Consider the following 44,430-nt stretch of genomic DNA (forward strand, 5'->3'; position numbering starts at 1 on the left):
CTCGCTACTCGCTACTCGCTACTCGCTACTCGCTACTCGCTACTCGCTACTCGCTACTCGCTTAGTGCGGATCTTCCGACCAACCATCGCTATCTGACATATCTGGTGCGCCAGCGATGCTGTTCTCTTCGTCTGCCCATTCACCGAAATCAATCATCTGACATTGCTTGCTGCAAAACGGGCGGTGCGGGCTTTGTTCGCCCCATTCAACGTCAGCATTACATTGAGGGCATTTAACGATGGTGATTTTCTTCGACATAGTGATTCTTAATTTGAAGGTGTAATAATAGTGAGTTTAGGCTCGAGTGAGGACTCAAGCCAAACTATAAAAGGAAATTAATTAGGTGCAGATTGCCAATTCAAATTCGATGTCTTGAGTACAGGCTTGCCCAGTTTCAAAGCTCATGAACTTAACAGCAAAGCGGTTCTTGTGACCGGAGATCATCGGGTAGGCACCGTATTGCATCGGAATAGAAAGACGAAGGATATTCGCTTCATCGGCATCGCTCTGGAAGAAGCCAGCACGAGCGATTTGCTCTTTGAAGTGACCCGTCTCTCTGGTGAGCTTCAACCACAGTGTTAGCGCTTCATACAGAGGCTGTAAGCTGTCCATCCAAGCTTTAGCATCTCGCATTCTCTTATCAAGAGGAAGGTGCAGCCAATAATGCAGTGCCGGTAAATCAAAGCAGCATGAGCCACCTGGAAGATTAAAGCGCTGGCGAATCGCACTCAGGAAGCGGTCTTCTTTAAGTGATTGGCCAAAACGTTCTGCCTGCATCAGATCACGATAGATGTTACCAATGTCATTAAGTAGTGATGTCAGCATCTCTTGATCGACACCTTCAACATCCAACCAGCTTTTGTAGGTTACACGTTGCTTCTCAATATCTTTTGCGAGTTCGCTCTTGAGTTGGATCTGTTCGAAGATTTCAATCAGATCAAAGATGGAACGGAAAAAGAGTTGATACTGTTGAGCATCGGAAAATGTAGAAGACAAGTGTAGCTGCCTCAAGAGCGATTCAACTCTTAAGTAGATTCTTGTTTTCTCATTTAGAGGATGTTCAAATTTATGGGTGATCATCAAGCAAACCTTCATTCAACATAGTTCTATTCTGACCCATCTACTGTACTGATTGCCAGATACTTTTGATGTAAATCTGTGATTTGAGGCAAAAGTTCTTGGTTTTTAGTATGGTTTTTAATCACGTCATCTGCAACCGCTAAGCGCTGTTCTCTTGAAGCTTGTGATTTTAAAATTGCGGCAACCTGTTCCTTCGAAACATTGTCACGACTCATTGTGCGTTCTATTTGCACTTCTGTAGGCACATCAACGATTAAAACGCGATCGGCCATGCCTTGCATTTGGTTTTCAACCAATAGCGGTGCGACTAATAAAGCATAAGGGGATGTGACTTTAGACAGGTCACTGTCAATTTTGTCACGGATCATGGGATGAAGAAGATCATTGAGCCACTGCTTCTCTTTAGGATCAGAGAAGATCAGCTCACGCAGTCGACTTCGGTTGAGAGTTCCATCTTCAAGCAAGATAGACTCACCAAAGTGTTCTGTAATCTGTTTTAAACCGTCACTGCCCAGCGCAACCACTTCACGTGCCACGATATCAGCATCAACAATATCAATATTAAAATGCTCATTGAACAGGTTAGCGACCGTGGTTTTGCCACTGGCGATACCGCCGCTTAATCCGATAATGATTGCCATGGTTAAATTCCTAGTACAGAAGTGAAATACCAACCCATGATGTCGTTACCCCACATCAAGCTTACCCAACCCGCAATTGCAAGGTAAGGGCCAAATGGAAAGGCTTTATCGATGCCTTGCTGTTTCAGGCGAAGTTGAATTAAACCAAACACAAGGCCTACCAGCGAAGATAAAAGGATGATCATCGGTAGGTGTTGCCAGCCAAGCCATGCACCAAGCGCAGCCAGAAGTTTGAAATCGCCGTAACCCATCCCTTCTTTGCCTGTTAGTAGCTTAAACAACCAATAAACGGACCACAAGGCTAGGTAGCCAGCCATTGCACCAATCACTGAATCTTGAAGCGATACTGGACTGACGTTAAACAGAGCTAAAGCGATACCAGACCAAACTAAAGGTAAGGTGATTTGATCAGGGAGCAGCATGGTATCGAGATCGATAAAGGTTGCGGTAATCAATGCAAACGTGAAAAAGATCAGAGCGATGGCGTAATAACTGAAACCAAAATGACTAGCGACTGCGGTACAAAGGATTGCGGTAAGCAGTTCGACTAAAGGGTAGCGAGCACTGATTGGGTTAGCACAGCTATGGCACTTCCCCTTTAAGAACAGCCAGCTTAACACTGGGATATTGTCGACGATTCTTAATTGGGTTTTGCATTTCGGGCAGGTTGAACGAGGAATACTGAGATTAAACTTCCCCTCTGGCGCTGGAATTTTATATTGAGAGAAATACTCCGAGCACTCTTGTTGCCATTCGCGTTCCATCATAATCGGTAAACGGTGTATGACTACGTTGAGGAAGCTGCCGATAAGAAGGCTAAAAATGAAAGCTAATACGGGGAATAGCCAAGGATAGTAGTGAAATACTTCCATAGTGTCCTTTACCACTTAATCAAGGTGAGCAGAGATTGCTGCTCATGGGTGTTTAGTTGCTTTTAACTATCCTAACACACTCATAAGATTAAAGATCGGTAAGTACATCGCAACCACAAGTCCACCAACAACGGTGCCTAAAAACACGATGATCAGTGGCTCTAGAATCTTGCCTAAATTGTCGACGGTGTTGTCTACTTCAAACTCGTAAATCGAGGCTACTTTATTGAGCATATCATCAAGGTTGCCAGACTCTTCGCCAATCATCACCATCTGTAACACCATTTCGGGGAAGGCATTGGTATTGCGCATTGCGATATACATCGGCATGCCTGCTGCGGTTTCTCGGTGAACCTCAATGATTGCTGATTCATAATGTAGGTTGCCTGCGGTTTTGGCTGTGGTTTTTAGGCTCATTAAAATAGGAATACCGGAACTAAAGCTTGTTGATAAGGTTCGGCTGAATTTGGCTATTGAGGCTTTCGCTAATACGCCACCGAGAACAGGGAAACGCAATCCTAGCCGACTGACAGACAGTCTGAACGAGTGGGAGCGCTGGCATAGTTGGTAAATAATCAGAACAACAAGCCCGATGCCTACAGCCGTATAAAAACTGTAAGCCTGCATCCAATGGGAAAGGTGGAGTACCTGCTGAGTAAACCAAGGTAAGTCTGCACCAAAGCCTGAAAACATAGATTCAAATTCGGGGATTACCATGGTTAGCATTAGGTAGGAGACAGTTAGTGCAACAATGACCACCATCGCTGGGTAGATCAGTGCTTTTATAACCTTAGACTTTAACTGTTCACTCTTTTCTCGATAAGTTGCCAAGCGTTCGAATACTTGCGCTAGATTACCGGAAAGTTCGCCTGTCGCGACCAAGTCAGTATAGAGGTCATCAAAGTGACGGCTTGCGGTTCGCATCGCTTTTGATATTGGCGTTCCGGCTTCTACACCTTTGCAGATATGCGATAGAATCGATTTCATTTCAGCTTTGCGGTGATTGTCCGACACCAACTTGATGGCTTGTACGATAGGCACACCAGTAGCCAGCATCGTCGCAAGTTGCCGAGTTAAAATTGTGATGTCTTTGGCTTTGACGCGATGTGTTAAACGAGTGACGGCTGAAATACTTTTCTTTTTGATTTTCTTAATTTGAATATGTTGTTCTTTGAGCTTTTCTCGCACTTCTAATTCGGTAAGCGCTAAGGTTTGTCCTGACACTTTCTTGCCTGAGCTGTTAATACCTTTCCAGTGATAGCTTTTTAATTGTGATTGTTTGGACTTGCTACTCATTGGTGCTCCATTGGGTTATATGTACAGAACACGTTGCAGCTCTTGATAGCTGGTGGTGCCTTCAAGCAATTTATCTAGCCCCGACTCTTGCAGAGTTCTCATGCCTTCTCGGCGTGCCAAGTTTTCAATGGCTAACGCGTTCGGTTTGTCGATCAGGCTGCTTTTCAGCTGGTCGCTAAATGGCATCACTTCGTAGATACCAACGCGACCAGAGTACCCTTGATTGCACTCATTACACCCTTGAAGATTGGCTTTGTAGATGGTTTTGCTGTTAGGAATCGAGTGACGCAGAAATATGTTTGGTGAATCGTCAGTTTCTTTGCAGTGGTTGCACAATCGTCTTGCCAGTCGTTGGGCGATAATCAAACTCAATGATGAGGCGAGGTTAAAGGGTTCTATCCCCATATGAGCGAGTCGAGTGACGGTTTCTACGGCGGAATTAGTGTGCAGTGTCGAAAGCACTAAGTGACCGGTTTGCGATGCTTTGATCGCGATCTCTGCGGTTTCCAAGTCGCGGATCTCTCCAACCATCACAACATCAGGGTCTTGTCGTAAAAATGATCGCAGTGCTTCAGCAAAACCAAAGCCGATCTTAGGTGTTACTTGTACTTGATTGATACCACATAGGTTAATCTCCACTGGGTCTTCAGCTGTCGAGATATTGCGTTCCGTAGTGTTAAGCACTCGAAGGCCTGTATAAAGGGAGACGGTTTTTCCGCTGCCGGTAGGTCCTGTCATTAAGATCATACCTTGTGGGCGTTTCAGGGCATCGAGGTAGAGTGCTTTTTGATCTTCGCTGTAACCTAACTTATCGATATCTAGATTGGCCGCACTACTATCAAGCAGTCGAAGAACGATCTTTTCACCCCATAAGGTCGGAAGTGTTGATACACGCATATCAATCGCGAGTTCATCATTCAAACGGAGCTTAATGCGTCCATCTTGGGGTAAGCGACGCTCCGCAATATCAAGCTTGGCGAGAATCTTCAAGCGAGCAGATAACCGGCGACTTAAATGAGAGGCGGGTTGCTGAATCTCGACAAGGATGCCATCGCAACGCAGGCGCACGCGATAGTGCTCTTCGTAAGGTTCAAAATGAATATCTGATGCACCTTTGCGTACCGCATCGACCAATATCTGATTGATAAATCTGCTGACAGGGGAATCGTCTTGACTGAGATCTTCTATCGACGCTATCTCGTCGTCAGACACCTCAACGAGATTGGCGAGTTCATCTTGAGTGATTTCTTTGCGGTTAGAATCTTGTCCGGAAATGGAGCGGCCATACAGCTTTCTTATTGCGCCTTCTAATTCAGAGTAGTTAGCGACAACGAGTTCGATCTGCAATCCTGTCGCAAATCGAAAATCATCTTCAGCTTGCAAGTCGGTCGGATCGGCAGAGGCGAGAGTTAGGGTGGAGCTAGACACTGAAATCGGGATAGCGTGATACTTTGTGATCAGCTCGCGAAGCCCTAATTGGTCGCACAAGACTTCATAGTTAATGTTGGCAAGCTGAACTAACGGCAAACCGAAAATGGCTTGAATATTATGTGCGAGACTCTCGCTGGTGAATAAATCAAGAACGAGCAAAGCTTCAGGTGTAGAAACACCTGAAGCATGTATATGTTCCGCAACGGCTTGTTCTTGAGTCAGGCTAAGTAAATCAGCCTGACGGAGAACGGTTGGGAGGTTGGTTAGCATTCTCTAGCTACAGCCCTTTGGTTTCTCATTACTGCCATGGTTTTCTAACTTACATGTCCAACCGTGAGCGCTATCTCTGCTATATGTAAAAATAGCTCCAGAGACAGCTCCATTATCATGTGTAAACTTCACTACATTTCCTGTTGTTGTCGATAAGACACCTAAACTATTAGCACCTGCACTTACGCCAAGAACAGTAGGATCAGCTGTAAGCGTACCGTTTTCTTGTATATAAAGTTCAGCAGGGGTAATAATCGATTTTAATGTCGCAAACCCAGAAGCTAGCTCACTTTTTGATACGTAATCTTTATAAGCTGGAACTGCAATTGCTGACAACACGCCAATAATCGCTACCACAATCATCAATTCAATCAGCGTAAAGCCTTTCTGATTTGTTCTTTTACTTTTGTTATTCATTGTCTAATTCCATTCTTTAGTTTGTTTCAGTGCAGGCACTGGTTGATGGAAAGAATAGAAGTTGAGATGGGGGAGTGGAATGGTATTCAGGTGTGGCCGCGAGTGGTTTTGTATTTATTAGTGTGGTGTTTCATATAGTGCGCAAATTTATGCGATCAACTTAAATAACTGCTTGAAATACTGACAATTAAGGCAATAAAAAGGCACCGTTATAAACAGTGCCTTTACAGAAATTATTTATTATTCAGTCAATTACGCTTTGAATCTCATTGATAGATCCATTGCTTTTAGGTGCTTAGTTAGTGCGCCTACCGAGATATAATCAACGCCCGTTTCAGCAAACTCTGCAATGGTATCTAGCGTCACGTTGCCAGAGTTTTCTAGCGCAGCACGTCCAGCGTTGATTTTCACAGCTTCACGCATCATGTCTGTGGTGAAGTTGTCTAGCATGATGATGTCTGCACCAGCGCTGATCGCTTGCTCTAGCTCTTCTAGGCTCTCTGTTTCTACTTCTACTGGTTTACCTGGGTTCAGCTCTTTTGCAGTAGAGATAGCCTTCTCAATGCCACCACAAGCGATGATGTGGTTTTCTTTGATTAGGTAAGCATCGAAAACCCCAATACGGTGGTTGAAACCGCCGCCACAAGCGACTGCGTATTTTAGTGCGCTGCGCAGGCCAGGTATCGTTTTACGAGTATCTAACAGGCGGCACTCTGTGTGTTTGATTTTGTCCGCGTAGGTAGCCGTCGTAGTCGCACAACCAGATAGCGTTTGAATGAAGTTCATTGCGTTGCGCTCACCCGTTAATAGCGCGCGTGCTGGACCTGTTAAGGTACAAAGTGTTTGGTTTGGTTCAACCTTGTCGCCATCTTCTACATTCCACTCGATAGTCACTTCACCGCCCAGTTGCTTAAACACTTCATCAGCCCAAGCTTTACCACAGAACACACCGTGCTCACGAGTAATGATGGTTGCGCTGTTGATTGCGTCTGCTGGGATTAGACTTGCTGTGATGTCAGCCGCTGGATCTAACGTGCCACCTAGGTCTTCTTTGATAGTCTCGGCTACTGCACGAGTGATCTCTAGAGGCAGTTGCTCTTTTAAGTAGTCAAGGCGTTGGTGGCTGTTATGTGTGTTTTTCATCGCAAATCTAATCTTGAAAGGGAGTGGGAATGGAATGATACTCTTGCTTAACTTCAAATTAAAGAGGCTAGCGCGACTGCTCTATGGGCAAGGTCACATCTTATTGTGCTAGCAGAAAAGAAAGTGAGACCAAGATGACGATCAGCTCCAACGGATGGTACGACAACGCTCGGCATGTTCCTTCTCCGTATTTTGATGCTCGACCGAGTGCCGACGATATTTCTCTGCTGGTGGTTCACAACATTAGCTTGCCTCCGGGTCAATTTGGTGGGCCTTACATAGAACTGTTTTTTACGGGCAAACTCGACCCGAAGGAACACCCGTTTTTTAAGGTGATTCACCAAATGGGCGTGTCGGCGCACTGTTTGATTCGTCGCGATGGGGAAGTGGTGCAGTTTGTTTCTTTCTTAGACCGAGCTTGGCATGCTGGCCAGTCGAGTTTTGCAGGGCGTGAAAGGTGCAATGATTACTCTATTGGTATTGAACTGGAAGGTAGTGACTTTGTAGCTTATAGCGAGCAGCAGTATCAAGCGCTTAGCCAATTAACAGAAACGCTCGTATCGACGTTTCCTCAAATCACCAGTGAGCGTATCACTGGCCATCAATATATAGCGCCTTTGCGTAAAACTGACCCTGGCTTGGTGTTTGATTGGCAGAAGTTTAAAAAAATCTCAAAGCTTAAGCCTCAGTTTTTGACGATGGGCTTACCGCTGGTGGGCGTTGAATAGTCAACGCCTGGCATAATGACTTGTGAATTTTTGTTGTTGCGATGTAAAGAAAGTGGTGGAGAGAAGCGCATCAATAAATTGAGAGTGTGACGAACTTATCAAACACTCATTTATTAAAACTTATGAACAGAATTTCCACCCTAAATGTGCGCTTGGTTCGATTTTTAAACGAGTGACACTAATCTTTCTGAAACAATTCATTTTTATCCTGAAACTTTCTAGCAAGAACACTCCCCAAAAGTATTACCCCTGTAAATGGTAAGACCAATTTGGTTGCTGTTTTAAATTTCATTTGTTAAATCATGGTTAATTCACGCTGTATTCTATGATGCAGGTCAATTTTAGGCTGGACAGTGGCGTTTTAATTATGTTAATTTCTGCCCAACTTAAAATTGGTATTACCAATTGTCAGCGAAGAAAAAGAAGAACAACAAACTATGGCTTATCAAAGGATTCGTCAGCCAAAACTCTCCGATGTTATCGAACAAGAGTTAGAAAGGTTGATAGTGGAAGGAACACTGGCTCCAGGGCAGCAGCTGCCGCCTGAGCGCGAACTGGCGAAACAGTTCGATGTGTCTCGTCCTTCGATCCGAGAAGCGATACAACGTTTAGAAGCAAAACGCTTGCTTACTCGCCGTCAAGGTGGAGGTACGTTTGTTAGCGAAAATATCTGGAAAAGCTTTTCAGATCCTTTGCTTAATTTGTTGTCGTCCCATTCTGAAACCCAACTAGACTTGTTGGAATCGCGTCATGCGATGGAAGGGATTTCGGCTTACTTCGCGGCATTGCGTGGAACCGATGAAGACTTTGCTCGTATTCAAGCCTGCCAAGAAAAAATTCACGGCGCGCAAGAAAAGGGTGATATTGAAGCCGAATCTGCAGCGGTGATGGCTTTTCTTATTGCTTTAACAGAGGCAGCGCACAATGTGGTGTTATTGCACATTGTTCGTAGCTTGGCTCCGTTACTCGAACAAAACGTCTTAGAGAATTTAAAGCTGTTGCATCGTCGTAAAGACGTTGTGGAGAAAGTGAGTATACATCGAGCTAACATTGTAGATGCGATTGTTTCCGGGCAGCCAGAACAGGCACGTGAAATGTCACACTCTCATTTAGCTTACATCGAAGAAACATTGCTGGATTTGACGAAGGAAGAGTCGCGCCGCGAACGTTCTCTACGTCGAATTCAACAGGGTAAATAGCCGTAATACTTCGGCTTTTTACGTGTTTAGTAGAATCCAACTAACAAAAAGGATAGATCGCCATGTCTGACATGAAGCATGACGTTGATGCTCTGGAAACTCAAGATTGGTTAGAAGCTCTTGAGTCAGTAGTACGTGAAGAAGGTGTAGAACGTGCACAGTTTTTACTAGAACAAGTTCTAGATAAAGCACGTTTAGATGGTGTTGATATGGCTACAGGCATCAACACAAACTACATCAACACAATTCCAGCAGCACAAGAGCCAGCTTACCCTGGTGACGTAACTCTTGAGCGTCGTATTCGTTCGATTATTCGCTGGAACGCAATCATGATCGTATTGCGTGCTTCTAAGAAAGACCTAGACCTTGGTGGTCACATGGCTTCTTACCAGTCAGCAGCAGCGTTCTACGAAGTATGTTTCAACCACTTCTTCCGTGCTCCAAACGAGACAGACGGTGGCGATCTAGTTTACTACCAAGGTCACATCTCTCCAGGTATCTACTCTCGTGCATTCGTTGAAGGTCGTCTAACTGAAGAACAGCTAGATAACTTCCGTCAAGAAGTTGATGGTAAAGGTATCCCTTCTTACCCGCACCCGAAACTGATGCCTGAGTTCTGGCAGTTCCCAACAGTATCTATGGGTCTTGGCCCTATCTCTGCTATCTACCAAGCGCGCTTCCTTAAGTACCTTGACGGCCGTGGCCTGAAAGAAACTTCAGCGCAACGCGTATACGCGTTCCTAGGTGACGGTGAGATGGATGAGCCAGAATCACGTGGTGCTATCTCTTTCGCTGCGCGTGAGAAGCTAGACAACCTATGTTTCTTAATCAACTGTAACCTACAGCGTCTAGACGGCCCTGTAATGGGTAACGGTAGCATCATTCAAGAACTTGAAGGCCTATTCAAAGGCGCAGGTTGGAACGTTGTTAAAGTTATCTGGGGTAGCAACTGGGATTCTCTACTAGCTAAAGACACTACTGGTAAGCTTCTTCAACTAATGAACGAAACTATCGATGGTGACTACCAAACATTCAAATCTAAAGATGGCGCATACGTACGTGAGCACTTCTTTGGTAAGTACCCAGAAACAGCTGCACTAGTTGCAGACATGACTGATGACGAAATCTTCGCTCTTAAGCGTGGTGGTCACGATTCTTCTAAACTGTTTGCTGCATTCAACAATGCTAAAGAGACAAACGGTAAGCCAACTGTAATCCTAGCTAAGACTGTTAAAGGTTACGGCATGGGTGATGCAGCTGAAGGTAAGAACATTGCACACGGTGTTAAGAAAATGGACATGACTCATGTTCAACACCTACGTGATCGCCTAGGCCTAGAAGACATCCTTTCAGATGAGAAGATCGCTGAACTTCCTTACCTGAAATTGGAAGAAGGTACGCCTGAGTACGAATACATGCACGCTCGTCGTAACGCTCTACACGGTTACACACCTGCACGTCTTCCTAAGTTTACTCAAGAGTTCAAGGTTCCTGAGCTAGACGCATTCGCACCTCTACTAGGTGAACAGAAGCGTGATATCTCTACAACTATGGCTTATGTACGTACGCTAAACATCCTTCTTAAAGATAAGAACATTGGTAAGAACATCGTTCCTATCATCTGTGATGAAGCTCGTACATTCGGTATGGAAGGTCTATTCCGTCAGGTTGGTATCTACAACCCACACGGTCAAGAATACACACCTGAAGATAAAGGCATCGTTTCTTACTACAAAGAAGCAACATCTGGTCAAGTTCTTCAAGAAGGTATCAACGAGCTAGGTTCTATGGCTTCATGGGTTGCAGCGGCAACTTCATACAGCACGAACGACCTACCAATGATCCCGTTCTACATCTACTACTCTATGTTCGGTTTCCAACGTATTGGTGACATGGCATGGCTAGCAGGTGACCAACAAGCTCGCGGCTTCCTACTAGGTGCTACAGCTGGTCGTACAACACTGAACGGTGAAGGTCTACAGCACGAAGATGGTCACTCGCACATCCAAGCGAACACTATCCCGAACTGTATCTCTTACGATCCAACATTCGCTTACGAGCTAGCAGTAATCATGCAAGACGGTATCCGTCGCATGTACGGCCCTGAGCAAGAGAACGTTTACTACTACCTAACAGTAATGAACGAGAACTACGCAATGCCAGCAATGCCAGAAGGCGCTGAAGAAGGCATCCGTAAGGGTATCTACAAGCTTGAATCTCACGCTGGTGCTAAGGGCAAAGTTCAACTAATGAGCTCTGGTACTATCATGAACGAAGCGCGTAAAGCTGCTGAAATTCTAAGCGAAGAGTACGGCGTAGCATCTGACGTATTCTCTGTAACGTCGTTCAACGAACTAACTCGTGACGGCCAAGCGGTAGAGCGTGACAACATGCTTCACCCAGAAGCTGAAGAGAAAGTACCGTACATCACAACTGTACTTGGTAAAGAACCTGCAATCGCAGTGACTGACTACATGAAGAACTACGCTGAGCAAGTACGTGCTTACATGCCAAGCGAGTCTTACAAAGTACTTGGTACTGATGGTTTCGGCCGTTCTGACAGCCGTGCAAACCTACGTCGTCACTTCGAAGTTAACGCTGGCTACATCGTAGTTGCAGCTCTAACTGAACTGGCTAAACGTGGTGATATCGAGAAATCTGTAGTTGTTGAAGCAATTGCTAAATTCGATATCGACACTGAAAAAACAAACCCACAATACGCTTAATACAGCGCTTAACTAGAAGGTAAATAAGCAATGGCAATCGAAATTAATGTACCTGACATCGGTGCAGATGAGGTTGAAGTTACTGAGATTCTTGTAAGCGTTGGCGACAAGGTTGAAGAAGAACAGTCTCTGATCACTGTTGAAGGCGACAAAGCTTCTATGGAAGTTCCAGCGTCTCAAGCAGGTATCGTTAAAGAAATCAAAGTAGCTGAAGGCGATTCAGTTTCTACTGGTTCTCTAATCATGATTTTCGAAGCCGAGGGTGCAGCTGAAGCTGCACCTGCTCCAGCAGCAGAGGCAGCTCCAGTAGCCGCTCCTGCAGCGGCAGCAGCGGCAGAGCTTAAAGAAGTTCACGTTCCTGACATCGGCGGTGATGAAGTTGAAGTAACTGAAATCATGGTTGCTATCGGTGACGCAGTAGAAGAAGAGCAATCTCTTCTTACTGTTGAAGGTGACAAGGCTTCAATGGAAGTTCCTGCACCATTCGCTGGTATCGTTAAAGAAATCAAGATCGCTTCTGGTGACTCAGTATCGACTGGTTCTCTAGTAATGATTTTCTCTGTAGAAACAGGTGAAGTAGCGGGCTCTGGCGCTCCAGCGGCGGCAGCACCAGTTGCAGCAGCTCCAACAGCATCAGCTGAAAAAGAAGTAAACGTTCCAGACATCGGCGGTGACGAAGTTGAAGTTACTGAAGTAATGGTAGCGGTTGGCGATACAGTAGAAGAAGAGCAATCTCTAATTACTGTTGAAGGCGACAAAGCTTCAATGGAAGTTCCTGCACCATTCGCTGGTACAGTAAAAGAGATTAAGATTGCAGCTGGCGACAAAGTGTCAACTGGCTCTCTAATCATGACTTTCGTCGTGGCCGGCACTCCGGTTGAAGGCGCAGCGCCTGCTCCTGTTGCAGCACCTGCACAAGCAGCAGCTCCAGCGGCGGCACCGGCTCCTAAAGCAGAAGCACCTGCAGCGGCTCCAGCAGCTGGCGACTTCCAAGAGAACGGTGACTACGCGCACGCTTCTCCAGTAGTTCGTCGTCTAGCTCGTGAATTCGGCGTTAACCTTTCTAAGGTTAAAGGTACTGGTCGTAAGAGCCGTATCCTTAAAGAAGACGTTCAGTCTTACGTTAAAGATGCACTTAAGCGTCTTGAGTCTGGTGCAGCTGCATCTGGCAAAGGCGGCGACGGTTCTGCACTTGGTCTACTACCATGGCCAAAAGTTGACTTCAGCAAGTTCGGCGAAACTGAAGTTCAGAAGCTTTCTAAGATTAAGAAGATCTCTGGCGCTAACCTGCACCGTAACTGGGTAATGATCCCTCACGTTACACAATGGGACAACGCAGACATCACTGAGCTAGAAGCATTCCGTAAAGAACAGAACGCAATCGAAGCGAAGAAAGACACTGGCATGAAGATCACTCCACTTGTGTTCATCATGAAAGCTGTTGCTAAAGCGCTAGAAGCGTTCCCAGCGTTTAACTCTTCTCTTTCTGAAGATGGCGAAAGCATCATTCTTAAGAAGTACGTAAATGTGGGTATCGCTGTTGATACACCAAACGGTCTAGTTGTTCCTGTCTTCAAAGACGTGAACAAGAAAGGCATTTACGAGCTATCAGAAGAGCTAATGGCTGTTTCTAAGAAAGCACGTTCTGGTAAGCTAACAGCGGCAGACATGCAAGGCGGTTGTTTCACAATCTCTAGCCTTGGTGGTATTGGCGGTACTGCATTTACTCCAATCGTAAATGCTCCAGAAGTAGGTATCCTAGGTGTATCTAAGTCTGAAATTAAGCCAGTTTGGAATGGTAAAGAGTTCCAACCACGTCTACAGCTTCCACTGTCTCTATCATACGACCACCGTGTGATCGATGGTGCTGAAGGTGCACGCTTCATTACTTTCCTAAACAGCGCACTATCTGACATTCGTCGTCTAGTACTGTAATTGAGAAAGTAATTATTAAGGTGACTTTCGGGTCACCTTAATTCTTTATATAAAGACTATTTTTAGACAACAGTTTCCTGCATTTCTCATAATCTGATGGGGAATTGTTGTCTAGCTCACAGGCTAACTTAAAGCTACTTTCACACTGTTAACATCTCTGTAAAATGTTTCCTGTTTGAAAGCCCAATAATTTTAAGAACATCTACTCAGCCTGTTAGGGATAATGACTACAAGAGGTCACAATGAGCAAAGAAATTAAAGCCCAAGTTGTTGTACTTGGTTCAGGTCCTGCTGGTTACTCAGCGGCATTCCGTTGTGCGGATTTAGGTCTAGAAACAGTACTAGTTGAACGTTACAGCACTCTTGGTGGTGTATGTCTAAACGTTGGTTGTATTCCATCAAAAGCACTTCTTCACGTTTCTAAAGTAATCGAAGAAGCTAAAGCGATGGCAGAGCACGGCGTTGTATTCGGCGAGCCACAAACGGACATCAACAAGATCCGTATCTGGAAAGAAAAAGTAGTTGATCAACTAACTGGCGGCCTTGGCGGTATGGCTAAGATGCGTAACGTTACTGTTGTTAACGGTTTCGGTAAGTTCACTGGTCCTAACAGCATTCTTGTTGAAGGCGAAGGCGAAGCAACAACTGTTAACTTCGACAACGCAATCATTGCTGCGGGTTCTCGCCCAATCAAACTTCCTTTCATCCCACATGAAGACCCACGTATTTGGGATTCTACGGATGCACTAGAACTAAACGAAGTACCTGAAAAACTGCTTATCATGGGCGGCGGTATCATCGGTCTTGAGATGGGTACGGTTTACCACTCTCTAGGTTCTAAAGTTGAAGTTGTAGAGATGTTCGATCAAGTTATCCCTGCTGCGGATAAAGACATCGTTAAAGTTTTCACTAAGCGCATTAAGAACAAGTTCAAGCTAATGCTTGAAACTAAAGTGACTGCTGTTGAAGCAAAAGAAGACGGTATCTACGTTTCAATGGAAGGCAAAAAAGCACCAGCTGAAGCTGAACGCTACGATGCTGTTCTTGTTGCTATCGGTCGTGTTCCAAACGGTGCACTTATCGACGCTGAAAAAGCGGGTATCGAAGTTGATGAGCGTGGTTTCATCAATGTTGATAAGCAAATGCGTACTAACGTTCCTCACATCCACGCGATCGGTGATGTTGTTGGTCAACCAATGCTTGCTCACAAAGGTGTGCATGAAGGTCACGTAGCTGCTGAAGTTATCTCTGGTAAGAAGCACTACTTCGACCCTAAAGTAATCCCATCAATTGCGTACACTGAGCCAGAAGTTGCTTGGGTAGGTAAGACTGAGAAAGAAGCGAAAGCTGAAGGCATCAATTACGAAGTTGCTACTTTCCCTTGGGCTGCTTCTGGTCGTGCAATCGCTTCTGACTGTGCAGACGGCGTGACTAAGATGATCTTCGATAAAGATACTCATCGCGTAATCGGTGGTGCTGTTGTTGGTACTAACGGTGGTGAACTTCTTGGCGAAATCGGCCTAGCGATCGAAATGGGTTGTGATGCAGAAGATATCGCACTTACTATCCACGCTCACCCAACTCTACACGAGTCTGTTGGTCTAGCTGCGGAAGTATTCGAAGGTTCAATCACTGACCTTCCAAATAAGAAAGCAGTGAAAAAGAAGAAGTAATTCTCCTTTAGCCACTCGCTAATGTTTGAAAAACCGCTGATTGGTCAGCGGTTTTTTATGTCTGAAGAAAAGAGCAGTAACGTTCCACTCCGAGATGCGAGTACGCTGCGCTTCGGGATGCGAAGAGACATTCCATTCTATAAAAAAGGGTTGGCCCATTAGGCCAACCCTTAAATTATTTACTCGAATCTCGAATCTCGAATCTCGAATCTCGAATCTCGAATCTACTTATAAATGCACAGCATGTTCAAGTAGCTATCCGTTAAGCTTGAAAGCTCTTCTGGCGTTTCTACACGTTTCGCTTGGATGAATAGCGAGTAGCAAATGCCGTGGAATAGATTCGCTAGATGTTTAGGGTCGTGATCGTCACAGACTTCGCCGCGTTCAATCGCTTTGCTAAACATGTTTTGTACTAACATTTGGTTAGTGCGGTTCGTTGTTACGAATAGCGGCCATACTTCATCACGAGTCGAAGCGCTCCATTCGAACCATACATTTAACCAATGGCTATCTTGAGCCACTAACGTCACCATTTCAGTCGCAATATTATGTAGGTTTTGTTTTGCGTGAATATCCAGATCGATATTGTCTGAAAGGAAGTTAGAGAATTGGCGTACAACGTGATTTAGTACTTCATCAACCAGATCTTCACGGGTTGGGAAGTAGTTAAATACCGTTGCGACAGACACCTGAGCGATGTCTGCAATATCAGCGTGTCCACCACGACCGATGCCGCGGCGAGAGAATACCTCAAGAGCGATTTCCATCAATTGAAGTTTTCTTTTTAAAGGTGAAAGCCTAGTTCTAGGTCTCTTAGATATTGAGTCCATTTTATTTTCCTTGCCAACGAAATTTTTATATTAATGATTTTATTATTATTTAAGCCAAGATGAGTGTAATGGTGCATATGCGAATGGTCAATCCTTTGAGCTTATTTAATAGACAGTTACATCAAACTTGATACATAAAGCGTGATCCACATTGATGTGAAAGGAGGCGACTATCAGACAAGGCACAAGTGCACATTTCATTGATAATCTCACAGTAAATTGGAACCATAAGGTGGTGTGGGTATTTGAGCAGTGCTAGACTTACGCACAAATTGAGCGGCACCCATGGCATAACTGTCTACACTTGTCGCAATCACCAAACAAAATGAGAGCAGTATGAAGCATACAGTTGAAGTCATGATCTCTGAGCAAGAAGTTCAGGATCGAGTGAACGAACTAGGCAAACAGATCACGGAACACTACCAAGGCAGTGAAGATCTGGTTTTAGTTGGCTTATTACGTGGATCGTTTGTCTTTATGGCGGATCTTGCTCGTGCTATCGATTTAACTCACCAAGTTGATTTCATGACTGCGTCTAGCTACGGCAACAGCATGGAAAGCTCACGTGATGTTCGTATTTTGAAAGACCTAGATGACGACATCCAAGGTAAAGACGTTCTACTTGTAGAGGATATTATCGATACAGGTAACACGCTGACTAAAGTAAAAGAGATTCTGAGCCTTCGTGGTCCTAAGTCTATCGAGATTTGTACGCTACTAGATAAGCCTTCACGTCGTGAAGTTGAAGTTGATACGAAGTGGATTGGTTTCGAAATCCCAGACGAGTTCGTTGTTGGTGTAGGTATCGACTACGCTCAAAAATATCGTCACCTACCGTACATCGGTAAGGTAGTACCTCAAGAGTAATCATTACGCTTGTGGTTTAGAAGTCATTAAAAAGCCCGCTTGATGCGGGCTTTTTGTATATATGACGGAATGGGTTAGCTTTGTTGACTAAGAAGAGGCGTCGTTAAGATCTTGTTTAATGCATCTAAGTGACTGTTCTCTAAAGTATCGTTACTTGAGCAACGTACGCCAAGGTCCTGTAGCTTGCCATCGCCAATACCATAAACCACACCATGGATTTCAACGTCTTGGCCACGCTCCCACGCATTTTGCATAATGGTTGAGTTACCTAGGTTATAAACCTGTTCTGCGACGTTAATTTCGCATAACTTGTCACCCCATTGCTCACGAGGAAGCCCCTCGATTTGCTTGCGGTATTTTAGGTAATTGTCACGGATGTGCAGTAACCAGTTGTTGATAAGACCAAGTTTAGGGTTATCAATCGCCGCGTTAACACCGCCACAGCCATAGTGACCGCAGACAATAATGTGTTTAACTTTGAGTACATCGACGGCGTACTGTACCACTGAGAGGCAGTTTAGGTCGGTATGAACCACTTGGTTTGCCACATTTCGGTGAACAAACAGTTCGCCAGAGTACAAACCAGTGAGACGCTCGGCCGGAACACGGCTATCTGAGCAGCCAATCCATAGAAAACCAGGGCTTTGACCCTCTTCAAGCGTTGTAAAATACTCAGGTCGTTGAGATCGAATTTCTTCTGACCATTTAGAGTTGTTTTCAAAAAGCTGTTTAATCTCTGGCATTTTGCGTCTTACATCCCTTAATTAAGAATCTCAACTATACACAATGTTACAAATTCAATCTCGTAAAAACTGTGTCAAATAGTACTCATCTGACGTGTACTCATCGTTAAAATCATTAACTTAGCGTAGAAGCTATGATCCGGTTATAAGACATGAATAATGTGATTGAATTAACACTTTCTGAACACTTGATACATTTGTTAAAGTGATAAGGTTTGTCATTTCATCATCAGGAAGGTGTGTTTTGTTTGGAAGTCGTTTTACGGATATCAATCTCAAAGGGGATATGTTTGGTGGTGTTACTACAGCCATCATCTCATTGCCTTTAGCATTGGCATTTGGTGTTGCTTCTGGTGCGGGAGCTGAAGCTGGCTTGTGGGGCGCCATTATGGTTGGCCTATTTGCAGCATTGTTTGGCGGTTCGAGTAGTTTGATTTCTGAACCTACCGGCCCGATGACGGTGATCATGACTGCCGTAATGACGAGTATGGTTGCTAAATATCCTGAAACGGGTATGGCAATGACCTTTACTGTCGTGATGATGGCCGGTGCATTCCAGATATTACTTGGTACGTTAAAGCTAGGAAAATACGTCACTTTGATGCCATATAGCGTGATCTCCGGATTCATGTCGGGCATTGGCGTTATTCTGATTATCTTGCAGCTGTCTCCATTGTTAGGGCATGCCGCTCCATCCGGTGGTGTAATGGGCACGCTCTCTGCACTTCCAGATACATTGGCTAATCTTAAAATCAGCGAGCTGTTTTTAGGAGCATTGACGCTCGGTATTCTTTTCGGTTTTCCAGCCAAATATCGTAAGTATGTGCCTGCTCAACTGGTCGCGTTAGTGGCTGTAACGCTCTTGTCCGTCATTATTTTTGATACCGACTCTATTCGCCGTATTGGTGAAATCCCAGCTGGTTTACCTTCCCTCGTTATCCCTACGATTAGCGCTGAACAGTTTACTACTATGGTTATCGATGCCTTGGTGCTTGGTACATTAGGTTGTATTGATACGCTTTTGACCGCGGTTATCGGAGATTCATTGACTCGTAAAGAGCATGACTCAGACAAAGAGCTTCGTGGCCAAGGCATTGCCAATATGATCTCTGGCCTGTTTGGTGCACTACCTGGCGCGGGTGCCACTATGGGGACTGTAACCAATATTCAGGTGGGAGCGCGTTCTCCGCTTTCAGGTGTTATTCGAGCTTTAGTACTTGCGCTCGTGGTATTGGTTGCAGGTGGTTTAACAGAACCGATTCCTATGGCAGTGCTGGCTGGTATCGCTATGTATGTTGGTTTCAATATCCTAGATTGGAGCTTTATCCAGCGCGCGCACAAGGTTAGCTATGCCGGCATGGGCGTGATGTACGGCGTGATGCTATTGACTGTGTTTGTTGACTTGATTATTGCCGTTGGACTGGGTGTGTTTATCTCGAATATTCTGATTATTGAAAGATTAAGCCGAGAGCAAGCCAGACAAGTTAAGGCGATCAGTGATGGTGATGATGAAGACGATATCCCATTGACTGATAGCGAACGTCAGTTACTCGATAGTGCCAATGGTAAGGTGCTATTCTTCTACCTATCAGGGCCGATGATATTCAGCGTTTCAAAGGCGATTTCACGTCAGCACTCAAGTATCTCTGACTATGAAGCGATGATTCTAGACCTGACAGATGTACCTATGATTGATGTCACTGTTGGCCTAGCGCTAGAGAATGCGATTAAAGATGCATTGGATGCGCAGTGTGAGGTGTATCTGCTGTGTCCTAATGAGAATACTCGTCAACAACTAGAGAAGTTCCACGTGATTGACCTAGTACCTGAATCCAACACTTATCGATTCAGATATGAAGCCCTGACGGCAGCAACAAGCTATGTCGACAGAGATGAGCATCAATTTGAGTCAGTTTAATTTTTCAGTAATAAGCTGATATTAATGACCTGATATGAATAATCTAATATGAATAATCTAATATGAATAAGCTATAGACGCTCACTTCAAGACTGATCATTAATGCCGTTAAGTGAATCACTTAGCGGCATTTTTATATTTATTGAACGTTGATTTAGTCTTCACGTAGCCAAGACGCTTATTTGTTTTCGAAAGAAACTCTCACACGATATTTGTATTAATCGTCAATCAACGATAAACTTGTTTGCAAAATGGCCGAGTTAACAAGTTTGGGTTAGTTTTCTGCTAGCTCGTTTTAAGCATTACTCTCTTCCTCAAGCTCGGTCGTCTACATCTTATCTATAGCAAATGGCAGTCTATCTCTATGTATGCATTAGAAATTGAGCAATTAAGAAAAACTTATGCTGGGGGCTTCGAGGCTCTTAAGGGCGTTAGTTTACAAGTAGAAAAAGGCGACTTTTACGCACTACTTGGTCCCAATGGTGCGGGTAAATCAACCACCATTGGTGTTATCTCTTCACTGGTAAATAAAACGTCAGGCAAGGTTAAAGTGTTCGGCTACGACATTGATACCGATCTGGAATTGGCGAAGCAGAACTTAGGCCTTGTGCCTCAAGAGTTTAACTTTAACCCGTTTGAAACCGTTGAACAGATCGTGCTGCAACAAGCGGGTTATTACGGCGTGCCAAAAGCATTAGCGAAAGAGCGAGCGAAAAAGTACCTATCTCAACTCGATCTGTGGGAAAAGCGTGGCGAACGCGCGCGTAACTTGTCTGGTGGTATGAAGCGTCGTTTGATGATCGCGCGTGCATTGATGCATGAACCTCATTTGTTGATCCTTGATGAACCGACAGCAGGCGTTGATATTGAACTACGTCGTTCAATGTGGGAATTCCTAAAAGAGATCAATGAGAAGCAGGGCATTACCATTATCTTGACCACGCACTACCTAGAAGAAGCAGAAATGCTGTGTCGCAACATTGGTATCATCAATCGCGGTGAGCTGATTGAGAACACAACAATGAAAGCGCTGTTGGGCAAATTGAGTGCTGAGACCTTTATTCTGGATCTGGAAGAGGGCACGACTGAACCTAAGCTTGAAGGCGTGAATAGCCAAGTGATGGTCAATGGCTCGCTAGAAATCGAAATCGACAAGAACCTAGGTTTGAATACCATCTTTGCTCAATTGAGCGAGCAACAGGTTAAAGTCCTCTCTATGCGTAACAAAGCAAACCGTCTAGAAGAGCTATTTGTGAGTATCGTCCGTGAGGGGAGTAAATAATATGTACAGCCTATATTGGACCGCTTTCTGCAGTTTGTTGACCAAAGAGATCAATCGCTTTACTCGTATCTGGGTGCAGACTCTGGTGCCGCCAGCGATTACCATGACGCTTTACTTCATCATCTTCGGTAACCTGATTGGTGCGCGTATTGGTGAAATGAACGGCTTTAGCTACATGGAATACATTGTTCCCGGTCTGATCATGATGTCGGTGATCACCAACTCATATTCCAACGTTGCTTCATCGTTCTTTAGTGCCAAGTTCCAGAAGAACATTGAAGAGCTGCTTGTAGCGCCTGTTCCTAACTACGTGATTATCGCCGGCTTCGTAATGGGTGGTGTGGTTCGTGGATTGTTAGTGGGTACCATAGTAACCTTCGTGTCGTTGTTCTTTGTCGACTTACAAGTTGACCATTGGGGCGTGATCATTGCGACGGTATTTTTAACGTCGGTAGTATTCGCTTTGGGTGGTTTGATTAACGCGGTATTCGCACGCACGTTTGATGATATCTCTATTATCCCAACCTTTATCTTAACGCCGCTGACGTACCTTGGTGGTGTGTTCTACTCGATCAGTCTATTGCCTGAATTCTGGCAAGGTGTATCGAAGTTGAACCCTATCGTGTACATGGTTAACGCGTTCAGATATGGCTTCTTGGGTGTGTCTGATGTGGGGATCGTGACGTCGTTTGGCGTACTAGGTGTGTTTATCGTGCTGTTGTATGGCATTGCACACTACCTAGTGACAAAGGGTATTGGCTTACGTAGCTAACCTTTGGTTCATCTAAGTAACAGGTAAAGAAAAAGGTCGATATAACATCGACCTTTTTTTTGTTTTGCGTTAAGAGCAGAAGCCGACTATTCAGTCGTTTCTTCTTTCACTTCTTCTTTGGTTTCCGTTACCAAATCGAGAACTTGGTTATCGATAAGACGCGTCTTACCTAGGAAAGCCGACATTAGAATCACTGCTTGAGTTGATTCTGAAGTGATCGCTTGCAGAGTTTTAGCATCACAAATGAAGATTTCGTCAGGTTGAAGATCTGCAGCGCGTAGCTGGTCAGTAGCATCTTCAATCACTGATGCGTAATCATCGCGACCACCACGAATAGCGCTGCTGATCCAGCGCATAGTACGCGCTAAAACGGGCGCTCGTTGGCGCTCGTCAATCGTTAGGTTGCTATTGCGAGAGCTCATTGCCAAACCATCCATTTCACGAACGGTCGCAACGCCGACAACTTCAATGTCTAATGCTAAATCAGTGGTCATCTGGCGAATAACAGCAAGTTGCTGAAAGTCTTTCTCGCCGAAGCATGCAAAGTCTGGCTGAACGATATTAAACAGTTTAGTGACAATGGTTGATACACCACGGAAGTGACCTGGACGAGAGGCACCTTCAAGCATGTGAGATATGCCAGGGACCTCAACAAACGTCTGCTTGTCTAATCCATCTGGGTACATCACCTCTGGCGTTGGTGTAAATACTAGCTCAACCCCTTCACCTGTTAGTTTGCTTAAATCTGCTTCTAACGTTCGAGGGTAGTTGTTTAGGTCGTCTGCACGGTCAAACTGCATTGGGTTTACAAAGATGCTTACCACAACGATGTCGGCCAGTTCACGAGCTTTCTTTACCAGAGTCAGGTGGCCTTCATGCAGGTTTCCCATTGTCGGTACAAAAGCAACCGTACGTCCATCACGCTTAAACTGTTTAATCTGCTCACGAAGAGCCGCTATTTCAGCAAAAGTTTGCATACTTACTCCTAAGCGATTGTATGAGCTTCATCAGGGAAGCGCGCGCTCTCTACTTCTTCTTTGTATAGAGCTACTGCCTTACGCATATCACCTGTTTCTGCTAGGAAGTTCTTAGAGAACTTCGGCATGTAGTTCGCAGAAATACCGAACATGTCATGCATAACCAAGATCTGACCATCGGTAACATTACCTGCGCCGATACCGATAACCGGTACGTCACAAGCTTCTGTAATTCGTTTTGCCAATGAAGCTGGCACACATTCAAGTAGAACGATTTGAGCGCCTGCGTTTTGCAGTGCTAACGCGTCAGCAACCATTTTGTCGGCTTGCTCGTCGTCACGACCTTGAATCTTGTAACCACCAAAAATGTTCACAGACTGGGGCGTCAAGCCTAAGTGTGCACATACTGGTACTGCACGTTCTGTTAGCATCTTCACAGTATCAACCAACCAGCTTCCGCCTTCGATTTTTACCATGTTCGCACCAGCACGCATCAAAGTCGCTGCGCTCTCACAAGCTTGTTCTGGCGTCGCGTAGCTCATGAAAGGCATGTCAGCCATAAGAAGACAATTTGGGCTACCAGCACGCACTGAGCGAGTATGGTAAGCAATGTCTTCAACGGTTACTGGTAATGTATCGTTATGGCCTTGTAAAACCATACCCAGTGAATCACCGACAAGCAGAACTGGCATTTCTTGGCTTTCGAATAATTGAGCAAAGCTCGCATCATAAGCTGTCGAAGTCGCAAATTTACGGCCTTCACGTTTGCATTTGATCAGGTCGTTAATGGTTACTTTTTTCATTGGTTTTCCTTAATGCGCTTGGCTATTGTTGCCAAACATTGAGCCCGTTCTTATCTACTATTTTCAGTAGTTCTGTCAGCTCAGTCCCATCAGGGAGTTGTAAACTTGGTGCGATTTCAGCAAGCGGGTAGAGTACAAACTCTCGTTCTTTCATTCCATAATGAGGAACGATTAAGCGCTCTGAATCGATCACCTCATTGCCGTATAGCACAATGTCGAGATCCAAGGTTCTTGGTCCCCAACGTTCGTCTTTACGGACGCGCCCTTGCTCTAGTTCGATCTTTTGAGTGCAATCAAGCAGTTCAATTGGCGTTAATTCGGTTTGGATAGCGACTACCGCGTTGATGTAGTCTGGTTGATTTTGCGGTCCCATTGGAGTGCTACTATATAGCTGAGAGGTCGCAATAAACGTTGATCGCGGTAGGCTTTTTAGCGTTTCGATAGCCAAATTTGCTTGGCTAACTGGGTCGGCAAGGTTGCTGCCGACTGCAATGTAAGCAGTTATCATTCTGATTGCTTACTCTTTTTGTTTCGGTAAGTCTTACGGCGACGATGGCCTGACTTTGATGGTGCTGCAACGTCGTTAGCCATTGCTTGACGCATGTTGCGACCCGCAGTCTGATAACGCTCCCACCATTTTGCTAACTCTTTGGTTTCGCCACCTTCAATCTCACCACGCATTTCTAGGAAATCGTAGCCTGCACGGAATTTGTTTAATTCCATTAGACGAACAGCGCGTTTACCGTTGCGACGAGGCAGTCGAAGTTGCAGTTGCCAAACTTCGCGAATGGTTGCTGTGTGACGACGAGGAATCGCAATAGACTTTACTTGCTGATCTAGAATGATGTTACTCGCTTCCATGATCGCATCGTAGTGTGCCATACCCTGTTCAGCGACAAGTTTGTCTGCCAGCTTGTTCATTGGGTACCAAAGCATCGCTGCGAACATGAATGCTGGGTTTACTCGCTTACCATCTTCGATGCGAAGGTCGGTTGAATCGAGAACCAAATCAAGCATCTGCTCTGTGTGAGAGTCGTAATCTTCGGTGAAGTGCTCAGCTACCGCTGGGAACATCTGTTGGAATAGATTGTACTCGCGCATCAGGTGGTAGGTTTCTAAACCGTGACCTGATTGCAGTAATTTCAGAGACTCTTCGTAAAGGCGCGCTGCTGGGATATCTCTTAGAAGGTGAGCTAACTCTTCAATCGGGTCAGCCGTGTCTTCTTCGATGTCGAAATCCAGTTTAGCGGCGAAGCGCATTGCACGTAGCATACGCACTGGGTCTTCGCGGTAACGCGTTTCTGGATCGCCAATCAGGCGGATCAGTTTATCTTCTAAATCTTCTACACCACCCGCGTAATCGTGGATGCTGTAGTCTGCAATGTTGTAGTACATCGCGTTGATTGTGAAATCACGACGCTCTGCATCTTCATCAACACTGCCGTACACGTTATCGCGAAGTAGCATGCCTTCTTTCGATTGTGCAGAAACGTTCTTCGATGGTTCTTGGTGGTGACCACGGAAAGTTGCCACTTCAATGATGTCGCGACCAAACATGATATGTGCCAAGCGGAAACGGCGACCGATAAGACGACAGTTTCTGAAGAGGTGTTTGATTTGCTCTGGCGTTGCGTTGGTCGCAATATCAAAATCTTTTGGCTGAGAGCCTAATAAGATATCGCGCACACCACCACCGACTAGAAATGCGTCAAAACCCGCACCATTCAGGCGATATAGCACTTTTAGTGCGTTGTCGCTGATCTGCTTGCGTGAAATATTGTGCTCTTGACGAGTATAAATATTCAGAGCTAATTCGTGGAATCCGCGTTGTTCGCTTGGGGTATTGTCGTTTGTATTCATTAGTTTAGAACAAAGTAGGTATCGCCAACTTTGTTTTTCTCTTAGTCCAAAGTGGTAGTGCAGAGTTTAATTGCGGCTAATAATAGCTTAGCGCGAGCCATTTGAGAACATCGTCTGCTTAACCACAGTGGTTGGTTATGGCATTTTTATGTGTCGTTTTTGCTATTTGCCGTGAGTTTCGAGCTAATTACAGTGCTCTTTTTGTAAACTATCAGGTAACTGACTGACGTTCCATTGTTGGCAGCCCCACAATAAAATCTCATCCATTGAAGCCTCAGAAAGGGCCGTCGGGATATCAAAACCTAAGAATCGCATCGCGTTGAGTAACGTTGGTTTTGGGTTGTCTAGATCTATCGCGGTGGCATGGTTCTGTTTTGACAGTTTATTCCCCAAGCCATCGGTTGCCAATGGTAAGTGCAAGTAGCTCACTGTTTTTTGCTTGAGCGTCTTATACAAACTGATTTGTCGACCTGTTGGTTCTATCAGGTCTGCGCCTCTTACGACTTCTGTTACTCCTTGGTCGATGTCATCAAGAACAACGGCCAAGTTATAGGCAAACAATCCATCTCTGCGTTTAATAATAAAATCTTCTACAGCTAGTGCTTTAGGGATTTGAATGGTGCCGTGGCGAACATCATCAAAGGACTCTACTGGAAAGTCCATGCACAAGCGCACCGCCTGTTCACCTGAATCGATTAGGCCTACATCTCGACAGTGACCATTGTAAAAGCCGCCCAAAGCCTTTATCTGCTTGCGGGTGCATTGGCAGTAGTAGGCTTGATTGTCAGCAACCCATTGATCGATTTGAGCTTGATACAAGCCATGACGCTGACTTTGATAAACGACTTCACCATCCCAGAATAGATGGTAAGCCTCAAGCGTCTTAAGAATGAGGTCTGCAGCGCCGGCCATTTCTCTTGGTGGGTCGAGGTCTTCCATACGAACTAACCATTTTCCTTGGTTAGATTTCGCTTGAAAGTAGCTACCAAGAGCAGCAACAAGTGAGCCAAAATGAAGAGGACCTGACGGTGATGGTGCAAAGCGCCCGATATAATTCATGAGTGAACAACCTAATCTAAATGGTACCGCAGTAGCCGATTCTTAAGACGTTTGACAAGAGCTTTAATGCCTAGAACTAAGGCTTAAAGCTGCTATTTACTATCAAGCGTGTGAAATACTTCGCTTGGATAACAAACAAAAAAGGGAGCCAAGGCTCCCTTTCTTTACATCTGCAAGAATTAACCTTGCATCTGTTTTTCTTTGATCTCTGCAAGTGTTTTACAGTCAATACAAAGATCAGCAGTTGGACGAGCTTCAAGGCGACGAATGCCAATCTCGATACCGCAAGAATCACAGAAGCCGAAATCGTCTTCTTCGATCTTGTCTAATGTCTTCTCAATTTTTTTGATAAGACGACGCTCACGGTCACGGTTACGTAACTCTAAGCTGAATTCTTCTTCTTGAGAAGCACGGTCAACTGGGTCTGGGAAATTCGCTGCTTCGTCCTGCATGTGGTGCACAGTACGATCAACTTCTTCCCTGAGCTGGTTGCGCCAAGCTGCTAAAATTTTTGTAAAATGTTCCGTTTGCTCAAGTGACATGTACTCTTCACCTGGCTTCTCTTGGTACGGTTCAACACCTGCGATGGCTAGGATGCCTAGCGCTTTTTTCTTAGATTCTGGCATACAGCATCTCCTATTTACACCTAGTCAACTGCAAAGCAGCTAATTTTAAGGCGGGTATCTATAGCAGAAAGAACGAATGGTGGCAAATACTCTTATTCAAACTTGCAATCAATGTGATTAGTTCAGCATCTTTGCTTAGCTATTGATAAATTCAACAGCTTGTTTTAGTTGTATTTGAGTACTGCTGAGCTCTGCTTTATAGCAAAGCACTTCAACTCCAGCGTCTTGTGCTTGTTTTAGTAATAACGAATATTTGGCGTCTATATGGTGTGCCGCAGACACTTTTTCAATACCTGAATGTAAAACAGTGAATAAAAGTACGGCTCTATTTCCAGATTCGACCATTTCTGTGAGTTCACGCAGATGTTTTTGGCCTCTGGTTGTGACCGCATCAGGGAAAAAACCTTGCCCTTTAGTTGACGTTTCTTGCTCGTCGAGCAAAGTGACGCTTTTCACTTCGATATAGCAAGGTGGCTTTTCGTTATCTTCAAGCAGAATATCAATGCGACTATTCTCACTGCCATATTTCACTTCGGTTCGTAACGCGTTATAACCTAAGAGTTCAACTATAGTCCCATTTTCAATTGCTTCCACTGCTAGCTGGTTTGCCCGCGCAGTATTTACACAAATACGATGACCTTTGTCTGTTTCTGAGATCTCCCAGCTGTTTGGGTACTTTCTCTTTGCATTATCGGAGGTTGAGTACCACACCGTATTGCCAGGAGTCGCACATCCTGTCATCGCTCCAGTGTTAGCGCAGTGAATAGTACGCTCGCTACCGTCAGGAAGTTGGATGTCAGTGAGGAAACGTTTATAGCGTTTAATAAGAGTCGCAGGCTCTAATGGCGGATTGAAGTGCATATTACTTATTTAGACAGGTAGGTTTTTATGTACAATGTTGCCAACATTACACCACAAGGTTCTCCCATTGCCACAACTGCCCATAGAAGCTGTGATGCCAGATCTGCTCGCTGGCGTAGAAACACACACTCAACTTATTCTAAAGGCCGCTCCCGGTGCGGGTAAGTCAACATTCTTCCCTTTACAGTTAGTTAAGACCAACGCCGTTCAAGGCAAAATCATCATGCTTGAACCGAGGCGTTTGGCTGCAAGGAATATTGCTACTTACTTAGCGAGCCAATTGGGAGAAAAGGTGGGAGAGAGCATTGGCTTTAGAGTTCGTGGTGAATCTAAAAGCAGCAGTGCGACTCGCTTAGAGATTGTTACTGAAGGGATCATGACAAGAATGATCCAAACCGACCCTGAATTAACTGGGGTTGATATGGTGATCTTTGATGAATTTCACGAGCGCAGTATTCACGCCGATACCGCATTGGCGTTTAGCTTAGAGATCCAAGAGGCGTTGCGTGACGATCTGAAAGTGGTAGTGATGTCGGCAACTTTAGATCAACAAGCTCTGCAAACTTTGCTGCCGAATGCCAAATACGTTGAATCACAAGGTCGCACCTTTCCGGTCGATTTCCGTTATCAGCCTCTTAACGCAAATGAATATCTAGCCCCTAAAATGGCTAACGTGATTCGCTCTCTGATGGAGAAAGAGTCAGGCTCACTTCTGGCCTTTTTGCCGGGCGTTTCTGCGATTAAGCAGGTGGAATCTCAACTAGAACAATTCGCCAATGATATCGATGTGTGTCCTCTGTATGGGCAACTCAGCTTTTCTCAACAGCAGAAAGCGATCGCGCCATCAGAGAAAGGGCGTCGAAAGGTGGTGTTAGCGACCAATATTGCTGAGACTTCTTTGACGATTGAAGGTATTCGATTGGTGGTTGATTCCGGGCTTGAACGTGTGGCGAAGTTCGATCTGAAAACCGGTATTACTAAGCTTGAGCAAGTGAAAATCTCGCAATCTTCAGCTGAACAACGAGCGGGCCGTGCGGGACGAATTGAAGAGGGCTTGTGCGTTCGTTTGTACAGCGAAACGCAGCTGATGCAGCAACCAGCTATACCAGAACCTGAAATTCTTCATTCTGATTTGTCTTCGCTGGTGTCTGAATTGACGCAATGGGACGCTGCGAGTGCTGATGAACTGCAATGGTTAGACGTTCCACCCAAAGCTTCTATCGGGCAAGCCAAGCAACTCTTACAGACTCTTGAATTGTTAGACGATAATGGTCAATTTACGGCATTAGGAAAACAGGTCCAACGTTTAGGTCTAGAGCCTCGTATTGCCAGCATGTTGGTTAAAGCGCAGCAAGGTAGTCCTGCTCTGTTGAATGTCGCGATTGTTGCTGCTGCTTTGCTGGAAGAGCCGGAGCGCAATGTGACGGATATTCAACACTCTTTGCATCGACTTAAGCAAAGAAAACATTCCAAAAATAGCGTTGTGATGCAGCGAGCGAAAAGTCTCGCGAGCAAACTCAATCATCACTTAGATTTGTCACAAGCTGACGAATCATTGCTACCATTAGTGCTTTGTTTTGCCTTCCCAGACCGGATTGCACAAGTGAGAAGCGCGACCAGCAGTGCTTTCCTTTTGGCGAATGGCCACGGTGCTGAGGTTCGTGATGATGATCCACTGGCGAACAATAACTATATCGTAGTGATTGATTTGATGCGCAGCACAGGGCGAGCCAGTCAGATTTTCTTAGCCACCGCGGTTGATATCGCACAGTTAGAAGCTGAATTTCCAAAACTGTTTGTGCGTTCCGATTACGCCGATTGGGATGAGAAACGTGGCCGTTTAGTTGCTGAGCAGCGTGTATCTCTGGGCAAGTTGATTATCAGCACCAAAGCTTTACCTGATCCCGATGCGAATCAGGCGAGCCAAGCGCTGCTCAATTATGTCGCTCGATGTGGGTTGGATCGCTTAAATTGGACAGCTTCGGCTAAGCAGTTGGTTGAGCGTGTACGCTGTGCAGAGCTTTGGATGCCTGAGCATGATTGGCCAGCGATGGACGATGCGAGTTTGATTGAACACCTTGATGAGTGGCTATCTCCCTATCTGAATGGCATTAAGTCGGCAAAAGGACTGTCTAGTGTTTCGATTGAGCAAGCATTGTCGGCTTATCTTGGTTGGCCTTTGAATCAAGAAATCGACCAATGGTTGCCAACGCTCTATCTGATGCCAACAGGCAGCAAGAAGGCCATTCGTTATCAATATCAATCTGAACCAGTGATCTCAGTGCGAATGCAGGAAGTCTTTGGCGAACAAGACTCGCCATTGATCGCGCAAGGGCGTAAAAAAGTAGTGCTTGAGCTCCTTTCTCCAGCACAGCGACCACTACAAATTACTCAAGATTTAGCTGGCTTTTGGGCTGGCGCGTACAAAGAAGTACAAAAAGAGATGAAGGGCCGTTACCCAAAACATCCTTGGCCGGATGACCCTGCTAACCATGTAGCAACCACTAAAACCAAACGACAGTTGAATCGATGATGACCAAAATGTTAACGCCAAAAAAGGCACCACCTAAAAAAGCGCCAGCAAAGAAGTCACCAGCGACCAAAGCCAAGCCAAGAAAACCAAGAGCGGCTGCGAAAAAGACCAAACCTAAGGCTAAGAAATCTGGCAAAAGAGGTTGGTTGAAGATCCTATGGGGTATTTCTTGGAAAGCGGGCTTAGCGCTTGCGGCATTGCTGTTGTTCGTCGGTATTTATCTTGATTCTGTGGTCAAACAGCGCTTTGAAGGTCAGCTGTTTGATTTGCCAACCGTGGTTTATGCGCGAGTGCTAGACCTGTCTCCGGGAACTCCGGTGAGTTTGGTTCAGGTTAAGAATGAGCTCGATGTACTTAATTACCGTAAGGTGAACGCGCCTCGTCACCCAGGCGAATACTCTTCTTCTTCGACCAAGATTGAAATGATTCGTCGTCCGTTCGAGTTTGTTGATGGACCGGAAGCGGAGCGTCATGTGATGCTGCACTTCAATGGTAACGAATTAACTCGCATTCAGTCGCTGGAGAAGAAAGGCGACATGGGCTACCTGCGTGTTGAACCGAAAATGCTTGGCATGCTTGAGAAAAGTAACGATGAGCAGCGCCTGTTCTTAAAACGCAATCAGTTCCCAGAAGTGATGGTTGATGCCTTACTGGCAACCGAAGACCGAAACTTCTATCAACACGATGGTGTGTCGCCACTGGCCATCGCTCGTGCAATGGTCGTTAACGTCAAAGCTGGGCGAACGGTACAAGGTGGTAGTACGCTGACACAACAGTTGGCAAAAAACCTGTTCCTGTCCAGTGAACGTACATTGTGGCGTAAGGTTCGTGAAGCCTACATTGCACTTATCTTAGACCATCGTTACAGCAAAGACCGTATCCTAGAGGCTTACTTAAATGAGGTTTATCTTGGACAGAATGGTGGGCAAGCGATTCATGGCTTCGGTTTAGCGTCTCGTTTGTATTTTGGTCAACCTATTCAAGAGCTGCGCATCGATCAGCTAGCACTGCTGGTGGGTATGGTGAAAGGACCGTCGTATTACAATCCGGTTCGCTATCCTGAGCGTGCTAAGACTCGACGCGATCTGGTTCTTCGCTTATTGATGCAACAAGACATCTTAACTCCGCGACAATACGAAGAGGCGGCGAGTCGTGATTTGGATATTCAAGACAACCCACGCATTGCTAGCCGTCAGCCCGCTTATTTCCAACAAGTAAACATTGAGCTTAAGAAGTATGCCGGCGATCGATTTGAGGCGAAAAAAGGGATTCGAGTCTTTACCTCTCTGGATCCGGTATCTCAAGACAAGTTAGAGAAGTCGATTGCTCGTAAGGTGCCTGATTTATCGAAAACCGCAGGTAATAAGCTGGAAGCAGCAGCTATTGCCGTGGATAGAAATACCGGTGAAATCCGGGCGATGGTCGGTGGTAAGCGTACTGGCTACGATGGCTTTAACCGTGCCTTGAACGCGAGTCGCCCAATTGGTTCTTTGGTCAAGCCTGCAATTTACTTAACCGCACTAGAGCAGCCTCAGAAGTACACGTTGGCGACAACATTGAAAGACACGCCACTGAGCTTGAAAGGCAGTAAAGGTAGCGTGTGGAGCCCGAGAAACTTCGATCGTAAGTTCCGTGGCGATGTGCCTTTGTATGTGGCGCTTTCTAAGTCTTACAACGTACCTACTGTTCGTTTAGGCATGCAATTAGGCATTGATAGTGTCTCGGATACGATTGGAAAACTGGGGGTCGATAAAAATGAGATTCGCCCAGTGCCGTCGATGTTTTTGGGTTCGTTCTCACTGACTCCGTTCCAAGTTGCGCAGATGTATCAAACCATTACCAATTCTGGGCGTATAGCACCTTTGTCTGCGCTTCGCTCAGTTGTTGATAACGATGGCGAGGTTCTGTATCAGTCGATCCCTCGTGTATCACAAAGCGTTGACCAGCAAGCCGCTTGGCTTACAACCTATGCAATGAAACGTGGCGTGTCGGAAGGCACGGGCCGTTTCCTACAAGGTCAGTTTGCATGGGCAGGGTTAGCTGGTAAAACTGGCACTAGTAATGACAGCCGAGACAGTTGGTTCGTGGGCGTAGATGGCCGTGAAGTGACGACCATCTGGCTAGGACGTGATGATAATAAGCCGACTAAGCTTACTGGTTCGAGTGGTGCGTTACGTGTTTATGCCGATTATCTCAAACAGAGAACACCCGAGCAGTTATTACTGCCTTGGCCGACAGGAATTGTCACCGCTAACTTTACTCGAACTTCTGAAGGGGCTTTAGAGTTTGATTGTGATGGTGCAGTTAAACTGCCACTTTGGGATGAGGGTGGAAACATTAAAAAGGGCTGTGAAAGTCAACCAAAACAGTGGCTAAAGAAGCTTTTTCAGTGGTAAAGTCGTAACAAGAAAGAATGACAAGGACAGTTAACATAATGATTTATCGTTGGTTAGTGAGTGGCTTAGGTGTTGTCGGTACTGTGATCAGTTTTCAGCTGTTTGCATCCACCGCGACACAGATTGATCAATCTCAGCAGGCTGAACAAGCTCATAAAAGGCCAACCGTTGCTGTCGTTCTTGCTGGTGGTGGGGCAAAAGGTGCAGCTCACATTGGTGTGCTTAAAGCTCTAGAAGAGATGCAAATCCCGGTTGATTACATTACCGGTACCAGTATGGGCTCATACGTTGGTGGTCTTTATGCGACAGGGATGAGCGCAGACGAGATCGAGAGCTTTATTTATACGGTTGATTGGAATCGCGGTTATCGTGATCGCGTTAACCGTAGTGATCGCCGCGTACGTGACAAAGAATATGAAGACCGCTACCAACTGAACACCGATCTCGGCTTAGGTTGGGGCGAAATCAAAGCAAGGAAAGGGGTGGTGCAAGGCCAGAATATGTTGCGTATTCTGCGTGAGACCACGGGTAATCTATCCTCATTCGATTCTTTCGACCATCTTGCTATCCCATACCGTTCAGTCGCAACTGACATTATCGAACTTGAAGAGGTGGTCATCGATCATGGCCACCTTGTTGATGCCATGATGGCGAGTATGTCAGTACCCGGCGCGCTTCCCCCTTATTCCTTAGATGGTCGAATGCTGGTTGATGGTGGTGTCACCAATAACATGCCAGTCGACGTTGCCAGAGCGATGGGCGCGGACATTGTCATTGCGGTGGATATCAGTACCAACTACAAAGGCAAAGATGATTTCACGAATTTTCTAGCCGCAGCTGACCAACTCTCTAATTATCTTGTTCAACGCAGCACCCAAGAGCAAGCTGAAACTTTAACAGACGATGATGTCTTCCTGCGCCCAGATGTTGGGGAAATGGAGACGACAGAATTTGATAAAATGCCATCGGCTTTCCTCGCGGGCTATGAAGCTGCTAAGCAGCATACTGATGAACTTTCTAAGCTATCGCTCTCAAATGCCGATTATCAGCATTATATCGAGGACAAACAAAAAGCGCGCAGACAGCTAAAACACGGCGATAAGACCGTCGTTGACCGAGTTGTTATCAATAACAATACCCACTATTCCGATAAGCTGATCGAAAACCGTTTAAACCTTGATTCAGGTGAGATTCTGAAGACCAGTGAAATTGAATCTAAAGTACAAGACCTCTATGCGCTAGATAGATTCGAGTTGGTGACTTATGAATTTGACACGGTAGATGGCGAGGAGCAACTGCTGGTCGATGTGAACGAAAAATCTTGGGGGCCAAACTACCTCAACTTTCGATTCTTTCTTGAAGATGATTTCTCTACTACAAGCCAATACTCGCTCGGTGTCTCAGCCAACTTTACTGATATTAATAAGCATGGTGCAGAGCTAAGAACCAATATCGAGATGGGAACGGACAAGCGAATTGAAGCGGAACTTTACTCGCCATTCTTTTCGAGTCAAAAGCTGTTTACTTCGGCATCGGTTGTTTACAGCAAAGAGAACAGAAACCTACCCGCAGATATTGATGATATTGAAGAACCGACACTGGACGTAACGAAAGATTATCTCCCTATGACGTATAGTGAATATGTCGGTGAATTGGCATTAGGCTATCAACCAACCTTGTGGCAGGAGCTGACATTTGGTGTTCGTTATACAGATGGGGATGTTGAGGTTTCTTCGTTACCTTCATTGGGCAGTGGTGGCTACAAGCGTATTGGTGGCTTCATGGGTTACCGACTGGATACTTTGGATAATTTCAGCTTACCGACCAAGGGTTACTTTGTCGATTTAGAGTACCTCGTTTCTCATGATGATTTTGATAATGACAGCTCTCTTGGTGAATCGGATTTAACGTCTGAGAGTGATACGGTTTATGAGTTTTCGGCCAATTTCATGGCAGCAAAGAGTATTGAGAAGCATACTTTAGTCGCAAAGCTGGATTACGGTATTGTAGAGAGCAAAAATTCGATTTTCCCTATTGATCCCAAAGAGCTTGGTGGCTTCTTAAACCTGTCAGGTATTCCAAGGAATAGTATGATTGGTCAGAACTTGGCTTACACCAGCCTTATTTATCGTTATAAGTGGTTTGAAAATGACTTCGGCCTTTTTAAATCACCATTCTACGTGGGCGCATCCATTGAGCATGGTGGTGTTTGGTCGAACAATGATTTGAGTATTGATGAAGCGCCAATGTACACCGCGGGTTCTGTTTTCGCGGGTGTTGATTCTCCAATCGGGCCGATCATTTTAGCTTATGGCCGAACCGAAGATAATTTCGATTCGGTGTATCTGATTGTAGGTACGTCCTACAAATAATCATGCGCAGAGTCGCCATTTAAGTGCGTAATTAGGCAAAAATAGTGGGACTTTCGTCTTAACTTGCTATGTTGGTCAAAATGATAAGATTTTAATTTAACGTTAAATTTGCTATTCTACCGCCCACAGTTTGGCCTCTATGACGCCGCTCATCAATACAAATTGAATGACAAAAATGGCAATGGAGAGCCAAGTTTCCAAGGATGTTCACTTCTTTATTTTACTAACAATTATGAAGGGAAGAAGTGAACCGCAATGAGAGGAAAAAAGTCGTGCTTGAAGCCTACCGTAAACACGTCGAAGAACGTGCTGCCGAAGGAGTTGTTCCAAAACCACTAGATGCTGAGCAGGTAGCTGGCCTAGTTGAACTTCTGAAGAATCCACCTCAAGGTGAAGAAGAAATCATTCTTGACCTACTAGAAAATCGCATTCCACCGGGTGTAGATGAAGCTGCTTACGTAAAAGCTGGCTTCCTTACGGCTATCACTAAAGGTGAAGTAGCTTCGCCACTAGTAAGCAAAGCAAAAGCTGCAGAACTGCTTGGTACCATGCAAGGCGGTTACAACATCGAATCTCTAGTATCTCTACTAGACGATGCTGAGCTTGCTCCAATCGCTGTTAAAGCGCTATCTCATACTCTACTGATGTTCGATGCGTTCTATGACGTAGAAGAGAAAGCGAAAGCTGGCAATGCTGCTGCACAACAAGTACTTCAATCTTGGGCTGATGCTGAATGGTTTACAGCGAAAGATAAAGTAGCAGAAAAAATCACAGTAAAAGTATTTAAAGTCACTGGTGAAACGAACACCGATGACCTATCTCCAGCGCCTGATGCATGGTCACGTCCTGACATCCCAGTACACGCGAAAGCGATGCTGAAGATGGAACGTGATGGCATTACTCCTGATGAACAGGGTAGCGTTGGTCCAATCAAACAAATTGAAGAAATGCAAAAAGATGGCATTCCACTGGCTTACGTTGGTGATGTTGTTGGTACAGGTTCTTCACGTAAATCGGCAACAAACTCAGTACTTTGGTTCATGGGTGAAGATATCCCATTCGTACCAAACAAGCGTACTGGCGGTGTTTGTCTTGGTGGTAAAATTGCACCAATCTTCTACAACACAATGGAAGATTCAGGCGCACTACCCATTGAACTGAACGTACAAGACATGAACATGGGCGATATCATTGATATCTACCCGTACGAAGGTGTTGTTCACAAGAACGGTTCTGTGATTTCAAACTTTGAGCTAAGCAAAGTACTTCTTGATGAAGTGCGTGCTGGTGGCCGTATTCCACTGATCATCGGTCGTGGTCTAACGGGTCGTGCTCGTGACGCTCTAGGTCTAGCTGAAACGGATCTGTTTGCTAAACCAATCGATCCATCTGCATCTGATAAAGGCTACACGCTAGCTCAGAAGATGGTTGGTAAAGCATGTGGCGTTGAAGGTGTTCGTGCTGGTCAGTACTGTGAACCTAAAATGACGACAGTCGGTTCTCAAGATACGACCGGTCCTATGACTCGTGATGAGCTTAAAGATCTGGCGTGTCTTGGTTTCTCTGCAGACCTTGTAATGCAGTCTTTCTGTCACACATCGGCATACCCTAAACCAGTCGATGTAAACACTCACCATACGCTACCTGATTTCATCATGAATCGTGCGGGTGTTTCACTTCGTCCGGGTGATGGCGTTATCCACTCATGGCTAAACCGTATGCTTCTTCCTGATACTGTAGGTACAGGTGGTGACTCGCATACTCGTTTCCCTCTAGGTATTTCATTCCCTGCGGGTTCTGGCTTGGTAGCATTTGCTGCAGCAACAGGCGTTATGCCTCTTGATATGCCTGAATCTATCTTGGTTCGCTTTAAAGGTGAAATGCAACCGGGTATCACGCTACGTGACCTAGTACATGCCATTCCTCTTTACGGCATCAAGCAAGGCCTACTAACGGTAGAGAAAGCCGGTAAGATCAACGAATTCTCTGGTCGTGTACTAGAAATTGAAGGTGTTGAGCACTTATCTGTTGAGCAAGCATTTGAGCTTTCTGATGCATCTGCTGAGCGTTCTGCTGCAGGTTGTACCGTTAAGCTTTCTGAAGAGTCTATCTCTGAGTACTTGAACTCGAACATCGTGATGCTGAAGTGGATGATCGCTGAAGGTTACGGTGATGTTCGTACGATTGAGCGTCGTATTACAGCAATGGAAGAGTGGCTAGAGAACCCTGAGTTGCTATCTGCTGATTCAGATGCGGAATACGCGCACGTTATCGAGATTGATCTTGCTGACATCGATCAACCAATCCTATGTGCACCAAACGATCCAGATGATGCTCGTCTTCTTTCGGACGTTCAAGGTACTGAGATTCAAGAAGTGTTCATCGGTTCTTGTATGACGAACATCGGTCACTTCCGTGCTGCAGGTAAGATGCTAGAAGAGTTTAACGGCTCGCTAAATACTCGCCTATGGGTGGCTCCGCCAACGAAGATGGATAAAGACCAACTGACAGAAGAAGGCTACTACGGCATCTTCGGTCGTGCTGGGGTACGTATCGAAACTCCTGGCTGTTCACTATGTATGGGTAACCAAGCTCGTGTTGCTGATGCTTCGACGGTTATGTCGACGTCAACGCGTAATTTCCCGAACCGCTTAGGCAATGGCGCGAACGTTTATCTGGCTTCTGCTGAGCTTTCTGCTGTTGGCGCGATTCTAGGTCGCATCCCAACGAAAGAAGAGTACTTAGAGTACGCTGAGAAGATTAATGCAACCGCTGCTGATACATACCGTTACCTGAACTTCCATAAAATGGGTCAGTACACGGAAAAAGCAGACACGGTTATCTTCCAAGAGCCTGCGTAACGTCTGATTTTGTTGTAAATATAATTAAGGCCGCTGTGAATAGCGGCCTTAATTGCTTTTAGCATACAGCGAAAATTGCTTTTAGCTTACAGAGAGCTCGATTAGTTCTTAATCGTATACATTGCTGCAACATTGCGAGCAGTAAGTTCAATATTTTCAGCCGCTTCAGCCAAAGCTGTCGGCAAGTCTACTGAACGGTTCACTACCGCAAATACCGCGTCGATACCATGCTCATGAACCACACCACAATCACTGGCTAGACAGCCGGCAATACCGATGACAGGCAGTTTATGTTTTTTGGCTGTGCGAGCGACACCAATCGGTGTTTTGCCATGAATGGTTTGGCTATCAATGCGCCCCTCTCCTGTAATCACAAGATCAGCATCTGAGACTATTTCATCTAAATTGACGGCGTCCATTACGATGTTAATACCAGGGCGAAGCTCCGCATTTAACAGGCCAACAAGTGCCGCGCCTAGACCGCCTGCCGCGCCAGCACCAGGGAGATCAATGACATCGACGCCTAACTGGTTTTTCATGATACTGGCATAATGAGCAAGGTTAGCATCTAACAGCTCAACCATTTCTGGTGTTGCGCCTTTTTGCGGACCGAATACCTGTGATGCCCCTTTTGGTCCGCATAATGGATTATCGACATCACAAGCGACCTCTAAGCGTACGTTTTGTAGGCGTGGGTCGAGGTTGGTGAGATCAATGGTTGTCAGTTTTGACAGTTCACCACCACCAAACACCAGCTCGTGACCCTCTGCATCTAGCATACGAATGCCTAGCGCTTGAGCCATTCCTAAGCCACCATCATTGGTCGCACTACCACCAATGCCAATAATAATATGCTCAACACCTTTATCTAATACGGCTTTGATCAACTCACCCGTACCATAGGTAGTGGTTTTTAGTGGATTACGTTGTTCTGGAGAGACTAAATCTAGGCCGGAAGCGGCCGCCATTTCAATAATGGCAGTTTTACCGTCACCGAACATACCGTAGAAGCCTTCGACAATTTCACCTAATGGACCAATCACTGGATGTTGGATGATAGAGCCATTGGTCGCATCCACCAGAGATTGTACTGTGCCTTCACCACCATCAGCCATTGGTAATTTTACGTATTCGGCTTTTGGTATTAGCTGTTTAAAGCCATCTTCAATCGCTTGAGCAACGCCCATTGCTGATAGGCTTTCTTTATATGAGTCAGGAGCAATTACAATTTTCATTTTGATACCTTTAAACTTAAACAAACAGACCAAATACACCGAAGATCATTACTGAGACGAAGGCGATAACAAGACCGACCGCTGACTCATAAGGGATGAGTTTTAGACGTTCATGAATACTCATATGTACCGCACCACCCGTGGCATGGAAGAAGCTACCATGTGGCATATGGTCAAGTACTGTCGCACCAGAGTGGATCATTGCTGCGCCTGCGAGAGCTGGAACACCTAGCTCAAGAATGGTGCTGGCAAATACATTCGATGCCACTACTGTTCCGGCAGTTGTCGATGCGGTTGATAGTGCCATCAGTGCGCCAGAAAACGGAGCAAGTAAGTAAGAAGGCAGCCCAGACATCGTCAGCACTTCAATCAGATCAGCTTTTAGTCCTGAGTTAGCAATGATGCCTGCAATGGTTCCTGTGCCCAGTAGCATTACAGCAACCGGTGCCATACGTGACAAGCCTGAAACCGCAAAGCTATTGGCTTGTTTGAAGCGACCCATAGCCAGTGCACCCAGCAATCCACCCAAGGGTAATGCAATTAGAGGATCAACATTGATATCAGCGAGTGGTCGCAGCGCGAGTAGGGCAATAGCCACTAACGGTGCAACGATTGAAGAAGAAAAGCTTGGCAGTGAACTTTGATCCGCTTTGACCACTTCACTTTCCGCTACTTTTGAACCTTTATTGACGAGGCGCTTTGCCAAGAAGTAGGCGAAAAGCAGCCCAAATAGACCCGGAATCACGCCTGCAGCCATCACAGAGGTTAACGGAACATTGAGCGCATCAGCCGCCGCAATGGCATTTGGGTTAGGCGACATGACATTACCTGCTTTACCGCCGCCCACCATCGCCAAAAGGATCGCGGTTTTAGAAAGGTCTGCGCGGCGAGCAATAGCCAGTGCAATAGGAGAAACCGTGATAACGGCCACATCAACGAAAACGCCAACAGCGGTTAAAATCATGGTCGCAATGGCAAGAGCAAGTAAGGCGCGAGTTTCGCCTACTTTTTTGATGATGGATTCTGCAATCGAGGTAGCCGCCCCTGATTCAATTAGTACGCCGGCCAACACACCAGCGGCGAGAATTCGCATCACTGAAGTGACGATCCCTTGGGCACCACCTATCATTAACTCAACGGTTTCGGTGAGAGAAACGCCGCCAACCACGCCGCCAACCAAAGCACCGATGATCATGCCGTAGGTGGGTGGCACTTTTTTAAGAATGAGCGCGATAGCAACAATCAATGCTGAAAGTGCGCCAAGAGTTGAAACTTCAATCATGTTCTATTTCCCAGATAACGATGTGTCATTTTCGGCAAATATAAAGATATAGGGCTGGTAAGTCTTTGTCATTCTCTACAAATAAGTGCTCAAATCGGTCCTTTTAAATTGTGCAGTTGCACATTTTTTAGCTCGACCAGTGGAATAGATTTATTGCAATGTAGAGTTGAAATAGATCGTCTATATTGTTGATATTTAATGATGTTATTTGGTTTATCTTGTCTGTTCGATAGCGTAGCGTATTGCGATGGATATGTAGTTCGTTACAGGTGAGAGCTGAATCACAGTTCTGCTTTAAATATGTCTTCAAAGTTTTGATCAGTATCCCTTTACTGTCCTGTTGTTGAAGATGTAGGTAAGACTGCTCCAGTTACTCACGAATCCATGGATCTTGTAACAGGCTACTCATAATGGCCGGCGGTCGATAGTCTTGATAGAAAAACATGTCTCCGGGGCGGTTACCGACACTGCGCATAGTGAGCTCAGCGGTATCATATGAGCGTGCTAAACCAGAAAGTCCGGTAAAGTAATCCCCAAGCGCAATCTTGATTTGAAACTTAGCTTCTTTCTTTATTCTTTTGAGTAGCAATTTCACGCGCTTGGCTTCTGCATCCTTGGACCAGCTGTTCCCTATCAGGGTTATAGGCTTGAGTACCACCACTTCGTTTTGTGAAACAGACAAGATACCGACTAAATTATCGCGCTCGGGATATTCAAGTAAATGTACTAATTGCTGTAAGTTTTCCAATGAAGGCGCAGTGTCTCCTATCGGTAACACTTTGACGATGGCGGCAATCCGCGGTTGTGCAAGGTCGAGATCCAGACGCTGTGCGATGGATTGCAGTTGCATGTCATTAAGCGTGCTACCTCGGATTAATTGCAATACCAATTCTTCACGATGCCTCTTATTCCATTCTACTTGAGACATAAGTACAGCTTGTTCAACAATAAGCTCAGCGGTCATCTTCACCAGCTCACCAAAATGATGAACTTGCTGCAGTGTCCCAGAAACCCCAATCGCCCCAATGACATTATCCTGAAATAGAATCGGTAAATTAACTCCAGGCTTAACCCCTTTTAGGTGTTCGGCAGTGGCTTCGTCAATATTAACGACTCGTGATTCGGTGATGGCAAGTACCGCTCCTTCATGTTTTTGGTATAAGCGAGTAGGATCACTGGATCCAATAATGCGACCTTTATTATCCATCACATTAATCGAGTGTGGGATGATCTTCATGGTTCGTTCGACAATTTGTTTGGCAATCATTTTGTTCAACTGCATAGAGCCCTCCTCTTCATTGACTGTGTAGGTTGGATCGTAACGATAAATTCGTCAATACGCTCGTTTCTGACAAGACAATGGTATACTCAGAAATAGTATCGCTTGAGTATTAATGCAGTATAGGTTGAGTTATGGAGTTTGAATTTACTAGAAACACTCTAATGGGTGAATACTATGTGAAATGCAGCATGGGCCATGAGATTGTTGGCCGTTGGCTTCAAGAAGAGATCGGTAAAGATAAGCAAAAATTAGATCATGTGATGGCGTTGATTGAGCAATCTCGACAGGACTTGAGCAATGAAGTGACGTTGCTTGGCAAAGAGATTAGCCTTGCGATTAATGAAGACGAAGTAACGATTCAAGAAAACGTGTTAGCGCATGAGCAAGAGATGGAAGAGGGCAGTGAGTTCGACTTCTATAACTGTGAAAGCCAAGCAAGCTGTGGAATCGACGATTTCGAACTGCTCATCGAACGCTGGATGGATTTTTTAGGTTACTAGTCCTAAGACCTATTTGTTAGTCATTCAGAGCTTTGAAGGCTCCGTTGCCCAAAACTGGAGCAATAAGAGCATCGCGCATTAAGATAGTGAAAAGGCTGCACCATGTTGGTGCGGCCTTTTTCGTTATTACGACCTTATTATCTTCATCTTATTTAAAATCAAGCACTTAACTTTTTGGCACGCTACTTGGATTGTAATAAGAGAATTAACGGATTAAGTAAGAATTTAAGGAACGAATATGAAATTAATAAATGCCATTGTTAAGCCATTCAAATTAGACGATGTACGCGAAGCGCTCTCTGATGTGGGTATTGAAGGTATGACTGTTTCTGAAGTGAAAGGTTTTGGTCGTCAGAAGGGACACACTGAATTGTATCGTGGTGCAGAGTACCAAGTGGATTTCCTACCAAAGGTGAAGCTAGAGATTGCTACCCAAGCTGAGAATGTTGACCGAGTTGTTGAAGCGATTAGCCAAGCGGCACACACCGGAAAAATCGGCGACGGCAAAATTTTTGTGTATGACCTAAGCCAAGCCGTACGAATTCGTACTGGTGAAATGGATGCTGAAGCACTTTAAAGAATTACAAGGACTGGAGACTTTAATATGGAACTTACAACAACAGTAACGGAACTACGTTACGCACTAGACACTTTTTTCTTCCTCATTTCAGGTGCGTTGGTAATGTGGATGGCAGCAGGCTTCGCGATGTTAGAAGCTGGCCTAGTTCGTTCAAAGAACACCACAGAAATTTTAACTAAGAACATCTGTTTGTACGCAATTGCTTGTACAGCTTTCTTAGTGGTTGGTTACAACATCATGTATGTCGACAACGGTGAAGGCGGTTGGTTGCCATCATTTGGTACTCTAATTGGTACACAAGGTGAAGGCGCAGATCACTCTCTAGAATCAGACTTCTTCTTCCAGGTAGTATTCGTTGCAACAGCAATGTCTGTAGTATCTGGTGCGGTTGCTGAGCGTATGAAGCTTTGGTCATTCCTAATCTTCTCTGTAGTACTAACAGCGTTCATTTACCCTGTTGAAGGTTATTGGACTTGGGGCGGTGGTTTCCTATCAGAAGCGGGTTTCAGTGACTTCGCAGGTTCAGGTATCGTACACATGGCTGGTGCAGCAGCAGCGTTAGCTGGTGTTCTACTACTCGGTGCTCGTAAAGGTAAATACGGTAAGAACGGTGAAATCTACCCGATTCCTGGTTCAAACATGCCACTTGCAACGCTAGGTACATTTATCCTTTGGTTCGGTTGGTTCGGTTTCAACGGCGGTTCTCAACTGATGGTTTCGGATTTTGAGAACGCAACAGCAGTAGGTCAAATCTTCCTTAACACCAACGCAGCAGCAGCAGCAGGCGCAATTGCAGCACTACTAGTATGTAAAACAACTTGGGGTAAAGCAGACCTAACAATGATTCTTAACGGCGCGTTAGCTGGCCTAGTAGCAATCACTGCAGACCCTCTATCACCATCACCTCTATTTGCTGTAGCGATTGGTTCGGTATCTGGTGCATTGGTTGTATTCAGCATCATCTCTCTAGACAAAGCTAAGATTGATGATCCAGTAGGTGCTATCTCTGTACACGGTGTATGTGGTTTCTTCGGTCTAATGGCTGTGCCACTAAGCAACGCTGATGCAACGTTTGGTGCTCAGCTAATGGGTGCAGCAGTCATCTTTGCATGGGTATTCGGTGCTAGCCTAGCAGTATGGGCGGTGCTTAAAGCAACAATCGGTATCCGAGTAACGGAAGATGAAGAACTTGAAGGTATGGACATGCACGATTGTGGTGTCGGCGCTTACCCTGAGTTTGTATCAGTAAAATAATCAACAGTCGTCGCCTAATCTGAATGGGTTAGGTTGGACAAAGAAAGCCCCGCAACTCTTGTTGCGGGGCTTTGTTGGTGCGCCGAGCATGGCGTTGATCTAGGAGGTGAAAGTCCTCTACGGGC

The 44,430-nt window shown here is 45.4% G+C and carries 35 protein-coding genes and 1 pseudogene; 16 read left to right on the plus strand and 20 right to left on the minus strand.

Going from position 1 to position 44,430, the window contains the following annotated elements; translation table 11 throughout:
• Positions 1-61: 61 nt before the first annotated feature.
• The 8 genes from yacG to nadC all read right to left on the minus strand — a co-directional run bounded on the left by yacG (position 62) and on the right by nadC (position 7,151).
• Positions 62-259, minus strand: a complete 198-nt coding sequence (gene yacG / locus AB6D58_RS16520; protein ID WP_004735515.1) for a DNA gyrase inhibitor YacG — start codon at positions 257-259, stop codon at positions 62-64.
• 81 nt (positions 260-340) lie between these two features.
• A complete protein-coding gene (gene zapD / locus AB6D58_RS16525; protein ID WP_017063237.1) occupies positions 341-1,081 on the minus strand; it encodes a cell division protein ZapD in 741 nt (246 codons plus the stop codon).
• A 26-nt stretch (positions 1,082-1,107) separates the two neighbouring features.
• Positions 1,108-1,722 carry a dephospho-CoA kinase gene (coaE, locus tag AB6D58_RS16530; protein WP_372157796.1) on the minus strand — a complete coding sequence of 205 codons (615 nt, stop codon included), beginning with the start codon at positions 1,720-1,722 and terminating at the stop codon, positions 1,108-1,110.
• A 2-nt stretch (positions 1,723-1,724) separates the two neighbouring features.
• The gene (locus AB6D58_RS16535; protein WP_372157799.1) at positions 1,725-2,594 is read right to left on the minus strand and encodes an A24 family peptidase; all 870 of its coding nucleotides are present in this window, start codon (positions 2,592-2,594) and stop codon (positions 1,725-1,727) included.
• A gap of 66 nt (positions 2,595-2,660) precedes the next feature.
• A complete protein-coding gene (locus AB6D58_RS16540) occupies positions 2,661-3,890 on the minus strand; it encodes a type II secretion system F family protein (protein ID WP_136977806.1) in 1,230 nt (409 codons plus the stop codon).
• Positions 3,891-3,905: 15 nt separating this feature from the next.
• Positions 3,906-5,591, minus strand: a complete 1,686-nt coding sequence (gene pilB / locus AB6D58_RS16545; protein ID WP_372157801.1) for a type IV-A pilus assembly ATPase PilB — start codon at positions 5,589-5,591, stop codon at positions 3,906-3,908.
• Between the two features lie 3 nt (positions 5,592-5,594).
• Positions 5,595-6,008, minus strand: a complete 414-nt coding sequence (locus tag AB6D58_RS16550; RefSeq protein WP_016799549.1) for a prepilin-type N-terminal cleavage/methylation domain-containing protein — start codon at positions 6,006-6,008, stop codon at positions 5,595-5,597.
• Between the two features lie 252 nt (positions 6,009-6,260).
• Entirely contained in the window at positions 6,261-7,151 is an 891-nt protein-coding gene (gene nadC, locus AB6D58_RS16555; RefSeq protein WP_372056204.1) for a carboxylating nicotinate-nucleotide diphosphorylase, read from the minus strand.
• An 83-nt stretch (positions 7,152-7,234) separates the two neighbouring features.
• Here nadC and ampD point away from each other — a divergent pair, with 83 nt between their 5' ends.
• The 5 genes from ampD to lpdA all read left to right on the plus strand — a co-directional run bounded on the left by ampD (position 7,235) and on the right by lpdA (position 15,412).
• Positions 7,235-7,879 carry a 1,6-anhydro-N-acetylmuramyl-L-alanine amidase AmpD gene (ampD, locus tag AB6D58_RS16560; RefSeq protein ID WP_372157804.1) on the plus strand — a complete coding sequence of 215 codons (645 nt, stop codon included), beginning with the start codon at positions 7,235-7,237 and terminating at the stop codon, positions 7,877-7,879.
• A 437-nt stretch (positions 7,880-8,316) separates the two neighbouring features.
• Positions 8,317-9,078, plus strand: coding sequence for a pyruvate dehydrogenase complex transcriptional repressor PdhR (gene pdhR, locus AB6D58_RS16565; protein ID WP_017059443.1), 762 nt, complete (start codon positions 8,317-8,319; stop codon positions 9,076-9,078).
• 62 nt (positions 9,079-9,140) lie between these two features.
• Positions 9,141-11,804, plus strand: coding sequence for a pyruvate dehydrogenase (acetyl-transferring), homodimeric type (aceE, locus tag AB6D58_RS16570; protein ID WP_065584923.1), 2,664 nt, complete (start codon positions 9,141-9,143; stop codon positions 11,802-11,804).
• Positions 11,805-11,834: 30 nt separating this feature from the next.
• Positions 11,835-13,739 carry a pyruvate dehydrogenase complex dihydrolipoyllysine-residue acetyltransferase gene (gene aceF, locus AB6D58_RS16575; protein ID WP_372157807.1) on the plus strand — a complete coding sequence of 635 codons (1,905 nt, stop codon included), beginning with the start codon at positions 11,835-11,837 and terminating at the stop codon, positions 13,737-13,739.
• A 242-nt stretch (positions 13,740-13,981) separates the two neighbouring features.
• The gene (lpdA, locus tag AB6D58_RS16580; protein WP_017059440.1) at positions 13,982-15,412 is read left to right on the plus strand and encodes a dihydrolipoyl dehydrogenase; all 1,431 of its coding nucleotides are present in this window, start codon (positions 13,982-13,984) and stop codon (positions 15,410-15,412) included.
• Between the two features lie 224 nt (positions 15,413-15,636).
• Here the strand turns inward: lpdA and AB6D58_RS16585 are convergent, their stop codons facing one another.
• Complete coding sequence (locus AB6D58_RS16585; RefSeq protein ID WP_019824386.1) at positions 15,637-16,242, minus strand: LuxR/HapR/OpaR family quorum-sensing transcriptional regulator; 606 nt, start codon at positions 16,240-16,242, stop codon at positions 15,637-15,639.
• A gap of 336 nt (positions 16,243-16,578) precedes the next feature.
• On the opposite strand from AB6D58_RS16585, the gene hpt reads away from it, so the two are divergent.
• A complete protein-coding gene (gene hpt / locus AB6D58_RS16590; RefSeq protein ID WP_061032638.1) occupies positions 16,579-17,109 on the plus strand; it encodes a hypoxanthine phosphoribosyltransferase in 531 nt (176 codons plus the stop codon).
• Positions 17,110-17,183: 74 nt separating this feature from the next.
• Here the strand turns inward: hpt and can are convergent, their stop codons facing one another.
• Complete coding sequence (gene can, locus AB6D58_RS16595) at positions 17,184-17,852, minus strand: carbonate dehydratase (RefSeq protein WP_017059437.1); 669 nt, start codon at positions 17,850-17,852, stop codon at positions 17,184-17,186.
• A 286-nt stretch (positions 17,853-18,138) separates the two neighbouring features.
• Between can and AB6D58_RS16600 the strand changes: the two genes are divergently transcribed.
• The 3 genes from AB6D58_RS16600 (at position 18,139) to AB6D58_RS16610 (ending at position 21,824) form a co-directional block, all read left to right on the plus strand.
• The gene (locus AB6D58_RS16600) at positions 18,139-19,770 is read left to right on the plus strand and encodes a SulP family inorganic anion transporter (RefSeq protein WP_170960822.1); all 1,632 of its coding nucleotides are present in this window, start codon (positions 18,139-18,141) and stop codon (positions 19,768-19,770) included.
• A 364-nt stretch (positions 19,771-20,134) separates the two neighbouring features.
• Positions 20,135-21,052 carry an ABC transporter ATP-binding protein gene (locus tag AB6D58_RS16605; protein ID WP_017059435.1) on the plus strand — a complete coding sequence of 306 codons (918 nt, stop codon included), beginning with the start codon at positions 20,135-20,137 and terminating at the stop codon, positions 21,050-21,052.
• A 1-nt stretch (position 21,053) separates the two neighbouring features.
• Positions 21,054-21,824 carry an ABC transporter permease gene (locus AB6D58_RS16610; RefSeq protein WP_010435987.1) on the plus strand — a complete coding sequence of 257 codons (771 nt, stop codon included), beginning with the start codon at positions 21,054-21,056 and terminating at the stop codon, positions 21,822-21,824.
• 86 nt (positions 21,825-21,910) lie between these two features.
• On the opposite strand, the gene panC is transcribed toward AB6D58_RS16610, so the two are convergent.
• From panC to sfsA, 7 genes are all read right to left on the minus strand, one after another.
• Positions 21,911-22,801 carry a pantoate--beta-alanine ligase gene (panC, locus tag AB6D58_RS16615; RefSeq protein ID WP_017059434.1) on the minus strand — a complete coding sequence of 297 codons (891 nt, stop codon included), beginning with the start codon at positions 22,799-22,801 and terminating at the stop codon, positions 21,911-21,913.
• Positions 22,802-22,809: 8 nt separating this feature from the next.
• Positions 22,810-23,604: a 3-methyl-2-oxobutanoate hydroxymethyltransferase gene (panB, locus tag AB6D58_RS16620; protein ID WP_017059433.1), complete on the minus strand. Its 795-nt coding sequence runs from the start codon at positions 23,602-23,604 to the stop codon at positions 22,810-22,812.
• Positions 23,605-23,626: 22 nt separating this feature from the next.
• Positions 23,627-24,112 carry a 2-amino-4-hydroxy-6-hydroxymethyldihydropteridine diphosphokinase gene (gene folK / locus AB6D58_RS16625; RefSeq protein WP_004735459.1) on the minus strand — a complete coding sequence of 162 codons (486 nt, stop codon included), beginning with the start codon at positions 24,110-24,112 and terminating at the stop codon, positions 23,627-23,629.
• Positions 24,109-25,464 carry a polynucleotide adenylyltransferase PcnB gene (pcnB, locus tag AB6D58_RS16630; RefSeq protein ID WP_017059432.1) on the minus strand — a complete coding sequence of 452 codons (1,356 nt, stop codon included), beginning with the start codon at positions 25,462-25,464 and terminating at the stop codon, positions 24,109-24,111. The genes folK and pcnB overlap by 4 nt, the downstream gene beginning before the upstream one ends.
• 183 nt (positions 25,465-25,647) lie before the next feature.
• Positions 25,648-26,523 (minus strand): tRNA glutamyl-Q(34) synthetase GluQRS, encoded by an 876-nt coding sequence (gene gluQRS / locus AB6D58_RS16635; RefSeq protein ID WP_372157810.1) that lies wholly within the window; start codon positions 26,521-26,523, stop codon positions 25,648-25,650.
• A 179-nt stretch (positions 26,524-26,702) separates the two neighbouring features.
• Entirely contained in the window at positions 26,703-27,149 is a 447-nt protein-coding gene (dksA, locus tag AB6D58_RS16640) for an RNA polymerase-binding protein DksA (protein ID WP_017059430.1), read from the minus strand.
• 135 nt (positions 27,150-27,284) lie between these two features.
• Positions 27,285-28,010 (minus strand): DNA/RNA nuclease SfsA, encoded by a 726-nt coding sequence (gene sfsA / locus AB6D58_RS16645; RefSeq protein ID WP_017066814.1) that lies wholly within the window; start codon positions 28,008-28,010, stop codon positions 27,285-27,287.
• Between the two features lie 34 nt (positions 28,011-28,044).
• Between sfsA and hrpB the strand changes: the two genes are divergently transcribed.
• The 4 genes from hrpB to acnB all read left to right on the plus strand — a co-directional run bounded on the left by hrpB (position 28,045) and on the right by acnB (position 38,172).
• Complete coding sequence (hrpB, locus tag AB6D58_RS16650; protein WP_372157813.1) at positions 28,045-30,543, plus strand: ATP-dependent helicase HrpB; 2,499 nt, start codon at positions 28,045-28,047, stop codon at positions 30,541-30,543.
• Entirely contained in the window at positions 30,540-32,939 is a 2,400-nt protein-coding gene (gene mrcB, locus AB6D58_RS16655) for a penicillin-binding protein 1B (protein ID WP_372157816.1), read from the plus strand. The genes hrpB and mrcB overlap by 4 nt, the downstream gene beginning before the upstream one ends.
• Positions 32,940-32,977: 38 nt before the next feature.
• Positions 32,978-35,311, plus strand: coding sequence for a patatin-like phospholipase family protein (locus AB6D58_RS16660; protein ID WP_372157818.1), 2,334 nt, complete (start codon positions 32,978-32,980; stop codon positions 35,309-35,311).
• A gap of 272 nt (positions 35,312-35,583) precedes the next feature.
• A complete protein-coding gene (gene acnB / locus AB6D58_RS16665) occupies positions 35,584-38,172 on the plus strand; it encodes a bifunctional aconitate hydratase 2/2-methylisocitrate dehydratase (RefSeq protein ID WP_017072021.1) in 2,589 nt (862 codons plus the stop codon).
• Between the two features lie 101 nt (positions 38,173-38,273).
• On the opposite strand, the gene AB6D58_RS16670 is transcribed toward acnB, so the two are convergent.
• From AB6D58_RS16670 to AB6D58_RS16680, 3 genes and pseudogenes are all read right to left on the minus strand, one after another.
• Entirely contained in the window at positions 38,274-39,407 is a 1,134-nt protein-coding gene (locus AB6D58_RS16670) for a glycerate kinase (RefSeq protein ID WP_372157821.1), read from the minus strand.
• Between the two features lie 16 nt (positions 39,408-39,423).
• Entirely contained in the window at positions 39,424-40,689 is a 1,266-nt protein-coding gene (locus tag AB6D58_RS16675) for a GntP family permease (RefSeq protein ID WP_372157823.1), read from the minus strand.
• A gap of 127 nt (positions 40,690-40,816) precedes the next feature.
• Positions 40,817-41,971 (minus strand): annotated as a pseudogene (locus AB6D58_RS16680) (sugar diacid recognition domain-containing protein).
• Between the two features lie 131 nt (positions 41,972-42,102).
• Between AB6D58_RS16680 and AB6D58_RS16685 the strand changes: the two are divergent.
• From AB6D58_RS16685 to AB6D58_RS16695, 3 genes are all read left to right on the plus strand, one after another.
• The gene (locus AB6D58_RS16685; RefSeq protein ID WP_019824378.1) at positions 42,103-42,471 is read left to right on the plus strand and encodes a YacL family protein; all 369 of its coding nucleotides are present in this window, start codon (positions 42,103-42,105) and stop codon (positions 42,469-42,471) included.
• A gap of 238 nt (positions 42,472-42,709) precedes the next feature.
• Positions 42,710-43,048: a P-II family nitrogen regulator gene (gene glnK, locus AB6D58_RS16690; protein WP_004738200.1), complete on the plus strand. Its 339-nt coding sequence runs from the start codon at positions 42,710-42,712 to the stop codon at positions 43,046-43,048.
• 27 nt (positions 43,049-43,075) lie between these two features.
• Positions 43,076-44,305, plus strand: a complete 1,230-nt coding sequence (locus tag AB6D58_RS16695) for an ammonium transporter (RefSeq protein ID WP_372157825.1) — start codon at positions 43,076-43,078, stop codon at positions 44,303-44,305.
• Positions 44,306-44,430 lie beyond the last annotated feature (125 nt).

Origin of the sequence: Vibrio sp. 10N.239.312.D08, from assembly GCF_041466145.1 — a bacterium.
Lineage (GTDB): Bacteria > Pseudomonadota > Gammaproteobacteria > Enterobacterales > Vibrionaceae > Vibrio > Vibrio crassostreae_C.

Bases quoted from the DNA above. Each gene is read 5' to 3' on its own strand.
- yacG (WP_004735515.1), bottom strand. From the start codon at position 259: ATGTCGAAGAAAATCACCATCGTTAAATGCCCTCAATGTAATGCTGAC.
- zapD (WP_017063237.1), bottom strand. From the start codon at position 1,081: ATGATCACCCATAAATTTGAACATCCTCTAAATGAGAAAACAAGAATC.
- coaE (WP_372157796.1), bottom strand. From the start codon at position 1,722: ATGGCAATCATTATCGGATTAAGCGGCGGTATCGCCAGTGGCAAAACC.
- AB6D58_RS16535 (WP_372157799.1), bottom strand. From the start codon at position 2,594: ATGGAAGTATTTCACTACTATCCTTGGCTATTCCCCGTATTAGCTTTC.
- AB6D58_RS16540 (WP_136977806.1), bottom strand. From the start codon at position 3,890: ATGAGTAGCAAGTCCAAACAATCACAATTAAAAAGCTATCACTGGAAA.
- pilB (WP_372157801.1), bottom strand. From the start codon at position 5,591: ATGCTAACCAACCTCCCAACCGTTCTCCGTCAGGCTGATTTACTTAGC.
- AB6D58_RS16550 (WP_016799549.1), bottom strand. From the start codon at position 6,008: ATGAATAACAAAAGTAAAAGAACAAATCAGAAAGGCTTTACGCTGATT.
- nadC (WP_372056204.1), bottom strand. From the start codon at position 7,151: ATGAAAAACACACATAACAGCCACCAACGCCTTGACTACTTAAAAGAG.
- ampD (WP_372157804.1), top strand. From the start codon at position 7,235: ATGGGCAAGGTCACATCTTATTGTGCTAGCAGAAAAGAAAGTGAGACC.
- pdhR (WP_017059443.1), top strand. From the start codon at position 8,317: ATGGCTTATCAAAGGATTCGTCAGCCAAAACTCTCCGATGTTATCGAA.
- aceE (WP_065584923.1), top strand. From the start codon at position 9,141: ATGTCTGACATGAAGCATGACGTTGATGCTCTGGAAACTCAAGATTGG.
- aceF (WP_372157807.1), top strand. From the start codon at position 11,835: ATGGCAATCGAAATTAATGTACCTGACATCGGTGCAGATGAGGTTGAA.
- lpdA (WP_017059440.1), top strand. From the start codon at position 13,982: ATGAGCAAAGAAATTAAAGCCCAAGTTGTTGTACTTGGTTCAGGTCCT.
- AB6D58_RS16585 (WP_019824386.1), bottom strand. From the start codon at position 16,242: ATGGACTCAATATCTAAGAGACCTAGAACTAGGCTTTCACCTTTAAAA.
- hpt (WP_061032638.1), top strand. From the start codon at position 16,579: ATGAAGCATACAGTTGAAGTCATGATCTCTGAGCAAGAAGTTCAGGAT.
- can (WP_017059437.1), bottom strand. From the start codon at position 17,852: ATGCCAGAGATTAAACAGCTTTTTGAAAACAACTCTAAATGGTCAGAA.
- AB6D58_RS16600 (WP_170960822.1), top strand. From the start codon at position 18,139: ATGTTTGGTGGTGTTACTACAGCCATCATCTCATTGCCTTTAGCATTG.
- AB6D58_RS16605 (WP_017059435.1), top strand. From the start codon at position 20,135: ATGTATGCATTAGAAATTGAGCAATTAAGAAAAACTTATGCTGGGGGC.
- AB6D58_RS16610 (WP_010435987.1), top strand. From the start codon at position 21,054: ATGTACAGCCTATATTGGACCGCTTTCTGCAGTTTGTTGACCAAAGAG.
- panC (WP_017059434.1), bottom strand. From the start codon at position 22,801: ATGCAAACTTTTGCTGAAATAGCGGCTCTTCGTGAGCAGATTAAACAG.
- panB (WP_017059433.1), bottom strand. From the start codon at position 23,604: ATGAAAAAAGTAACCATTAACGACCTGATCAAATGCAAACGTGAAGGC.
- folK (WP_004735459.1), bottom strand. From the start codon at position 24,112: ATGATAACTGCTTACATTGCAGTCGGCAGCAACCTTGCCGACCCAGTT.
- pcnB (WP_017059432.1), bottom strand. From the start codon at position 25,464: ATGAATACAAACGACAATACCCCAAGCGAACAACGCGGATTCCACGAA.
- gluQRS (WP_372157810.1), bottom strand. From the start codon at position 26,523: ATGAATTATATCGGGCGCTTTGCACCATCACCGTCAGGTCCTCTTCAT.
- dksA (WP_017059430.1), bottom strand. From the start codon at position 27,149: ATGCCAGAATCTAAGAAAAAAGCGCTAGGCATCCTAGCCATCGCAGGT.
- sfsA (WP_017066814.1), bottom strand. From the start codon at position 28,010: ATGCACTTCAATCCGCCATTAGAGCCTGCGACTCTTATTAAACGCTAT.
- hrpB (WP_372157813.1), top strand. From the start codon at position 28,045: ATGTTGCCAACATTACACCACAAGGTTCTCCCATTGCCACAACTGCCC.
- mrcB (WP_372157816.1), top strand. From the start codon at position 30,540: ATGATGACCAAAATGTTAACGCCAAAAAAGGCACCACCTAAAAAAGCG.
- AB6D58_RS16660 (WP_372157818.1), top strand. From the start codon at position 32,978: ATGATTTATCGTTGGTTAGTGAGTGGCTTAGGTGTTGTCGGTACTGTG.
- AB6D58_RS16670 (WP_372157821.1), bottom strand. From the start codon at position 39,407: ATGAAAATTGTAATTGCTCCTGACTCATATAAAGAAAGCCTATCAGCA.
- AB6D58_RS16675 (WP_372157823.1), bottom strand. From the start codon at position 40,689: ATGATTGAAGTTTCAACTCTTGGCGCACTTTCAGCATTGATTGTTGCT.
- AB6D58_RS16685 (WP_019824378.1), top strand. From the start codon at position 42,103: ATGGAGTTTGAATTTACTAGAAACACTCTAATGGGTGAATACTATGTG.
- glnK (WP_004738200.1), top strand. From the start codon at position 42,710: ATGAAATTAATAAATGCCATTGTTAAGCCATTCAAATTAGACGATGTA.
- AB6D58_RS16695 (WP_372157825.1), top strand. From the start codon at position 43,076: ATGGAACTTACAACAACAGTAACGGAACTACGTTACGCACTAGACACT.